The sequence below is a fragment of the Massilia sp. genome, assembly GCF_046293535.1.
In the GTDB taxonomy this organism is placed as follows: Bacteria; Pseudomonadota; Gammaproteobacteria; order Burkholderiales; family Burkholderiaceae_D; genus Telluria.
Map to the genome: position 1 here is coordinate 15,744 of NZ_JBKBOV010000007.1, position 56,728 is coordinate 72,471.

The window sequence follows — 56,728 nt, forward strand, 5'->3', positions numbered from 1 at the left end:
GGCAGGCGGCGCGGGCAGCGTGGCCACGCCGACCAGCCACTCGCCCGCGCATGGGAAGGCGAGCGCTTTCTCGTCGTAGCGCAGCGCAGCGCTCGGCACGGCGTCAAGCTGCATCGGTCTGCTCCTTCAGCGCTTCACAGGTGGCCGCCACCAAGTCCGGGCATATGCTGATTTCCGGGGTGGCCCAGAACTGCGGGCCGAGGACCTGGCGCAACTGCAGCTGCACGCCCAGGGCGCGCCAGAGCCGCGCGGTATTGGTCGCGGCGGACGAGGGTGGGCGGCCGCTCGTTGCCGCCAACTCGAACCAGTATACCGGCAGGCCGCGCGGCGCCAGCGCCGTGTCGTCGAGAGCATCGACCGCGCGCACCAGTTCCGGATGCACTTCGTAGCCGGCCACTTCCAAGGTTTCGCCGCGGGCCAGGGTGGCGCGCAAGGCGGCGGTGCCGCTCCGGGTGTCGCCGCCGGCCAGCATGTCGGCAGCGATGCGGGTACGCAGGAACTGGGTCATGAAGCCTTGTCCGCCAAGGACCGGTTGCCACAGGACGATCGCCGCCGGCGGGGTGTCGCTGGTGCGGGCAAAGTCGAGCGCGAGCGCGGCGCCAAGCCGCAGACCCAGCAGGGTCAGCGGCTGGCCCAGGCGCGCATCGAGCCAGGCGGCGGCGGCCTCCAGGTCGCGCTTCCAGCCGTTCCAGCGTGCATCGACGAAATCGCCGCTGCTGTCGCCGCAGCCGTGCAGGTCGACCTGCAGCACGCCGTAGCCGCTTGCCGCCAGGGCGCGCGCCTGCAGCGCGGCCTGGCGCCGCGAGCGGTTCAGCTCTTCGGCAAACGGATGCACGTAGAGCAGCGCGCCGCGGCAGGCGGCCAGTGGCGGGTGGAACAGACAGAAACGCTCTCCGCCGTCGACCCGCAGGAAGAAGGGTTCGGGGGCGCCTGCCGGGGCTTGGCTCATTCGCCGCGCTTTTCCTGCACGAAGGCCGCCAGGCTACCCAGGGTGGCGAAAGTGCTGGCGCTGATCTCGTCGTCGTCGACCAGGATGCCGAACTGCTCCTCGAGCGCGCCGATCAGGCTCACCACCGCCATCGAATCGAGTTCGGGCAGGCTGCCCAGCAGGGGCGAGTCCGCGGTGAGGGTTTCGCCTGTGGGACCAAGGTTGAGCACGTCGGTGAGGATGTTCCTGACTTCGTTCAAATACATTGTTGCTCCGATGATTGAGTGCCCGCCGCGCGGGCCTGCAGCCTGCGATGCCAGCTGCGCAGCGCCGGCCAGCGGTAAGTGTTGAGATGGTAGAGCGTGCGCACCTCATCCGTCCAGCGAAGATGCCATTCCATGACCTTGCCGTAGAACTCGATGTGCTTGACACGCCCCAGCTCGAACAGGTGCCGAGTTTCTTCCTCGCGCATCAGGAGGGTGGGCGACAGCGCTTTGTCCACCGATTCGTCGTAGGCGGTCTTGAGCACCACGATGCAATCCGGTCCTTCGATGCACAGGTCGCTCGCTACCAGCCGCTCTCCGAACCAGTAGCGGTAGATGCAGCCCGCGCCGCGCAAGCAGAATGCTTGCAGCATGTCGCGGTAGAAGCGCCCCTGGTCGTTGTCGGCATGGACCGCGGTGCCGCCGCCGGCTTTCCAACCCGTGCTTTCCATATTGCCGTAGTCCGCCACCGCTGCCGCCACCGCCTCGGAGGCGCGCAGCACTTCCAGCCGAGGCACGATACCTTCGCGCTCCAGCCTGGCGCGCTGTTTCTTGAGGTTGCTGCGCAAATTCTTGCCGCGCCCTTCCCAGTATTGCGCAAAATCCCCGCGAATGCTGATGCGGGCAGTCAGGATGTAGTCGAGCGTCTGCACGCAGCCGGCATCCGGTGGACGCGGATATAATTCCGGATCGCATTGGGTCAGTCCCAGCACCAGGGCGAAGCCGGGCAGGGCGCGTACCAGCGCCGCGCTCAGGGCGGCGCTGTCCAGGCCGGGGCGCTGCAGCCAGATCCCGACCGGCGCCTGGGCCGGCTGGAAGGTTTGCCAGCGTGCGCGGCCGCCGGGTGCGAGCACCGCCATCGCCAGGGTCTGGCCGTCCTGGCGGCAGATGGCCAGTAGTTCGCCGCCGGAAGCGAAATGCTCCAGCAGCGGCAGCACGAAGTCGGCGGCCAGCAGTGGCGAGGCCGGTCCTTCGCCGTGCAGGCGCGTCCATTCCTCGACGTGCCGGGCAAAACCCCTGGCGGAGACGAAATGCCACTTCATGCGGCTTGCACCCTCGGCTGCAGCGCGGTGCGCAGCTGCCCGGTCATCCACGCCAGCTCGTCCGCACGCAGTTCCTGGTGACAGGGCAGGGCCAGCACATGGTGCGCCAGCATTGCGCTGTTGGCGCAAGTGGCGGCATCCGCGCCCGGCCAGCGCGGCAGGCCGAAGCGCACCAGCGGCACCCCGGCTGCGTGCAGCCGTTCGAACGCGGTGTCCGGATCGTCGAACAGCAGCGGGCACTGCCAGGGCACCACGTCCTCGGGCAGCCGCGCGAACAGCGGGCGGCAGCCACCCAGGCCGCGCACCGCTTCTTCGATCATCAGATAGTGGCGCCTCCGCAGGGCGGCGATGCGGGTGCTGGAGGCCAGCGCCATCACCGTCCGCGAGAACCAGGACGAGCGCTTGTCGACCCAGTGCGGTTCGAAGTCGAAGCCGCTGTCGGACGAAGCCGGCGCCAGGGCCGGCGTGCTCGCCGGATCGGTCCCGGACGGCACGGCGCGGCGCGACTTGAGCGCGTTCCAGGCCAGGTCCTTCAGCCGCAGGGGCAGGCGCAGAAGCATCCGTACGAGGGGCAGGCGTCCATGGGCGAAACTGTTTTCCAGCGCCGCCAGCGCAGCCTTGGCCTCGAAACCGAGGCCTGCCGAGCGCAGCGCGATCTCGTCGAGCCGGTGGCGGCTCGAGACCAGGCAGCCGCCCTCGTAGGTCGGAAAGAACTTCATGCTGCTGGCGATCGCATAATCGCCCCAGGAGCCGAGCGGGCGGCCCCCGTGCTCGCCGAAGAAGCCGTGGGCGCAGTCTTCCAGCAACCCGATACCGTGGGCGTCGCAGAAGGCGCGGATCGCCGCCATGTCCTGGGGGAAGCCGAAATAATGGGTCACCATCATGGCCCGCGTCGCCGGGCCGAGCCGGGCTCCGACATCCGCCAGGTCGACCGAGGCGTCAGGCCCGATCCGGTAGAATACCGGTGTCGCCCCGCACCAGCGCACCGGAGGCACCATCGACGCGCTGTGGTAGGCCGGCACCAGCACCTGGTCGCCCGCCTTGACGCCCATCCGGCGCAGCGCGAGCGCGATCGCCACCCTGCCGCTAGTCACCTTGCGCACCTGTCCGGCATCGAGCACCGAGCGCGGCCGCCGGCCGGGAACAGAGACGAACGAGGCACGCGACAGCACGGGGGCGATCGGTATCCTGGGGCGCTGTTCCGTCATGTCAGAAATTTTCAAGTTAGACAACATAGTATAAGGGGTGTGGCCTCGGTTTGTTGTTCCGTTTGGAATCGAAAATGTTAAGATGGCGCCCGCTTTTCCCTACCCTCCCGCCCCGTACAAAAAGGTTTGAATGAGCGACCTGGTTCACGATTTGATTTTCACGACCGCGCGCCGGCTGCCCGCCGCCGAAGCGCTGGCGTACGGCAACGAACGGCTCGACTACGCGGGACTGGAAAGGGCCGTGCGCGGCGCGGCCGTCATGCTGCTGGAGGCCGGGCTGCAGCCGCGCGAGCGGGTTGCGGTCTACCTTGAAAAGCGGATCGAAACGGTGGCGGCGATGTTCGGCGCGTCCGCCGCCGGCGCCGTGTTCGTGCCGGTCAACCCGCTGCTGAAGGCGCCGCAGGTGGCCCACATCCTGGCGGACTGCAATGCACGCGTGCTGGTGACTTCGAGCGAGCGCCTGCGCCAGCTGACCGACGAGCTGGCGCATTGCCCCGACCTGCATACCGTGATCGTGGTCGGTGCTGCGGCCGCGGCGCTGCCCCAGGCGCCGTCCGCTTGCCACATCCTGGCCTGGGACGCCGACCGCGAACCGGGCGCTGCGCGCCCTCACGGCGCCATCGACGCCGACATGGCCGCCATCCTGTACACCTCGGGCAGCACCGGCAAGCCGAAGGGAGTGGTACTGTCGCACCGGAACATCGTGGCCGGCGCCCGCAGCGTTGCCGGCTACCTCGGCAATACCGGGGACGACCGCGTTCTCGCCGTGCTGCCGCTCAGTTTCGATTATGGCCTGAGCCAGCTCACCACGGCCTTCCTCAGTGGCGCGGCCGTGGTCCTGATCAACCACCTGTTCCCGCGTGACGTCCTCAAGGCCGTCGTTGCCGAGCGCATCACCGGCTTGGCCGCGGTGCCGCCGCTGTGGATCCAGTTGGCGCAGCTGGACTGGCCGGCGGAGTGCAGCCTGCGCTACCTGACCAATTCGGGCGGCGCCATGCCCGGCGCCACCGTCGACGCGCTGCGCGCCGTGCTGCCGAAGGCCGATCTGTTCCTGATGTACGGCCTGACCGAAGCCTTCCGCTCAACCTACCTGCCGCCTCAGGAGCTGGCGCGCCGGCCCGGTTCGATGGGCCGCGCGATCCCGAATGCCGAGGTGCTGGTGGTGCGTCCGGACGGCAGCCTGTGCGAGGCCGATGAGCCGGGCGAGCTGGTGCATCGGGGCGCCCTGGTCTCGCTCGGCTACTGGAACGACCCGGTGAAGACCGCTGAACGCTTCCGCCCGGCTCCCGGCCAGGATCCAGCCCTGCCGCTCACCGAACTGGCCGTATGGTCGGGCGACACCGTGCGCCGCGACGAGGACGGCTACCTGTACTTCATCGGCCGTAGCGACGACCTGATCAAGGTGTCGGGTTACCGCGTCAGCCCGAGCGAGGTCGAGGAGACCGTGCATGCGAGCGGCCTGGTCGAGGAAGCGGTCGCCTTCGGCGTGCCCCATCCCACCCTTGGGCAGGGCATCGTCCTGCTGGCGGTGGCGCGCGAGCCTGGATTGTCTCCGGCCGTCCTGCAAAAGGAATGCCAGCGCCGCCTGCCCGCCTGGATGGTGCCGGCCCATGTCGAATTGCGTTCTGGCCCGCTGCCCCGCAACCCGAACGGCAAGTTCGACCGTCCAGCCTTGCGCGCGCCGTTCATCGCGCTGTTCGACAAAAATTGAGACCATGAGCACCAAACCAGTCCATGCGCCGCAAGCCGGCTTTCCCGTCGTCGACGGCTGCCTGCAGGTCGGCGGCATTCCGCTGACCCGCCTGGCCCAGCGGGTCGGCAGCACGCCTTTCTATGCCTACGACCGCAGTCTGCTTACCGAGCGGGTGCGCCACCTGCGCGCCCACCTTCCGGCCGCGCTGGAACTGCATTATTCGGTCAAGGCCAATCCGATGCCGGCCCTGGTCCAGCACCTGGCCGGCCTGGTCGACGGCCTCGACGTTGCCTCCGGCGGCGAACTGGCGGTGGCGCTCGATACCGGCATGGCACCGCAACGCATCAGCTTTGCCGGTCCCGGCAAGTCGGACGCCGAGCTGCGCCAGGCGATCGCCGCCGGGACCTGCATCCATGCCGAATCGGAACGCGAGATCCGGGCGGTGGCGCGCCTGGGCGGCGAGCTCGGCATCGCTCCGCAACTGGTCTTGCGCATCAACCCGGATTTCGAACTGAAGGGTTCGGGCATGCGCATGGGCGGCGGCGCCAAGCAGTTCGGCATCGACGCCGAGCAAGCGCCGCGCATGCTGGCGCTGGCCGCGCAGCTGGGATTGGACGTGCTGGGCTTTCATATCTTCAGCGGCTCGCAGAGCCTGAAGGCCGACGCGATCATTGAGGCGCAGGCGCAGACGGTCGAACTGGCGCTGAACCTTGCCGATGCGGCACCTGGCCCGGTACGCATGCTCAACATCGGCGGGGGCTTCGGTATTCCCTATTTTCCGGGCGAGGCGCCGCTCGACCTGGCGCCGATCGGCGCCGGCCTCGAGGCGCTGCTGCCGCGCGTGCAGGCGGCGCTGCCGCATGCCACGCTGTCGATCGAACTGGGACGCTACCTGGTGGGTGAAGCGGGCGTCTACGTGGCGCGCGTGGTTGACCGCAAGATCTCGCGCGGTCAGGTCTTCCTGGTCACTGACGGCGGCCTGCACCATCACCTGGCGGCGTCCGGTAATTTCGGGCAGGTGATCCGCAAGAATTATCCTGTTGCGATCGGCAACCGCATGCTTGCAGGCGAGACCGAGGTGGCGTCGGTGGTCGGTCCATTGTGCACGCCGCTCGACCTGCTGGCCGACCGCATGGATCTGGCGCGCGCCGAGGTGGGCGACCTGGTGGTCGTGTTCCAGTCGGGCGCCTATGGCATGAGCGCCAGCCCGGCTGCCTTCCTGGGGCATCCGGCGGCGCGCGAAGTGCTCGTCTAAGCCCGCAAGGCAGTCTGCTCGACCGCGCGCGGGCGGGCGCCGTTGCGGCGGTGCACCACGTCGCGCCGCACCTCATCGAGTTTCTCCATCAGCCGCTCGATCGATTCCAGGTGATTGCGCTCTTCGCTCAGGCACGGCGTTCCGTGCTGTGCCAGCTTGCCGAGCGCCTCGACCACCGTGTCCTCCATGTCGGCGCGATTCGTTTCCGGCACCGGCGGCGTCCAGTTGTCGGTCCAGATGCCCATCTTGCGCAGGTTGCGCTTGACCGAGGTCTTGAATTTTTCCATCGGCGTAAAGTTGCGCTCCATATCGTAAATGCTCGCGATCGTTTGCGGCGTGTACGGCATGTCGAGCGACTGGCACCAATCCTGCCATTTGAAATCGAGGATGTGGTCATAGCAGGCGACCGGGACCCATGGCACCCGCAAGGCATCCGCGACGATTGCCGCATGCATCGCTTCAGCGATCACGAGCCGCGAACGGCGCATCTGGAAGATAGTTTCGTGGATGTCATAGGCAGGGTCGATGTAATTTATTCCCGCCTTCTCGCACAATGCCTTCCAGTCGGCGAAGCGCGAGCTGGCGTGATGCGGCATGAAGGACACCATGCCGGTCTGCTCCACGGGCCGGGCGGGCAGGACCTGCGTCAGCAGGACTGCCGGATCGGTAATGGCCAGCGAAGGAGAAATACCGAGGCGCTGGGCCGACAGGGGACCGCGTACGCAGTAAAACTGCCACTTTTCGTCGATCGTCGGGAACTGGTGGTAGCCGACGCCGGAGCCGAACACGTACTTGGTCGGAGCAAGGGGGGCGCGGCTGTTGATCAGCGTGCCGATGCCGACCAGGACTTCGGAATCGTCCTCGTCGAACAGTTCCGGCGCGAGGCTGTACCAGATGAGAGAATTCAGGTCATCCCCGAAATTGCCAATCGGGTCTTTGTAGTAGAAAAGTTTCATTTCTCGGAAGCGCTGTGTTGAGAAGGAATCCAGCGTAGCGAGACTGCATCCAGGATGCACGACCGCTTCATGGCTTTCGTTTTTTGTGCAGCAAGACGATTGCATGCTCATGTCACAGCACCCTCAGCGGTAATGAAAGTGTGTTGGGCAGTAGCTTGTGGCGCAGCAGTAGCATGCATCATCAGTAGACCGTCTGACAAGCATCGATCTCATACTGACGAGTTATTGTAAACGAAATTCCATTCGTTCCAATGTATTCACTTTTTATTAATAATTGCTGATTTTAAGGATTTTATGGCTGTGCTAATACGACGGTATGCTCATGGCGCTACCGGTGTGGAGGCCAGCATCCTGGCCCGCGCGAAGTCTTTGTTGCTGACGACTACTAAGCTACGTGCACAGGCTTGCGAATGCTTGCCGGGCCAGCAGGGCGAACAGACTGAAGGATTGTCCAGGCAATATGGCGCAGCGGTGCGGGCAGGCGTGTCATCACCGCTTTGCACATGAACTTGAGCTCCGCCGGCCGTTCGTTCAGCAAATTTAGCATTTCCTGTGCCGTTACAAAGTCACCGCGGCCGAAGGCGACGTGGAACACGCCCACGCGCCTGTCGCGAATATGGCCGAGAATGATGTCGCGATAGCCCGCAGCGATCATATGACGATTCAGGGCGTATTCGAGGATGTATGCGGCGCCCCGTACCTGCCGCATTGAATCCCCCGACTCGTTCGAGGCGTGTTTGCGGATATGTACCAGCGGCCGCTTGCACAACACAGTCCTGCCGGCTTCGAGTACCCGCAGCGTGAATTCCCAGTCTTCGGCGCCGACATCGTGGAAGGCCAGGTCGAAGCCACCCAGGCGCTGGTAGAGCGCTTTGCTGAAGATACAACCCGATACGAACAGCGGCTGATAGACCATGGTCCTGACGTACAGGTCGGGGATATCATATAAAAAATCGCCTTCGACCCGGGCACCATCGAAAAACCCTTGAGGTGCGCTAGAGAACTTGTCTGGAAAGATGCCGAGGTCGTTAAAGGTAACGAAATTGCTGTAAAACGCCTGGAACTCCGGATGGCGGCCGAACCAATCCGCAGCTGTTGCAACGAAGTCCGGGGCCAGCAGGTCATCGGAATCGCACAAGGCGATATATTCGCCTGTCGCAAGTGCGACACCTGTGTTGCGCGCGACCTGCACGCCACCGTTCGGCAGGGAAACCATTTTGATCCTGTCGCCGAATCCCGCCAATACGCGCGCCGTATCGTCCGTCGAACCATCGTCAACCACGATGATTTCATGAAAAGCCTTATGTTGGGCGAGAGCACTGTCGATGGTCTGAGCGACCAGGCTGGCACGGTTATATGACGGTATGACGAGGCTGACGGTAACGGGCATTGTCTTGTTGCGGCCAGACCGCAATCCCAAAAAAGAACGATCGGTTTATGCTGTAAATATTATACCGACTTGCATTCAAGATTTTTTGCAATGTGTACTTACCGTCTCTTTTGGCTGAAATACCGTATATTTACATTGCAATTTAATGTAAATTATTGCAGCGTGGAATTGCGGCGCCTTCGGTGGTGTCCAGCTTTTATCCTCAGCTGACGGCGCTGGTTTGCAGCGTTCGGTGCAACACCTGGCTGATGGCGCTGGCGTGGTGCTCGATCGAATACTGGCGCGCCTTGCGCGCGGCATTCTCCCCGAGCCGTGCCGCAAAGGCCGGTTCGGACAGCAGACGCGTGACCGCTGCCGCGAGGACGGCCGGTTTGCGCGGCTCGATCAGGAGGCCGTCGAGCTCGTGCTCGATCACATCCAGCGGTCCGCCTTCGTTGGACGCGATGGTCGGCCTGCCCATGGCCATGCCTTCCAGGAAGGTGCGGCCGAAGGGTTCCGGTTTGGTCGATGCATGCAGGACGACCGAACTCATCGACAGGATGTCGGGAATATCTTTGCGCGAACCCAGCATGTGCACCCGCCCGTGCAGGTCCGGCGCTGCGGCGCGCCGTGTAATCATCTCGGCGAACTGGTTGTCCTTGCCGTAGGCCGACCCGACCAGCAAGATGCGGGCACTGGGGAAACGCGCCAGGATTTCCGGTGCCGCGTCGAGTAACACATCCTGTCCTTTCCAGTCGACCAGTCCGCCGACCAGAGTAATGACCGGTTCGTTCCCGGCAAGGCCGAGCTCGGCGCGGATGGCCTGGCTGGGCGGGCGCACGTGGAACAGATCGAGATCCAGCCCTTCCGGCACGACGGTACATTTTGTCGGCGGGAGGCCGAGGGTGACCAGTTCCGCCTTGACGGCATGGGACACCGGAATGCAATGGTCGAGCTGTTCGAGCACCCAGCGGTTGCCGCGGGTGTCGGCGTTGAACCCGCGCGCATGCAGCACTAGCGGCAGTCCGGCCATCTTGGCGGCCATGGCGGCCGCGAGGTTGCAGCTGCAGTCATTGTTCAGGTAGACCAGCTGGATACGCTTGGCCCGGAATGCCCAGTAATGGCGCAGCGCATAGGGCAGGAGATTCACCGCATTATCCAGGACCGATCCGAAGCGCTGGCCGAACTGGCGCAGGCGTCTCTGGCCGACCAGGGTGACCGGGCGCAGGTGGCGCCAGTCGCCCACGCGGGCGAGTCGCTGGTAGGGCTCGGTGCCGATGCTGGTAAAGATGTGTGGTTTGAACTCGGGAGGAATTTTCTCGAGGAACGCGGCGAGCGAGATGATGGCGCCGCCGTAGCCTGCGCCATTCTCGCAGAACCCGACGTTAATCTGTCCGGATCGCATTCTCTTCTCTGTTATTGTTGCTTGATATCTCATCCGCGCATCCTCATCGCAACCCATTCGCGTGCCTGGTATAAGTGAGCCTTGATCGGGTGTCCGGTCAGGACGATACCGGCGAACCAGCCCACCAAGGCGCCGCAAGCTCCTACCACGAGTTCCAGCCAGGGGTGCTTGCCATTCATGAACAGCAGCATCACCATTGCAGGGCCGATAGCGCTGGTGAGCGTGACGAGGGCGCTCTTTCCGGTAGCGCGCAGCACGCCGGCGAGTTCGATGCCCGTCGCCGCATACAGTTGGCGCGACGTGATCGCCACGGTATAGCACTCGGCCAGCACCAGTGCGACGGCAACGGCAACCAGGCCGAAGGGGCTGGCCACGAGGATGGCCAGGATGCGCACCGGCTGCGTCAGCACCTGGCTTGCGGTGGCCTGTCCGACCTTGCCGAAAGCGATCATCACATCGCCGGCGAAAGATGTCAGGCAGACGGCAGCCCCCATGATGCACAGGACCTGCACGACGGGAACCGACGCATCCCATTGCAGCCCGAAGAGCACGCGTACCGTTGGCAGGGCCAGCAGGGCCATCACGGCGTAGAAGGGCCAGGCGAACACGGTAAGGTACTCGACCGCGGCGCGGTATGCCAACGCCGGATCGCCCTTTTCGCGGCGCAGCTGGGCGAAATATGGCAGCACCAGCGGCACGATGGCGCCGTTGACGAGCGTCCTGAACATCTGCACCAGGCCGTTGGCCCGGCTGAAATAGCCGGATGCCGCCAGGCTGATGGCCTTGCCGATGATGACATCGGGACCGTTGGTGCCGAGGACCGTGACGATATTGCCGAGGCTGTTGACGCTGCCGAAGGACAGGATTTCCCTGATCTTCCTGAAGCTGGGGACGAAGGGCGTTCCCTTGTCGCGCAAGACCACTGCGGCGATGCCGAAGGACAGGATGCCTGCGAAATTTGCCCATGCCAGACTCAGTGCGCCGTAACCCTGGTATCCCAGGCTGACCGCGGTGATGACGTGCGAGACGGAGCTGACCACCCGGACGATCAGGATCTTCTTGAACTGCATGTTGCGCCTGAAGATCGAGGTCAGGAGGCCGCCGAGTGGCGTCACGGCGAAGCTGCAAGCCATCACGGCCAGGATGTCGACCACCCGTGGCTCGTCGTAGAAGCGCGCGACCAGGGGCGCGCAGGCGTACAGCAGCAGGGCGATGCCCCATGCCAGGATGATCGCGACGCCATAGGCGGAGCGGATTCGTTCCGCCGTCAGCTCCTCGACCTGGATCAGGTATTTGCCGACGCCGAAATCGCGGAACACGTGCAGCAGCGCCATCAGGAAGGCGGCAACTGAATAGATGCCGATCTCTTCCGGTGTAATGAGGCGGGCCAGGAACATGACGCCGATGAACTGGATCGCCATTTCGCTGTACTGGGTCACGAAGGACAGGCCCAGCGACTTCTTGAGCTGGCTCATGCGGCCCTCCCAGCCAGCCAGTAAAGCAGGCGGCCTGCGAACTTCATCCGATGATTATCCCACGGGCGGCTGCGCGGAATCGTATAACGGCCGGTATGACGCGTCACGGGGCCAACCGCCGTCGTGAACGCCGCGCTGTAGCCTGCTTCGCGCACCATCTGCGCATGGCGCTCATCGAAGTCGATGCCCTGCTTGCCGTTCGGGTAGGCGAACAGGCGTACCGGTTTGCCGATGATCGACTCCAGATGCTGCTTGTTTCCAGCGATTTCCGCTTGCGCCGTCGCATCGTCGACGCAGGTCAGGATCGGATGGGTGATCGTGTGGCCACCGATCTCGACCCCCGCCCGGTTCAGCGCCAGCAACATGTCGCGCGTAAGCATCAGTTCCTGCTCCAGCGAGCAGCCGACCAGCGTTTCCAGCTTATGGTTCAACTGCGCCCGTCCGGCGGGAGGAAGGTACTTCGAGCGTTCGGTCAGGGCCTGGACGGCGTTCTGGCGGTCCTGGGGCGTGTGCAAGGGATAGCTGCCGAAGCCGATGTCGCTCAGTTCGAGTTCGCCGCGAGGCAGGCGCCGCGCCGCTTCGAGGATGACGTCGTTCCACATGCTGCCCTTGTCGATGTGGCCGGTAGTCACGAACACGGTGGCGGGAAGCTGGTACTGCTGCAGCACCGGCAAGGCCAGGTCATGCGTGGAACGATAGCCATCGTCAAAAGTGATCGCCACCGCGCGCGGCGGCATGCGTTCGGCCTTCAGCATCTCGAGGGCATCGTGCAGGGGAAGCACGTTGAAGCAACTGGCCAGCAGCTCCATCTGCCAGTGGAAGGTCTCGACGGTCGGCTCGGACGCCAGCAGCGGATCGGGGCGTTCCAGGATGCGGTGGTAATTGACGATGCAAAGGCGTCCCTCGCCGGCGCCTCGGGGAGCGATGGCGTCGCCCAGCGTGCGGATCACGCTATCGCTGAGGCGCGTTGTTGTTCTGGCTTGATTCATGATCCTTGATGATTACGCGGTCTTGTCGTGTCCACGGCGCAGGATTCGCACTTCTTCGAGGCCGGCAGGTGACGCATGGGGGCGGCGGATGGCGACCTTGCTGACCGCCGCCGGCGCCAGTTTGGCCAGTTCGGCGGGGACCAAGCGCTTCTCGATGACGATCGTCAGCCCGAATAAAGTGAAAATCAGGTCGAAATAAGCGAAGCTGAGCGCCGCGCCGCCGAAGGCGAAGGCAAAGATACTCAGCTGTATCATGGTCGACATGGTGGACAGCCATACCGGCCCACCTGCCCGCTTGACCTTTTTGGCCGCGCGTCCGGCTTTGCGCCAGGCAGTCACCAGGCAGGCAAGGTAGATGAACAGCCCGACGAAGCCATGGTCGCCCAGCACCTGGAAATAGACGCTGTGCGCGGCGCGCGCAAACGTGGTCGTCGGCAGGGCGTCGCCCGTGTAGAACCAGGCATATTCATGGAAGTGCGTCGACAGCTGCGCCCATACTGTGAACGTTTCCAGTGCCTTGAAGCCGCCGCCGAAGAAGGGGTTCTGTGTCGCCAGGATGAAGCTCAGTTTCCAGGCGACGACCCGTCCCATGAAGGAAGCATCCTCGTTGGCCGATTCGATGGTATCGATACGGGCCGCCCATTCGGACGATGCCACGTTTGCCAGCACGGCGACCACGATCACCGTCAGCACCGTCAGCAGGCCCTTGCGCTCGCTCTTCAGGAACAGGTAGCCGCCCAGCGCCAGCAGCGCCATGAATCCGCCGCGCGACTGGGTCCCGATGACGGCGAAAACGAGCATGCACATGACGCCGATCAGGCCAAGCTGAAGCAGGCGCGAGCGGGCTCCGTACTCCCCGAGCAGGTAGACGCAGATCGGCAAGGTCATGACGAACGCCAGGGCCAGCTCGTTACGATCGCCCAGGACGTGGCCGGTCATGCCGGCGATCATGTGATTGCCGCCGCTGGCGAGATACTTGAGGGCCTCGAGACTGCCGTAGAAGCCGACCGACAAGACCACACCCCACAACAGCACGTCGATATGGAGCTTCTTTTCGACGATGGCGAGAATGAACACGAACAGGGCGACGACTTTCGAAAAGCGGTTCCAGTGTTCCCAGGCGACTGCCGATGGGCTCAGCGCCATGGCCGTGCTTATGGTGGTCCAGATGAAGAACAGCAGGATCATCACGCCGAGTCCGGTAAGGTGGAATTTCGGCTTGTTCTTCTGTATCAGGTAAGTCAGGATGGTCACGCCTGCAAACAGCAGGTTGTAGCGGATACTGCTGGCCGCACCGTACACCCAGCCATTGGGAAAGAACAGTGCGGTCCAGGGCCACATGGCCAAGGCAATGAAAGGCCGCTGCAGCATCGCATACAGCAGTACCGGAAGCAGGGCTAGTAACAGGACGTCACGCATTCTTCGATCCTTGCCTCGGCTTGGCCGGTTTGTCGCCGGCATCGGTTTTGGCTTTGGCCTCGGCTTCTGCCTCGGCCTTGTCGGTGCGCAGCGCCCACAGGCACAGGTAGCTGACCGCGAGCAGGTCCAGTGCCCACAGAAGTGATTCCATCCTCGTATTCCTTATCTTTCGCCCAGGACGACCGGCTGCCCGGCCACGCGGGACGCGCGGCGCTCCAGCACCTCGCGGAACAGGCGAAGCTGGCCGGCACTGGTGTCGTCCCAGCTGAAGCCTTCGGCGTAGCGGCGCGTGGCGGCGCGGTCGGGGTAGTTCGCGCGTAGCGCATTGACGGCATCGGCCACGCCCTGGGGCGTGCGTTCGGCCATCAGGACGCCCGCTTCCGGCGCCGCCACCACCTCAGGCGTGCCGTAGACGCGGCTGGCGACTACCGGGGTGCCGCAAGCCATCGACTCGAGCAACACGTTAGCCCACCCTTCGCGCGAGGAGGCCAGCACCAAAGCGTCAGCGTTTCCGTAGTGCTCGCGCAGGTTTGCCTGCGGTACGGCACCCAGGAACTGCACCCGGTCGCCCACCTGCAGACGGCGCGCCAGCTCTTCCAGCATACCGCGGTTTGGGCCGTCGCCGGCCACTACCAGGCGCACGCCCGGCAGCAGGGGCAGGGCTGCGACGATCAGCTCCTGCGCCTTGACCGGCACCAGGTGACCGACAGCGAGCAGCGTGAACAGCGGATCCGGCCGACGCTCGATCGGGTGGAACAGTTGCAGATCGACGCCGTTGCGCAGCGACGTCACGCGCTCAGGCTGCACGCCCAGCGCCACGACTTCGTCGCGCAGCGCATTGCAGACGGTGATGACGGCATCGGCGCGGCGCGCCGCCCACTTGATCATCCGGCGCGGCAGCGCGTACTGCGGCAGCAGGGTGATGTCGGAGCCGCGTGCCGTGACGACCAGGGGCTTGTTGAAGTGACGCGCCAGCATGGCCGCGGCCACGCCGTCCGGATAGAAATAGTGGGCGTCGATCAGGTCGAAGTCAAAGCCTTCGTCGAGGATGCGCGCGATCGCCGGCTTGGCCGCCTGCGCCAGCAGCAGCGGCGCGACGTTCATGCCGATTTTCGGCAGTACCGGGTAGCGCGGGTGCGCCACCTCCAGCCCGTGACGTACTTCGGCGCGTGGCACCCTGGCCATTTTCGCGTAGTTGCCAAAACGCGGATGCGTGGACGGGAACCAAGCCACCGGCGCCACCACGCGCGCCTGCACCTGGCCGGTCGCGACCAGGTGGCGCAGGCGCGTTTCCACGAAGATGCCGTGGCCGGGTTTCTCCGTATTCGGAAACAAGGTGCTGAACGTCAGGATCTTCATGCGGCGACTGCGATGGCGGGGGCGGCAGCGCTGGACCCTGCAGCGCCGTTGTTGCGCAGGAAAGCGTCGAACATCAGCACCGACCACAGGGTCGTGCTGTGGTCTTTCGCGCTCGACTGGTGTTCGTCCACCATCCGCTTGAGGAAGTCCGGATTGAAGATGCCAGTGTCGAGCAGGGCTGGATTGAGCACTGCCCGGCGCATGCTTTCCGCCAGCGGTCCGCGCAGCCAGGCCGCCAGCGGGATCGAGAAGCCCTGCTTCTTGCGATACAGGATATCGTCCGACAGGTAGGGCTGCAGCGCCTTCTTGAAGATGTGCTTGCCCTCGCCGTTGCGCAGCTTGGTATTCGAAGGCAGGCCCGAGACCCACTCGACGAACTGGTGGTCGAGCAGGGGGACGCGCACTTCCAGCGCATGGGCCATGCTGGCGCGATCGACCTTGGTCAGGATGTCGCCCGGCAGGTAGGTCTTCATGTCGAGGTACTGGATCAGCGACAGCGGGTCGTCGGTCGGCGCACCGGCGGCATAGCCGCGCATCACTTCGACCGCGCGGTAGCCTTGCAGGCGCTGTTTGAAGCCGTTTGAAAACAGCTGGTTGCGGATGCGGTCGTTGTTGATCGACACGCCGTGGAAGTAACCCTCGGTGAGGTCGCGCGCCAGCGCTTCGAAGGTGGTCTTGGCGCGGAACATGCGTGGCGCCCAGTCGGCCTTCGGGTAAGCGGCGCCGAGCAGGCCGAACACCGGCTTGCGCACGGCCAGCGGCAGCAGCGAGCGTACGCGGTTCTCGCCCATCGCCATGCGGTGGCGGCGATAGCCGGCGAAGTTCTCGTCGCCGCCGTCACCCGACAGGGCCACGGTCACGCGCTTCCTGGCCAGCTGGCAGACGCGGTAGGTCGGGATCGCCGAGCTGTCGGCATAGGGCTCGTCGTACAGGGCCGCCAAGGTGTCGAGCAAGCCGTAGTCGTCCTTGTCCACGGTCTCGCACTGGTGCGTGGTCTTGTATTGCTCGGCCACCTGGCGCGCGTACTCGGATTCGTCGAAGGCCGGGTCGTTGAAGGCGATCGAACAGGTGTTGACCGGGCCGTCGGTCACGCCAGCCATCATCGCTACCACCGCGCTCGAGTCGACGCCCCCGGACAGGAAGGCGCCCAGCGGCACGTCCGAGATCAGGTGGCTCTGCACCGCCTCGCGCAGGCGCTCCACCAGCTGGGCTTCCATGTCGCGTTCGCTCATGGGTGCATGCGGGGTGAAAGGGACGTCCCAGTACTGCTTCGATGTCGGCAGCGGCTGGCCGACGCGCAGGGTCAGGGTATGGCCCGGCAGCAGCTTTTTCGCGCCGGTGAAGATGGTGCGCGGTTCCGGCACGTAGCCGTAGGCGAAATATTCTTCGACCGCCAGCGGGTCGATCTCGCGGCTCAGGTTCGGCAGGGTGAGCAGTGATTTCAGTTCCGAGCCGAAGGCGAACATCCCGTCGGGCAGCAGCGCATAATGCATCGGCTTGATGCCGATGCGGTCGCGCGCCAGGAACAGGGTCTTTTTCGGGCGGTCCCAGATCGCGAAGGCGAACATGCCGCGCAGGTGGTTCACGCAGGCCTCGCCCCACTGTTCGTAGGCGTGCACGATGGTCTCGCTGTCGGAAGGCGTGCGGAACACGTGGCCCAGGCCCTGCAGCTCGGCGCGCAGCTCGCGGAAGTTGTAGATCTCGCCATTGAACACCAGGGCGATGGTCTCGTCCTCGTTGAACAGGGGCTGCAGCCCGGCTTCGAGCGCAATGATCGACAGCCGGCGGTGACCGAAGCCCAGTCCTGGCTCGAGGTGCAGATCGCCTTCCACCGGCCCGCGGTGGAACTGGCTTTCGTTCATTCGGTGCAGCAGCCCGCGGTCGATGGCGCGGCTGCCTTGCATGTCAAAAATTCCAACTATTCCGCACATGGTGTGATCGCTTTTCTCGGTGTTTTCTTGGTGTGGCACAGCTCGTCGTACAGGGCGACGTAGGCTGCCAGCATGGCTCGCATGCTGTATTTCTGTTCGATACGCGCGCGGCCTGCGGCGCCGTGGCGGCGCGCCAGCGCGCGGTCTCGCACATACGGGACGATCGCGGCGGCCATGGCGCGGGCGTCCCCCGACGGCACCAGGGTGCCGCTGTTCCCATGCGCCACCAGTTCGGGGATGCCGCCGACGGCGGTGGACACTACCGGCAGCTCGCTGGCCATCGCTTCCAGCATGGTGACCGGGGTGCCCTCGGCGATCGAGGACAGTGCGAACAGCGAGAAACTGCGCATCACCGGCGCCACGTCAGCGCGCGCGCCGGCGAACCAGACACTGTCTTGCAGGCCGGCCGCCTGGACACGGGCTTCGAGCGACGCGCGCAGCGGGCCGTCGCCAACCAGTACCAGGCGCAGGCGCTCGCCTGGCAGGTCGCGGCGCAGGATGTCGAAAGCATCAATCAGGGTGACCTGGTCCTTGACGTCCTGCAGGCGCCCGACGGTACCGATCACGAATGCGTCCGGGTCCTGCCAGGCTTCCGCAACGCCGGCATTGGCACCCGCATGGAAGCGCTCGGTGTCGACGCCATTGTCGATCAGCTGCAACTTGCGCTTCGGGATCCGCACCGTGCTCTCCAGCCAGCCTCGCAGATCGTGCGAGACCGGCACGTAGCGGTCGATGAAGGGGACCAGCAGGCGGCGCAGCAGGTTGTGCTTCGGATTGAGGCCCTGCGGATCGCGCGCGTCGCGTCCGTGTTCGGCATGTACCCGTGCCGGCACGCCGGCGGCCCAGGCCGTGGCGGCATATTCGATGGCGCCGAGGTTATAGGTGTGCAGGATCGCCGGGCGCAAGCGGCGCAGCAAGCGAAACAGGTCGGCGTGGGTGCCCAGGGCCAGGCCGGGCGGCTTGTGCAGCGCGAACAGCGCCACATCCGGACGAGTGATGCGCTGCGCGAAATCGGTGTAGTCGGTAAGACAGATCACCGCATGCCGGTAGCACCCGGCAGGCATGCGGTTGATCGTGTCCACCAACAGGGTCTCCAGGCCCCCGATGTCGAGACGATAGATCAGGTGCGCGACCAACGGCGCCTCCACGCAGGCCGATGCGGCGGGCAGTGCAACGCTCATCTGACGGGCCCCTTGGCGGCATTCAGCGCAGCGTCGAGCGCCGCAAAGTGCTGCGCCGTGAAGGCGCGCAGCGTGGCGCGCGCCGCATCCTGGCCGTCCACGGCCGGGACCGCGAGCACGACGAGGGCGCCGTCGTCGCCGCGGAACCACAGCTTGCCTTGTGCCTGGCGCAGCTTGCCCACGACGTTGCTGCTCAGGTAGCGACCGTCCACCCACATGGAGTGCCATACCAGCAGCGGGCCGTCCGGACCGCGCAGCACCGTCTCGCGCAGCGGCAGGCTGCGGCCGCCCAGCGTTTCGGTGCGCAGCGCGGACGAGATCTCGTGGTAAGCGTCTTTCTCGCCGACCAGGCGGTTGACCGAGCTGATCAGGCCCTTCTGCTTGCTCTGGTTGCGGTAGTACAGCATCTGCAGCAGGACCGGGCTGCCGTCCTGAGCGCGATAGCTGCGCTCAAGACGGGTATCCGGTTCCATGTAGTGGACGCGCCACGCGGGGAAACCCGAGGCCGCCGGCAGGCCAACGGCGGGCTCCGCCAGGACGACCGGGCGCGGGTTGTGGTTAGCGCTGTCATTGTAGGCGGCGAAGGCCGGCCAGGCGGCGCTTACCGCCACCACGGCTACCGCGATCGGCACCAGCGACTTCGCCGGGCCATGCGCCGCGGCCAGCGTTGGCACTTCCTGGGCTGCGGCGGCTGGCGCCGGCTGCTCGTCCTCGCGCCAGTAGCTGCCGACCCAGAACATGATGAACATGATGATGCCGAAGAAAAGCCAGCCGTAGACCAGGTGGTCGACGCCGGTGGCCAGTTCCATGCCGCTGGTATGGCCGATCATCACGATGCCGTAGGCGCGCAGCCAGTTGGCGACGATCGGCACCAGGATCGCCATGCCGATGAAGACGGCGCGCCGCAGGTTCGACCGGTAGGTCAGGTAGGCATACAGGCAGCCCAGCGTGATCGAGGAGATCAGGTAGCGGATGCCGCTGCAGGCCTCCACCACCGACCAGCTGCCGGTGGGCAGCTCGAAGCGGGTGCCGTTGCGCAGCACCGGGATGCCGGTGGCTTGCACCGCCCACACCGTGAAGTCGGCGGTATGCTGGATCAGGGGACCGACGAAGACTTCGCCGAAGGGCACCGCGAACAGCAGGAACAGCAGCGGGAAGGTGAATTTCGCCGCCAGGCGCGGGCCCAGCAGCGTGAGCGCGGCGAGCGGCATCATGGCCACGAAGGCGTACTGCATCACCACCCCGACGTCGCCCATGCGACCGGCCAGCCAGGCCGCGCCGGCGCCGGCCATCAGCGCCAACCCCGGCCACCAGGGCTGCGCCGGAATGCGCGCGAACCAGGCGCGCTGGCGCCAGATCAGCCACAGGCTGACCGGCAGGATCACGTAGCCGTGGGCGAAGGTCTCGGAACTGTTCCAGATCCCCACCATCGAAGCGGCGGTGCCATAGAAGAGCAGGATCGGGACCAGCAGGGCCAGGGCCAGCGCGGCAATGCTGGCGCCCGCCCGCGGGGCCGGGAGCGCGATGCCGTGCTGTGCGGCCTGGTCGACGCCAGGCGGAGGTTTCAGGAACATTCGAGTCGCTCCCCGATGCAGGCCAGGTTGCTCGGCCAGCTGTACTTGCGTTCAACCCTGGCGCGCGCGGCCAGGCCCATGTCGTTGCCGCTGCGCGCCAGCAGCAGCGCCACCGCCTCGACGAAACCGGCGGCGTCCTGCGCCAGCACCAGTTCGCGGCCCGGCTCGGCCTCGATGCCTTCCAGCGCCTGCGGCGTCACCACCACCGGGGTGGCCATCGCCATCGCCTCGAGCACCTTGTTCTGGATGCCGCGCGCGATGCGCAGCGGGGCCACCGCGGCGCGCGCATGCTTGATGTAGGGCCGCACGTCCGGCACCGTGCCGGTGACCACGATGTTCGGCTGCTTCGCCAGTTCCAGCACCGCCTGGGCCGGGCGTGCGCCGACGATGTAGAAGCGCAGTTCGGGGAAGCGCGCGCGCAGCAGCGGCATGGCTTCGCCGGCAAACCACTGCACCGCATCCACGTTCGGCCAGTAATCCATGGCGCCGGTGAACACGATCGCCTGCTCGCCTTCCTTGAACGGGGACGGGCCGGCGGCATCGGGCGAGAAGTAGTCGGTGTCGACACCGTTGCTGAAGAAACCGATGCGCGCATCGCTCTCGGGAGCGAGCTGGCGGAACAGGTCCGCTTCCGGGGCCGACACGAACAGCGAGGCGTCGTAGTCGCGCGCCACCTGGCGCTCGTAGGACAGCAGCTGGCGCGCCTCGTGGCGGTACAGCCAGCTCATTGGCCAGGATTTCTTGTCGGCGTACTGGCGCCACTTGTCCGAATCGACGTCGCAGAAGTCGACCACGCGGCGCGCGTTCGGGTACTTGTCGGCGTACTGCGCCATCGCCGACGAGAACACCAGCACCCGCTGGATTTTGTGCGCGGCGACGGTCTGGTCGACCCAGCGAGCCAATCCGGCGTCGCGGTAGTAGTCGAGCGAGAGCGAGCGCTTCTTGACCAGCGCACCCAGGCTGCGCACCCGTGCCAGGGTCGGATTCAGGGCCGCGAAATGGCTGCTCGCGCACATCTTCTCGACGGTCGGCACGTGCTGCCAGTCGTCGGGATCGTCCACGAACGTCGCCAGGTGCACCCGGTAGTCGCGCGCCAGGTGCTTGAGCAGGTGGTAGGAACGAATCTTGTCGCCCTTGTTGGGCGGGTAGGGGATCCGGTGGATCAAGAGCAGCAGGTCTTCCACGTCTTATCCCAGGTTGCGCACGATATAGGGGCCGAGGAAGTTCGCCACCGGCAGCGGCAGCTTCTTCCACATCTTGATGAACAGCTGGTACTTCGGGTTCAGCGGATTGTTGTCCGGCAGCTTGTCGGCGCCGTACAGCTTGTACTCGTAGGGCAGCGGCGTGGCGGTAAAGCCCCAGTTCTTCTTGAAGTCGTAGGCGCCGGTGCCGAGCTTGCTGCGGCCGTAGTCGAAGATGCGGCAGCCACGTGCGGCGGCGGCCTGCATCAGGTTCCAGTACATGAAGTCGTTGCCGGCCACTTCGCGCGCCAGGTCCATGCCGCCGCCGTAGTAGGGCACGACCTCGTCGCGCCAGTAGAAGGACAGCACCGAGGCCACCAGGCGGTCGTCTTCGGTATAAATGCTGCGCACTTCGCATTCGTCGCCGAAGACCTGCTGCAGCAGCGCAAAGTATTTTTTCGGGAACACCGGGGTGCCCAGGCGCAGCACGCTGTTGGCATAGGCCTCGAACATGCGGTCGACGTTGTCCTCGACCACGCCCTTCAGGCCCAGCTTGATCCCCTTGCGCACCATGGCGCGCTGCTTGCGCGGGATGGCGTTCATGTTGGCCTCGTCGTCGGCGCTGATCTCCTTGCGGAAGGTGACGTACAGCTCCTTGGTGTGCCAGCTGTTGTCGTCCGGATGGGCGCGCGTCATGCCGCGGTATTCGAGGTGGCCAACGCCCAGCTCGCGCGCCAGCTTGTCGGCGGCCTCGTCGAGCAGCGCACGTGCACCGTCGTCGATGGCCGCCACGCCGCCGTAGACGCAGAAGGGCATCGCGCCCAGCGAGTGGCCGAACAGGCGGCTCTTGATTTCCGCAAGCGGCAGCACGCCCTGGATCTGGCCATCCTGCTGGACGTAGTAGAACCAGGTCTTGATGCCGAAGGATTCTTCGATGACCTTTTGCCATCCCGACAGGTGGAAGAAGGTCGCGTCCGGGCAGGCGCGTACGAACGCATCCCAGCGCGCGCGTTCGTGCGGCTGCAGGAGGTGGAGGGTTTGCGGTCCGGTGGCGAGCACCGGGGCGGCGCGCTTGGCCTGTGCCGCTTCAATGATCGAGTTCATGCCGTGCTATGCCTTGTTGGTGTTGTTGTGCGTGTTGCTGCGGTGCTTATCGTTGGTCGAGGAAGATGCGGTCCATGCGGTCCCAGGCGAAGTCGCGCGCCAGCTGCTCGAGGCGGCCTTCCATGCGTTCGATGTTGACGTAGTGGCGGAAACGCGACTTGGCGTCCAGGCCCTGCGGGCGCGGCTGGCCCGGATCGAGTTCCCAGGGATGGAAGTAGAACAGGGCCGGCTGGCGGTCCTCGCGGTTCACTTTCTGCATCATCCAGCGCGACAGGGCGTAGGGCAGCAGGCGGAAGTAGCCGCCGCCGCCGGCCGGCAGGTTCCGGCCCAGCATGTTCACGGTGGTGACGGGGACCTCCAGCAGGCCGTCCGGGCCGTGCGGGTAGAAGGCGAAGCGCGGCGCGTCCGGCATGCCGTAGTGGTCGTGGGCGATCGGGTAGATGCTCGAGCTGTAGCGGTAGCCGGCTTCCTGCAGGGCCTCGAGCGCCCACAGGTTGGCGTGGCCGATCGAGAAGCTCGGCGCGCGGTAGCCCAGCACGGCCTGGCCGCCGATGTCTTCCAGCAGGGCCTTGCTGGATCGGATGTCGTTGTCGAACTGGGCCCGGCTCTGGTCCGAGGCGCGCAGGTGGCCGTAGCCGTGGCTGGCCAGCTCGTGGCCGGCGGCGACGATCCTCCGCACCATGCCGGGATAGCGCTCGGCGATCCAGCCCAGCGTGAAGAACGTGGCCTTCACGCCGTGGCGTTCGTAGATGGCCAGGATGCGTTCCATGTTCGCTTCGACCCGGCATTCGCGCGAGGGCCAGGAGTCGCGGTCGATGTAGGGAGCGAAGGCCGAGACCTGGAAGTAGTCCTCGACGTCGCAGGTCATCGCGTTACGGATGCGCTCGCCCGGGGCCGGGGCGGGGCGGGCTACGGGTTCGTAGGGTTTCATTCCTGATTGTCCATGTGCTGGGCCGCGGCGCCCTGGGGCGTGGCGACGATTTTCTTCAGGATCGACAGTACCGAGACGATCGACTTTTCGAGGCGCATCATGCGTTCGTCGAGCACTTCCACGCTGGCGGCGCGGCGCTCGCCCATGCGGGTATCCACCGTGCGCAGCTCCCCTTGCGGCAGGGCGCCGGCCTCCGGCGTGCCCATGACCTCGGGGAGCTGGTATTCCTCGGCGATGTCGCGCACCACCGTGTTGACGTCTTCTTCGCCGAAGGCGTGCATCTCTTCCAGGTAGCCCATCAGGAGCACCCGGTCCATCAGGGTATTGGTCTTGCGCGGGATGCCGCCGCTGTAGGCGTAGATCGCCGCATGCGCGCCGTCGTCGAAAGCGGGGTCGCCCTGCCAGCCAACCGTGGCCAGGCGGTGCTCGACGTAGGCGCGGGTCTCCTGCGCGTCCATCGGTCCCAGGTGGTAGCTGGCGATCACGCGCTGGCGCAGCTGCTGCATGCCGGGGCTGTGCAAGGTGGCGCGAAATTCTGGCTGGCCGAGCAGGAAAGTCTGCAGCAGCGAGCGGTCGTCGGTCTGGAAGTTCGACAGCATGCGTAGTTCCTCGACCGTGCGCGCGTTCAGGTTCTGCGCTTCGTCGATCACCAGCAGGGCGCGTTTGCCCTGGCGGTCGACGCCGCGCAGGAACTGTTCCAGGCGGTTCAGCAGCTCGGCCTTGCTGGCGCCCTCGTAGGGCAGGCCGAAGCTCGACACCACCATGCGCAGGGTGTCTTCCGGATCGAGGCTGGTGTTGACGATGTGGGCGGCGACGATCTGGTCGGTCGGAATCTTGTTGAGCAGGTTGCGCACCAGGGTGGTCTTGCCGGCGCCGACTTCACCGGTGATGACGATGAAGCCCTCGCCTTGCGACAGGCCGTACTCGAGGTAGGCCATGGCGCGCTTGTGGCCCTTGCTGCCGAAGAAGAAGTGGGGGTCCGGGCGCAGCTGGAAAGGCTTGGCGGACAGCCCGTAATAAGTCTCGTACATCGCTTGCGACTCCTTAAAGCTGGGCGGACAGGCTGGCGGAAATGGAATGCTCTTGATACGGGCCGCTGGTCCGGCCGGAGAAACCGATCGCGCCGGTGCGACGCTGCAGGTCGACCGTGGCACGCACGTTACGGCCGAGCTGGTGCTGCAGGCCGATGCGGACATTGCGCCGCGTATCCTCGATATCGGTCGTCAGCGACAGGCTGCGCGACCAGCCGAAAGCGGCTACCGCGTTGGTGCGCGGGTTGAGGCGGTAATCGAAAGTGGCACTCGCGCCTTTCTGGCGCACGTTGTCGTTGCGCGAGCTGAGCTGGCTGCCCAGCAGGGCGCTGTCGTTCTCCTGGCTCGACAGGGCGACGCGTTCGCTGCGCGACACGGACAGGATGCCGGTGGTGCGTGCCAGCTTGAACGCCATCGATCCCTGCAGGCTGCGCTGGTGGAAATAACGGTTGCTCAGGAAGTTGATGTCGTTCGCCAGGCTGGGCGGCAGGCCAGTGTTCTGGATATAGGCCGCAATGGCCTCGCGCCGCGCCGCCGGGTCCGGGATCGCCGTGGCGAACAACCGGTCCAGCAGCGCTCCCGTGTCGACCGCGGAGGGCAGCAGGAATTCTTCGCGCGAGGTGGTGATGCCGTCGTCGTAGGCGATGTTCCAGGAAGTGCGCCGGCTCCGGTGCACCAGCGAGAATGCACCGGTCTGGCCGTAGAAATGGCGGCCGAGGGATGCGCTCAGCTTGGTGCGCGACGAAGGGGTCCAGTCGACACCGTAGGACCAGTTGCGGCCCTCGCTGTTGCCGCCGCCCAGGGCCGGGAAACGATAGCGGTCGTAGCCCACCGTGGCGGTCAGGCCCACGCGTGGCGTGAGGGCGTAGCGCAGGTTGGCGTTTGCGACCTGGCTGGCGGTCTCGCCGTTGAGCGAATCATCCAGTTCCTGGCGCACGTAGCTCAGGCCCCAGCCGAATACGTCGAATGCGGCGCCGCTCGCCAGGTTGGCGGCGATGCTGTCGCCGGTGGTCGTGGCGAAACCGCGGTAGTCGGCGCCCTCGACCCGGTCACGGGTATAGCGCAGCGACAGCGCGGCCTGCTGCCCATAGCGCTGCTCGAGATGGGGGCTGATGCGCCATGTCTTGACCTTGGCCTGGTTGGACGCGAGCCAGGGAGCATCCTCGACCCGCGGGCCGAAAGCGGAAATGTTGTTCGGCCTGGCCGAGGCGCTGGCGTCGACGTACAGCAGGTCCTGCGCCAGCGTCGCGCGTCCGGACAGGTCGTACTCGAAGCTGTGGTCGAGCGTGTCGCGCAGGTCATCGTCGCGGTAGTCGAAGTGGCGCCATTGCGCCTTGCCGTTCAGGATCAGGCGTTTGCCGGTCTTGGCGAAGCTCAGCGAGGGAGTGATCTGGCTGATGAACTGCGACTGCTTTTCCTGGTTGCTCTGCTGCCTGAAATTGTCGGTGTAGCGCTCGGTCACCGTCAGCGCCGGCACCACGCGCCAGTCGGCGCGGCATTCGGAAGCGAGCAGCATCGCTGCGATCGCGAGCGGTGCCAGGCGCGGCATGCGTGCCACGCCGGCATGGAGCTCACCCATAGTGGTAATCATACGTTTCTTCGATGCCGGGGATATCCCTGGTCTTGTTATAGATGAGGTTGACGTTAGGGCAGCCCTCGAGCTGGCGCAGCGCCTCGCCGACCGCATGCTGGGTAGTCTTCTGGGCTTCCACCACCACCACGATCTGGCCCATGTGGCTGGCCAGGGCGCGCGCTTCGCTGGTGAGCAGCAGGGGCGGCGAGTCGAAGATCACGACCCGGTCCGGATAGCGGTTGGCGATCTCCTGCACGAGGTTGGCCATGGTCGAGCTGGCGAGCAGCTCGGTGGCGCGCGGGGTGCTGGTGCCGGCGGCCAGGATGCTCAGGGTGTCGACGTTGGTGCGCAGCAGGACGTCGGAGACGTCGAGCTTGTCGTCCACCAGCAGGTCCATCAGGCCGCGCTGGGCCGGCAGGCCGAGCGTGCTCAGCACCGAGGGGCGCGCCACGTCGGCGTCCACGAGCAGCACGGTGTGGTCGAGTTCCATGGCGATGCTCATCGCCAGGTTGATGGCGCAATAGGTCTTGCCTTCGCCCGGCAGGGAACTGGTCATCATGATCAGGTTGGCCGGATTCTCGCCCGGGTTGGATTCGCCGAAGGCGCGCTTGAGCAGCGGGCGCTTGATGATGCGGAAATCTTCCACCAGCGAAGTGCGGCCGCCGGCGGCGGTGACCATGCCGCTGGCGCGCATCTTGGCCAGGTCGAGCTCCACCTTGCGGGTCTGGCGCCGTGGCGCGGTTTCCGCTTCGACGACCGGAGCGGCAGCAGCGGCGGCCGACGCCGCGCCGGCGGGAGGCGGGGGCGGCAGCACCGGCGCACCGGCGGCGACGGGTTCGAGGACTTCGAGGTCGGCCGTTTCCACGGCATGCGATACAGCCAGTTGCGCCGGCATCGGCGCCTGGACCGGCGCGGCCTGGCCGCGTTCCTGGTCGATGCGGCGCGCCGCTTTTTCGATAATGCTCACGTCTGCTCCTTGATCGGTTACGCGCCCGGGCGGACCAGGATGGCGGTCACGCCGGCGCCGTAGATGGCCAGCAGCAGCGCCACGGCGGCGCCCAGCGCAACCAGGCGGCGCTTGCGGCGGACGGTCTGTTGTTCGGTCCAGTTCATGCTGATCGAGCCGAGGATCGGCAGGCCGGTCACCTCGCGCAGGTTGCTCTGGCTCAGGAAGGTCGGACGCAGCTGGCTCATCAGGAAGGCCGAGGCCAGGCCGGCGACCAGCGCGCCGACGAACACCAGCGAGAACAAGCGCAGGCGGGGCGGGCCGGACGGCAGCAACGGCGCGGTCGGCGGGTCGATCACCCGGAAGGTCAGCATGTCGGTGGCGGAAGACAGGTCGCCCGACAGCTTGGCCGACTCGCGGCGTTGGACCAGTTGCTGGTAGTTCTCGCGGTTGACTGTGTAGTCGCGGTTGAGCTGGGCCAGCTGGGCCTCGACCTCGGGCGCCTGGCTGCTCTGGGCGCGCAGGCGCGCCACGCGTGCCGTGTATTCGCCGACGCGTGCCTGCAGCGAGGCCACGCGCGCTTCGGCTTCCGACAGCGCCACGTTCATCTGCTGCAGCATCGGGCTGTAGCCGGCGCCCGGATCGGCGCTCGGCTTGCGGTTCTTGGCCAGGTCCTTCTTGCGTGCGATCAACTGCTCGAGCAGGCGGGCGTTGGCGATGATGTCCGGGTGCGCTTCGGTGTACTGGGTGCGCAGGCCGTCCAGGGTCTTGGTGACGTCGGCGATGCGCGCTTCGAGTTCCGGATCGGTGACCGGCAGCGGCGCGGTCTCGCCCGGGGCCGCTTCGCCGGCGATGCGGCGGCGGATCGCGTTGCGCGCCTGCTCGGCTTCGGCCAGTTCAAGGCGCGCCGTGTTCAGCGCTTCGCTGGCGGCCAGCATGCGCGAACCGAAGTCGCCGCCTTCCGAAGGCAGCATGCCCAGGTTGCGAATCTTGAATTCCTTCAGGCTGTTCTCGGCCGCCGCCAGTTTTTCCTCGTAGTTGCGGATCTGGTCGTCGATGAACTGGACCGCCTTCTCGGAATCCTGCTTCTTGCCGCCGAAGCTGCCTTCGACGAAGATGGTCAGCAGCGCCTGCACCACGTCCTTGCCCAGTTTCGCGTCGGGGGCGGTGTAGCTGATGGTATAGATGTCGTCGCGCTCGGTGCCGCCGATCTTGATCTTCTCCATCAGTTCCTCGACCATCGCGTCGTGTTCCTTGGCGTTCTTGGCCTTGACGTCGAGGTCGACATCGCGCATGACCTTTTCCACGTTCGGACGGCTGATCAGGGTGCGGCGCATGTACAGCACCTGCTGGTCGAGGTTCGGCAGCGTGGTCATGCCCGACAGCAGGGGCTTGAGGATGCTTTGGGTATCGACGTAGACGCGCGCCGAGACTTCGTACTGGTTGGGCAGTTTCAGGACCACCACCCAGCCTGCGATGGCCACGGCCCAGGTAATGAAGACCGCGTGCCAGCGGTACTTCCCGATTGCTTTAAGGAAGTTAAGGATTGCGGCTGTGATATCTGCCATGTCGTGGATTCTCGCCTAAGAGATTGCCTTTGATTTGGCAAGCTCATCAATCAATAAAAGTGTCAAATAGTCTGCATGATCGCTTGTTGACTGAGCAATTGCAATTGCGGGTCGGAAAAATAGGCGGCGGACACGACAAAAATGATGGTCCATGCAACACAAATTCCGAACCGCAACAAACATTTGACGGCTTTTCCATGAATTTGGCGCTAAAAAGTTACGTAATAGTAACATTTTGCCGTGGAAATGCTGTCGGCTGGTTCACTTCATTGCCACACCATCCCTCGGCTCGCGTACACTCATGGCCGTTTCTTTAATGAAAATTGCCCTGTGTCAAATACGTATTTTAATGTCGGAAAGACAAAAATGCCCACACGATTGATTCTTGTTCGAAACCTTATTGGAGGGGTCCAAACGGCCCGGAGGACGGCGTTGAAACTGGTCCAGCGCACCCTCGTCCTGGCCGCCGCCACGGCTGTTGTGGGACTGCCGGCCAAGGCCCAGAACCTGCCTCGTACGGTGGCGCAGATCAAGCCTTCGGTGGTCGGGGTCGGCACGCTGCTCAAAACCCGCCAGCCTGCCGTCGTGTTCGTCGGCACCGGTTTCGTCGTCGGCGATGGCTTGAGCATCATTACCAATGCTCACGTCATCCCGAAGCAGCTGGACGAGGCGCGCAAGGAAGAGCTCGGAATCGTGATCGGCGGCGAGGGCGCGTCCGCCAGCTTCCGTCCGGCCCGCCTGGTGGCGCTGGACGCGGAACACGACCTGGCCCACCTGCGCCTGTCCGGCGCGCCGTTGGCCCCGTTGGCGCTGGCCGGCGACGACAGCGTGGCCGAAGGGCAGGAACTGGCGTTCACCGGCTACCCGCTAGGCATGCGCCTGGGTCTGCATGCGGCGACCCATCGCGCGCTGCTGGCTGCAATCACGCCGGTGGTGCGGCCCTCGCTGAATTCGCGCCAGCTCGATGCGCGCGCGATCGCCCAGCTGCAGCGCTCGCCCTTCCGGATCTTCCAGCTCGACGGCACCGCCTACCCCGGCAATAGCGGCAGCCCGCTGTTCCGGCCCGACGACGGCAGCGTGGTCGGGGTGATCAACATGGTGTTCCTGAAGGGCTTGAGGGAAAGCGCAGTGTCCGACCCGAGCGGCATCACCTACGCGATCCCGGTGCGCCACGTGCGCGAACTGTTGCAGCGACCGCACTAGGACCGGTCGGGAAGCGGCAGGCGCGCCACAAGTATTTCAATTGTGCAGGTGTTGCCGAAGTGCTATGGTATAGAATTATGCTCAACAATATTGCATGCATGTCGCAACCGACCGGCGCCATGCCAACCCGAGGATTTTGACGTGAGCACGAACATGACCCCCAAGATCAAGCGCGCGGCCCAGGCTGTCGCGATCAGCTGCCTGTTCATCCTGGGCGGCTGCGCCAGCACCCTGCCGGCGCTGCCTGCGACCGAAGCGGTGAACCCGGAATACCTGATCGGTCCGGGCGATGCGATCAATATCATCGTCTGGCGCAATCCGGAAGTGTCGATGTCGGTGCCGGTGCGCCCGGACGGCAAGATCACCACGCCGCTGGTGGAAGACCTGCCGGCCGCCGGCAAGACCTCGACCCAACTGGCACGCGACATCGAAGCCGCGCTCGCCAAGTTCATCCAGCAGCCGGTCGTCACCGTGGTGGTCACCAACTTCGTCGGCGGCTATGGCGAACAGATCCGCGTGATCGGCCAGGCGGCGCGTCCGCAAGCCCTGCCGTATCGCAAGGACATGTCGCTGATGGACGTCCTGATCGCTGTCGGCGGCGTGACCGAATTCGCAGCCGGCAACCGCGCCAGCGTCATCCGTACCGTGGACGGCAAGCAGCAGAAATACGGGGTGCGCCTCGACGACCTGATCAAGGACGGCGACATCTCGGCCAATATGACGATGCGTCCGGGCGACGTGTTGGTCATCCCGGAAAGCTTCTTCTGATCCTGTCGAAAAATCTGACACAGCGCTCGGAAATCTCGCTAGACTGGATGCGTAAAGGATGAGCAGTCCGCGCTATGCGCTTGTTTTACAGCGAGTTTCAGCGCAAATAATGCAGCACGGCATGTTTCTTGCTTGACCGAAATGAGCCGTTGGGGCAAACCATCAATGTGAGGATAGACACCGTGTCCACCGAAGACCAAGCAGGGCGCGCCGAGCAGGCCGTGCCCATGACCCCGCAAGGCGCGGCGCGTCGTCGCCTGGCCAAGGCCGGGCTCGGTGCGGCCGGCGTGCTGTGGACCACCCAGGCCAGCGCTACCCGGATGTGTGTTTCGGCATCGGCCGCACTCTCCGGCGACCTGGCCAGCAGGAATCCAAGCGCCGTGAGTTGCCAGGGCAGGTCGCCAGGCTACTGGAAGAACCATGGCGGTTGGCCGGTTTCCAGCGACACCTTGTTCGGCAGCGTTTTCAGCTGCTCCGAGTGGAATGGGGGTACCTATGGCTCGGCAAGCTTGCTGGAGCTGGTGAGGGGCTGCAAGTTCGACAAGCACAATTTTGGCAAGCACCTGGTGGCGACCTACCTGAACGTGAAGCAGGGTTGGATTAGCTATCTCTCTGAGCGTACCCTGCAGCAAATGTGGGCTGAGCTTCAGAGCACCGGCCATTACCAGCCAGCAAAAGGCGTCTTTTGGGATGTCGAAACGACCAAGAAATATCTCGAGTCGACTCAGGGTTGATGTTGCAGTCTGATGTTGTAGGCCAGGCATGGCGCTTGATGCGCGGGCAGGCGCTCGCTTACCGCCGCTGGGACGACGAGACCGTGCTGTACAACGACCTGTCCGGCGCTACCCACCTACTGGGGCAGGCAGCGCTGTGCGTGCTCGAGGCCCTGCGCCATGGCCCCACTGCCACTACCGCGCTAGCGTCCAGGTTGTGTGCCGAATTTGACATCGACGGCGAGGTCCTTGAAGACGAACTGAAGACCCTGCTAGGCGAACTCGCGCACCTCAGCCTGATCGAGCCCTGCCCATGCTGAGCTTGGCCAGCCTCGGCCGCGTGGAGATGCTGCGCCGCCTTGCCCTGTCCGGGCCCGGCCTGGTGCTGCGCACCGGACCCTTCCGCAGCCGCATCCGTACCGACATTGCGCACCTGGCCGATGCGATCGCGCTGCTGTACGCCGACCATCCGGTCGAGGGCGAGGACGGCTTCGCCGATTTCCAGCTCAGCTTCCGCCGCTCGGGCGGCCTGCGCCGCTGGTACCGTCCGCAGGTGCGCTTCGACGCGGACGGCCGGGTGCCTTTCCGGCCGCTGCCGCTGGACCAGGCCTTCCCGATGTTCGAATGGGTGATGAACTGGTGTGTCTCGCACCACGCGCACGGCTACTTGATCATCCATGCCGCCGTGCTCCAGCGCGGCAACGCGGGCGTGATCCTGCCGGCGCCGCCGGGTTCCGGCAAGAGCACCCTGTGCGCGGCCCTGGCCAGCCGCGGCTGGCGCCTGCTGTCGGACGAGCTGACCCTGGTCAGGCCACAGGACCTGGCGCTGCAGCCGCTGGCACGCCCGGTCAGCCTCAAGAATGCGTCGATCGGCGTGCTGCGCAGCTATGCCCCGGACGCCCTGTTCGGCCCCGAGGTCCATGGCACTACCAAGGGCACCATCGCCCACATGGGGGCGCCGCGCGCCAGCATCGCCGCCGCCGCCGAACCGGCGCGTGCGACCCATGTCGTGTTCCCGAGGTACGAAGCCGGTGCGCCGGCCAGCCTGGCGCCCTTGCCGAAAGCGCGCCTGTTCACCGGCCTGGTCGACAACGCCTTCAATTATGCGGTGCTGGGGGCGCAGGGATTCGACGTCCTCGGCCGCCTGGTCGAGGGCTGCAGCGGCTACACGTTCAGCTATGGCCGCCTCGACGATGCCATGGCCGTGTTCGACGGTTTCGCGGACGGTCCGGCGTGAAGGGGCTGCCGCTGCTGGTCGAGGTCCTGCGCGATCCGGCGCGGGTCGGCGGGCTCGGCCTGGCCGAGTGGGATCTGCTGCTGCGCCAGGCGGCGAATGCCGGCCTGGCCGCCTCCCTGGGAGCCAGCCTTGCCGACGCAGGCCTGTTGGCGTCGGTGCCGCCGGCCGCGCGCCGGCACCTCGAGTGGGCCGAGGTGACGCTGCAGGCGCACCGGCGCACCGTGCGCTTCGAGGTGGACCAGATCCGGCGCGCCCTGGCCGGCCTCGGCCTGCCGCTCATCCTGCTGAAGGGGGCGGCCTATGTGCTGGCCGGACTGCCGCCGGCGCAAGGCCGTATTTTTTCCGACGTCGACATCCTGGTGCCGAAGGAGCGCATCGGCGAAGTCGAGGCGGCGCTGATGCTGCACGGCTGGGCCACCGTCAAGCAAGACCCTTACGACCAGCGCTACTACCGCGAATGGATGCACGAACTGCCGCCGATGGAGCACGTCCAGCGCGGCAGCGCCCTCGACGTGCACCACGCCATCCTGCCCGAAACCGCCCGTGCGCGCCCGGATCCGGCCCTGCTGCGCGCGGCGGCGCAACCGGTTCCCGGCAGCGACGAACTGTGGATACTGGGGCCGCACGACCTGGTGCTGCACAGTGCGGTGCACCTGTTTTCCGAGAGCGAAACGGAACACGGCCTGCGCGACCTGCTCGACCTGCACCGGCTGCTGCTGCACTTTGGCACGGCGCCCTGCTTCTGGGAGGGATTGGCGGCGCGTGCCGTCCAGCTGCAACTGGCGCGGCCGCTGTTCTATGCGCTGCGCTATTGCAGCCGGCTGCTGGCGACCCCGGTGCCGGCGGCGACCCTGGCCGCGGCCGAGGCTGCCGGCCGGCCTTCCACACTCCTGCTGGCCCTGATGGACAGTATCTTCCTGCGCATGCTGGTGCCACAGCATCCAAGCTGTGCCGACGGCTTGAGCCCGCTGGCACGGGGTGCACTCTACCTGCGCGGCAATTGGCTGCGCATGCCGCCGCTGATGCTGGCACGTCACTTGTTTCACAAGGCATTCATCTCACCCCGGACTTCCACTGGCGAGCAAGTTTGACAACAAGTGTGGTTTCAATTGCATGAAATTAATGAAATGTGTTGAAATCGGTCTAACTCATCCTTGCTCGAGGAAAGCATGCAGGCAGCGTCCATTCCCCTGATCCGTTTGCAAGCCTTGCAGCAAGCATTGGCATGCAGCCCGGAGCAGGACAGCCTCCAGGACCAGGTCGCGCTCGCGGCCGGCCAGATCGGCGCGGCAAGCTGTTCGCTCATGCTGCTGGGGAGCAAGGGGGAAGGCGAGTCGCGCATGAGCATCCATGCCCACCATGGCCCCTTGCCCAATGCCGCACTGCAGGCCGCCATCCGGCGTGGCGAAGGCATTTCTGGCCGGGTATTGGAAAGCGGGAGCGCACTGCTGGTCGCGGACATCCGGGCGTCGGAATTCGCCTCGTTTGCATGGCGCGGGACGGCACTGGGATGCAGCTTCGTCTGCGCGCCGGTCCATGTGGAGGGACGCATCGTCGGGGTCATCAATGCCGCCAACGGCAAGGACAGTCCTCCCTTCGACGAAGCGGCATTGTGCCTGCTCCAGTTGATTGCCTCGTTCCTGGGCAGGTATCTGGAAATACATCACTTGCGCCGCCTGCTCGGTTCACGCTTCGCCCAGTTGGCGCTGCTGCAGGAAAGCGCCGAGGAGCAGCCCGGTATGGACAGGCTGGCTTACCATCACCCTGAACAGGTCGCCAAGATCCTGGCACGTTCGTTTTTCCGTGAAATGCATCGTGCCGGCTTCGGTTCGCCCCAGATCCTGGCGGCGGCTTCCGAACTCATCGGCCAGCTCCATCGCGACATTCAACGGGACCATTGAGCTACGCAAAACCTGTCTGCGTGTCGGTGATCTCCAACAATATCGATCCAGGTGCACATCTCCACCATGCAAAGGGGTGGAGCAGGGGCATGCTGTTCGATATGATGAAGATAAAATTCTGTAGAACAATTTGTTGCTAATTTAGAATTTCGGGTGCTATGATATGAGGCAGTCCCGGCTGCGGCACGCGTCAATTCCGCCAGGAGAGTACACATGTTCGACACCGTCACGACAGAATCGGTCAGCCTTGGCAGCATTGCTGACAACGGGGAAGATGCATACTCATCAAGCATCGTCGATGTCACCATCAACGAAAGCGTATTCGGCATCCGCGCCGCCGACGTCGACGAACAGCGCAGTTCCGCCAGTATGCTCATCAGCAAGATGTACGCATGGCGCGGCTACGGCGGCAACCACCAGATCGGCAATGACCCGAACCGGATCACCCTGACCGCATCGAACAAGGATGGCGGCGTCATCGGCACACTCAGCCTCAACCTCGATTCCGAGGTAGGTCTGCTAGCCGACCAGGTGTTCCGGGACCATATCGATCCCTACCGTGCCCAAGGCAAGGTGTGCGAGCTCATCAAGCTGGCCTTCGACCCGTCGGTCAAGTCCAAGGCCGTGCTGGCCTCGCTGTTTCATGTGGCCTTTATCTATGCCAGGGACTTGCACAAGTGCAGCGATATTTTTATTGAAGTCAATCCGCGCCATCGTCGCTTCTATGAAGTGATGCTCGACTTCCAGGTAGAGTGCGCATCGCGGCCGAATCCACGCGTCGACGCGCCGGCCGTCTTGTTGCGGGGGCATATCGCCCGCGGTACCCAGCGCATTGCCGAGGTGGCGGGAAAGGGAGACCACGCGGTCGGCGATCGTTCCCTGTTTCCCTATTTCTTTTCCTTGCGCGAAGAGGCCGGCATTATTGCGCGCTTGAAACGCATTGGCTGATACCTCTTCTGCCCGGGGTAGTTGAACAAAATCCTGCGTGCCAGACATCTGCAGCTTGCTCCCAGCTGCAGAAGTCCCTATATTCACTTTCTTCTCTTCACCATCTCACAGCAAGGAACGCCCATGACGATCGGTAAAACCCGGGATGAAATCGCCGAAGCCTATTCATCCGAGCCCTGGTGGTACGACATCCGCGGATTCTTCATCCTCACGTTTGCTTACAACAGCACGATCGGCACCCAGATGCGCTTCTTCGGCCCGAATTTCGGACCCGATCACCTGGAAGTCGCCTGCGGCACGGGCACGCTGCTGGAAATGATTCTCAACTGGCGCCGCCGCCGCAAGCTGCCAAAGGTAAACGTGGTCGGCATCGACTATGCGCCTTCGATGCTGGCTGGCGCCAAGAAGCGTTTCGCCAAGGATTCCCAGGTGAAGGTCCAGCATGCCGACGCGGCCGACCTGCCTTTCCCGAGCGACCATTTTGATACGGCCAACATCGCCAATTCGATCCATTGCTTCCCGACCGTCGATGGGGCCTTGCGCGACATCCTGCGCGTGCTGAAGCCGGGCGGGACCCTGGCGGCCAATGTGCTGCTGTATCCGAGCGGCTTTGCACCTCTGCGCTGGGCCGCCCAGAAGATCAATGACTGGGGCATCAAGAAGGGCATCCTCTACAGTCCGTTCCGCGAAGAGGACATTCGCCAGAAGATCCTGGATGCCGGTTACGAGATCGCATCGGAATTCAAATCCGGGAACACCTGGAATGTGGTGGCACGCAAGCCGGCCTGAAGTGCTCAAAAACTGTCGGTTTTTTTTACAGATCTCTGCAGCAGAAGTTAATGTTCTTTGTAAGTCATTGAAAACAAAGAAAAATTAATTCTGGCACGGTCTTTGCTAAATACCTGGTGTAAGTTCAGACCCACTTAGGAGATCAAAATGAAGGCAATGTTGTCGAAAAAGATGATTGCAGTTGCGATTGCAGCAATGTCCCTGTCCGCAACTGCTGCGGCCCAATCCACTCCAGCCCCAGTCGATCAGCCTTTCCCGGATTTCAAGGTCACCCGTCCGGGTACTAACCTGACTTTTACCGCCGACAAGATCCTCGGCCAGTACACCGAGCGTGCAACTTTCAATGCGGACGGCACCTTCGACGTCACGCTGCTGTGGACTGCCAGCCAGTTCGTTCGCAATGATGGTAATGACCCTGTGGCGAACAGCGCTACCGGCCTGACCAACGCCTACGGCCTGTACGCAACCTACCGCGCGTCCGGCACTTTCATGCCGACCGGCAACGGCCAGACCCGTTTCGTCTTCACTCCAGGCACCGGCAGCTTCAACCTGTTCCTGGACGCTAACAACGATACGCTGGCCGATCCGCTCGATCCGGACGCCGCCGTGCGCTACACCACGCCGGGCACCGGCACCGGGTCCTTCGGTTTCGATTCCGCCTATACCGGTGACGACATCGAACTGGCATTCGGCGTGGCCGTGGCTGGTGAAGGCAACCTGAACCCGGCCCTGAGCACCTGCGGCAACAGCAACCCGGGCGCCATCAACTGCGGTAGCTTCGGTTCGACCACCAGCTTCACCCTGACCGATGCTGGCAAGGGTTTCTTCGTCGACCCGCGTCCGTTCTACAACCTGTCCTTCCAGGCAGGTCAGCTGAACAATTTCGCACCGGTCGGTGACGTGCTGATCAACGGTTCGCTGGACGTCGTCTTCGGCGTGCCGGAACCGACCTCGCTGGGCCTGCTGGGCCTGGGTCTGCTGGGTCTGGGCGCAGCCGCCAACCGCCGCAAGAAAGCAAAATAATCCGTGTGAAGAACCCGGCGTGCCGGGTTCAAAAACATTGCCTAAAAAAATGCCGTTCAGTTCATACTGAACGGCATTTTTTTAGGCTTCCGGAGAAGCCTGCTTACTCGGCTGACGCTGTCCTCATTTTCCCGAACTGACGCTTGCCGATCGCGATCGCCAGTTTCTGAATCGGATGGCGATTGCCGCCCGGACGCCAAGTCTGTTTGAGCTTGTTGCGATAGGCATCGAACTGCATGCCATGCGGCGCTGCCAGCACCTTGCCGCGGCCAAGCAGGATCTTCAGCGCTTCGGTGCCAACGATGCCGGCGCACAGCTGGCAGGCCATGAAGGTCGAGGGGCCGCGCTGCTCGTAGAAACTCACCGCCTCCGGCATCACGAGGTAGGGCCGGTGCAACCCGGCCGGCGCCAGGCCGATGGCGAAACGGATCGCCTTGTCGATGTCCGGCAAGTCACCCCACTGGAAATACTCTTCGAAGGTCATCTGGCCCGGCATGAAGTTCAGCAGGGCGGCGCCCATGCCCAGTGGCGCCGCCGTGGTGGCCGGCACGCCCAGTTGCGCGCACCTGGCAAAAGTCTGGCGGCGCGCATCGAAGGCGAAGAAATCGAGGCCGTCGACATACAGGTCGGCATCGCCCAGGAAATCGTCGAGATTGGCGGCGTCGACGCCGTTCGAAAATACCCGGATGTCGACTTCGGGATTGATGTCGCGCGCCATGCGCTCCAGGACTTCGGCTTTCGGCTCGCCCAGGGTGGACATCATGGCGCCCACCTGGCGGTTGAAATTCGGGATGTCGAAGCGATCGAAATCGGCGATGTTGAATTTCGAAATACCGAGACGCGTCAATGTCAGCAGGTGGACGCCCCCGACGCCGCCGATACCGGCGATCGCCACGCGCTTGTTGCGCAGTCGTTGTTGTTCTTCGGGGGTGAGCCAGCCAATATTGCGCGCAAAAGCCTGCTCGTAGCGAAACGGATTTTTCATCGTGGAACGGAATAGTTGACGGAAAGCGCCGCGGCCGCGCATGCGCGCGGCCGGCCTTGTCGATACAGGTACCGCTATATTGCGTTATGAAGAAATATGGTGCTCATCCATACGCAACAGGCGGTTGATAATACCGCGTTCCTCGCGGGGGGAAAAGAAATACGGATAGAGCGAGCGCTCCGCATTGCCTGCAGGCGTATCGAAGGTTCCGCCCAAGCGTTCGACCTGTTCGGTCACGTAATCGAGGCTCAGGTGCATCAGGTAAGCCGGGGCATTCACGCGCGGATTGATTTTCAATTCCCCCTGCTGGCGGAAACCGAGCATCCGCTCGTAAAAGCGGCGGTGGCGCGGATTGATTTCGATGACGACGTCGGTGCAGTCGTACAGGTCGCGCGCGTAGATGAGCGCCAAATGAAATACGTTAGCCAGGGGAACTCTGGAGCGCTCCGAGAGGTCAAACGCTAGCTTGGTGCATTCACACAGCCGTGCGCCACGCGCGCGGTGCTCATCAAGAATGTCCTTGAATAATTCATCCGCCATCAGGCCGAGATCCGAATCGATGCCAATGGTCACCGTGCCGACGACTTCCCCCTTGTCGGTGGCGGTCAGGGTCACGCGATTATGCTCATCGAGGACATGGCGCGAACCGGTATACCCGCGACGGGCATACATGCGTTTCACGAGCATGCTGGCCGAATTACGGCCCTCAGCAGTATCCGGTAGACGAATTCCGTACGAATCGTCGTTCACGATAAAACATCCTCGAAAGTAGAGGCTGCCATAGTATCGCGACTGACATATATCGCGCGTTCGCTAGGCGAGCAGCCAATGATACCTGGGCCGATTGAGGAACAGGACAGCGCCATCCCATGCCGAACATGCGGCATGCGATGGTTCAGGAAAGCCCGAGATTGTTGGCATGCCACGTCCTTGCATCGAGGCGTGGCTTATATGCGATCTGCCCCGTTTCCGTTCACCGGGGTGGTTCCGCAACGTTGTTGGCGCAGCGGAACCGGAACCGCGTTTGATATTAATATATTATCAAATTTATAGGGTCTTGAGCAATGCGCGCGCGGCATCAATTTCACTGAAAGGCGTATTCTGGGCGAGTGCCTTGTCGATTTCCTTACGCGCTCCCTGCTTGTCGCCGGATTTATGCAGGGCGACGCCCAGGTGATAACGGATTTCCGGCGCATTCGGCGCTTTCTCGACAGCCTGCTTCAGCAGCGGCAGCGCGCGCGCGGTGTCTCCCTTTTCCACCAGCAGCCAGCCCAGGGTATCCATCACGCCCGGATGGTTGCTCGCCAGTTTGTAGGCTTGCTCCGCCGTTGCCAGCGCGCGTGGATCTTTTTCCTGCTGATAGGCCCACGCCAGGTTGTTCAGCACTTGCGCATTGTTCGGCGCCGCCTTGAGGGCGCGCTCGAGCACCGGGATCGCCTGCTTGTATTCCTTGTTGCCCAGGCTGATTTCGGCCACCATCAGGCCGACACGCACGTCGTTCGGGTGCTGGTTCAGCCACTGCATGCCGCGCGCACTGGCTTCCTTGCCCTTGCCGGCCAGATTCATCGCCTGCATCGTCTTCAGCAGCAGGTCAGGCGAGCTGGACAGCGACTGGGCCTTTTCGAAGGCCGCCACCGCCTGCGCCGGTTTCTTTTGCGCCAGCATCACGTCGCCCTCGAGCATGTAGCCGGCCGGCGACTTGGGATCGCGTTGCTGCAGGTCGCGCGTGACCTGCAATGCCTCGTCCGGACGGCCTGCGCGCAGCGCCATATCGATCTGGGCCAGGCGGGCCGGAACGAAGTTCGGTTCCAGCTCGACCGCGCGCTTGAGGTGGGCGGCGGCCGAGGCCTCGTTCTTCATGGCCGAGTACACGCCGGCCAGGCGCAGCTGCGCCACCGCCGCCTTCGGCATGACGTTCACCAGCTTGCCATAGGTTTCCAGGGCGCCTGCCGTGTCCTTGGTCGCCATTTGTGACTGGCCCAGCATTTCAAGCAGGCCGCCATGCGTCGGGTTGGCAGGCTGCAGCTTGCGTGCCAGGGCCAGGGCCTTCGGCGCCTGGTTGGTACGGAGGTAATGCATGCCCAGGTTGATAGCCGGCGCCACCGCGTCCGGATTGGCGTTGCTGGCTTTCTCAAGCCAGCTCGTGACCTCGTCCGGACGGTTCTGCACCAGGGCCAGTTCGGCCAGCGCCGTCATGGCGTCTACATTGTTCTTGTCTTTTTCCAGTACTTTCAGGAAGCGGCCCTTGGCCGCATCCGGCTGTTTCGCCTGAATGTCCAGCCGCGCCAGGTTGGCGACGGCGGGCAGGAAGGTCGGCTGCAGTGCCACTGCCTTGTCCCAGGCGGCGCGTGCGTTGGCGCTGTCCCCCTTGGCCTGGTAGACCTGGCCTTTCAAGTTCTGCACCTGCGGGCTGTCCGGCTGCTGCTTCTCGAGGGACGCAAGCGTCTGCAGGGCCTTGTCGAACTGCTTCAGGCCCATGTGCGTCTGGATCAGGGCGACACTGGCCTCGGCCGATTTGGGGTCGAGCGTGGCAGCCAGTTCAAGTTCCTGCAGGCCGCGCGTCTGGTCGCCCTGGGCCAGTTTCGAGATACCCAGCGAGGTGCGCACACCGGCTGCCTTGGGCGCCAGTTCGGCCGCCTTTTCCAGGTAACCGCTGGCCTTGCTGAAATCACGCACCTGCATGTAGGACTGGCCGGCCAGAGCCAGCAGTTGCGCATCCTGGGTCCCGTCTTTCAGCGCCGGCGCCAGCGTTGCGGCTGCATCGGCCGGCTGGCTGCTCTTGAGCAGGGTCTGGGCCAGCAGCTTGCGCGCATAGAGATTCTCTGGATTGCTCTCGAGATACTTGCGCAGGTGCTGTTCGGCTTGTTGCACTGCGCCGAGGTTCATCTCGGAGGCACCGGCCAGCAACAGCGTCGGCATGTGGTTCGGCGCCACTTTCAGGATCTTTTGCAGCGATTCCTGGGCAACGGAATATTTTCCTTGCGAGAATTCGTAGAGGGCACGGACATAGACCACCAACAGGTTGCCCGGCGCCGCTTTCTCGGCGCCTTCCACTGCAATCTTAGCGGCTGGGAACTTGCCGCGGCCGATCTCGACGTAAGCCTTTTCGATATAGGCATCACGGTCGTTCGGCTTGAGCTTGAGGGCTTCGTCATATGCCGCGATGGCCTCGTCAGCCTTGTTGTTCATGCGCAGCATGCTGCCTTGCGCCATCCAGACGTCCGGATTCTTCGGGTCCTTGGCCAGCGCCTCGGCCAGCAGGCGTTCCGCGCCCGCCCGGTCATCGTTCAGCAGGGCATGGCGTGCCAGGCCGAGGAAGGCGGCGCCCAGGTTCGGATCGATGGCCAGCGCGGCTTCGAACGCGGTCTTGGCGTCGTCCGGCTTGCCGGTCACCAGGAGGGCGTCGCCACGCAGGGCCAGCAGCGGTGCCGAGCCCTTGGCTTGGTCGGCAGAAATGTCCTCCAGCAATTCCTTGGCGCGGCCCTGCAGCATGTTCGCCTTGCCCAGCAGCGGCAAGACACGGCCGGCATCGGCGCCGAGCGAGCGGGCCTTGCGCAGTTCCTTCTCGGCCGAGACGGCGTCGCCCGTTTGCAGGTGCATCATGCCCAGCTGGAGACGCGCTTCCGCATCCTCGGGGCTCTTGGCCACCGCGTTCTTCAGCTGGATCGTCGCCGCCTTGATGTCGCCCTTCTGTTGATACTGCTTGGCTTCGGCCAGCAGTGTCTCGGTCGACTGGTTATTGCTGCAGGCGGACAAACCCGCCATCAGAAAGGCGCTGGAAAGAACTGCGGCGGAAAGCTTGAGCTTGGAGGCGTGACGCGGCATAGGAATTCCTTGTGGGTTGTCTGGCGTTCGCATGTTGGTGCGAAGAATTAACTCGACAACAATAATACATGATGGAATCCTGTGCCAACGCAACAAGGATGATACATTGTTGCAAAAAATTCCTGATTGTTTCTCTCAAAAAATATACCGTTGGATGGGTGGTACAAAGCCCTATTCCGGCGCCTCTCCTTTGCGCAGGCGGCCCAGCAAGGCCTCGACATTGTCGCCCACGGGAAGGCCGTGACGGCGCAGCAGCTGGACATGCAGCACCAGGTTCTCGAGCACCAGCTTGGCCGATACGGCCAACAGCGTCATCAAGCGGTCTTCGGTGCTGAAGCTTTCCATTGCGGCTGCCATTTCACACAGGTGGGTGGCCACCAGCGCGCGCAGCTCGTCCTCGGGAAAGGGAAGGTCGGCGAAGTCGATCGGGTCTTCCTGTTCGACTTCGGCCATCAGGGCGGCAAGTTGCTCGGGCTGGATTGGCATGCAGGAACTCCATGGATAGGCGTCAGTCCATTCTAGGCCAGCCGGGGATGCGGGGTCCACGGAATTGACAGGTGCGTTGCCCGCCGGGCAGGCATAGAATGACGTTTCACATACGAAACTATGGGTGCAGGCGATGGCACTGCTGTTCTTCACTCAGCAACTGGCGCGCTTTACCAGCGTGCCTCAGGTCGAGACCTCGGCAGGCGCACTGCGCGCCGCTCTGGAAGATGCCTTTGCCATCAATCCGCTGCTGCGCGGCTACGTGCTCGACGACCAGGGCCGGCTACGCGCCAACGTGAGCATCTTTATCGACGGCCGACGCTGCCATGATCCGGCGCGCCTGGACGACCCCTTACGGCCCGGCAGCCAGGTCTATGTGCTGCAGGCACTTTCCGGAGGCTGAACATGAGCGAGCGTGCGTACCTGTCGACCCGCAAGGGACTGTTCGAATTGCGCAAGGAAGCTGGCCGTTGGGACTTCGGTCCGGTCCACTTCCTCGGCGAACCGGTGTCGATGGCGCTGCCGGACCCGCGCGACGGCAGCCTGTATGCGGCCCTGAACCTGGGCCATTTCGGCGTCAAGCTGCACCGCCGCCGTCCTGGCGCCGAAACCTGGACCGAGCTGCCCGCCCCAAGCTACCCGCCCAAGCCGGAGGAGTCCGACGACAAGACCGATTGGAACAACCGCATGGTCTGGGCGCTGGAGGCCGGTCACGCCGGCCAGCCCGGCCAATTGTGGGCGGGGACGCTGCCCGGCGGCCTGTTCGGCTCGCGCGATCACGGCGATTCCTGGCAACTGGTGCGTCCGCTGTGGGACGCGCCGCAGCGGTCCAACTGGTTCGGTGGCGGTTACGACGTGCCCGGCATCCACAGCATCAGCGTCGACCCGCGCGACGCCCGGCAACTGCTGGTCGGCGTCTCCTGCGGCGGCGCCTGGCGCAGCGAGGACGGTGGCGCCAGCTGGACCGTCAGTTCGACCGGCATGCGCGCCGACTACATGCCGCCCGAGATGAACGAGAACGAGGAAATCCAGGATCCGCACCGCATCGTGCGCTGTCCGGGGCAGCCGGACGTGCTCTGGTGCCAGCACCACAACGGCATGTGGCGCTCGCAGGATGGCGGGCGGCGCTGGCAGGAGATCACGGCGGCGCCGCTGTCGCGCTTCGGCTTCGCGGTGGCGGCCCATCCGATGGATGGCGACACCGCCTGGTTCGTCCCGCTGGAGGCGGACCAGCGCCGCATCCCGGTCGGCGCCGCAATGGCGGTGCTGCGCACGCGCGACGGCGGCAAGAGCTTCGAAGTACTGCGCCATGGCCTGCCGCAGGAGCATTGCTACGACCTGGTGTACCGCCACGGGCTGGCGGTGAGCAGCGACGGCCATACTCTCCTGATGGGGTCGACGACGGGCGGGGTGTGGATCTCGGAAAACGGCGGCGACAGCTGGCGGACCTTGTCTACCACGCTGCCGCCGGTGTATGCGGTGAGTTTCGGATAAGCCACCGTGCGCCGCCCGGAGACCCGGGCGGCGAAATGCCTTACATATTGCGGCGGTATTGCCCGCCCACTTCAAACAGCGCGGTCGTGATCTGGCCCAGCGAGCAGACGCGCACGGCGTCCATCAGCTTGGCGAACACGTTCTCGTTGTCGATCGCGGCCTGCTGCAGCGCGGCCAGGGCGGCCGGCGCCTTATCGGCGTTCCGCTGGTGGAAGGCTTCCAGGCGGGTCAGCTGCGACTGCTTTTCATCGTCGGTCGAACGGGCCAGTTCGATCGTCGCCGGGGCGCCGGCGCCGTTCGGGTTGCGGAAGGTGTTCACGCCGATGATCGGCAGCGAGCCGTCGTGCTTCTTGTGCTCGTACAGCATCGACTCTTCCTGGATCTTGCCGCGCTGGTAGCCGGTCTCCATCGCGCCCAGCACGCCGCCGCGCTCGGCGATGCGCTCGAACTCCTGCATCACCTGTTCTTCGACCAGGTCGGTCAGTTCGTCGATGATGAAGGCGCCCTGGTTCGGGTTCTCGTTCTTCGCCAGGCCCCATTCGCGGTTGATGATCAGCTGGATCGCCAGTGCGCGGCGGACCGATTCGTCGGTCGGCGTCGTGATTGCTTCGTCGTAGGCGTTGGTATGCAGCGAGTTGCAGTTGTCGTAGATCGCAATCAAGGCCTGCAGCGTGGTGCGGATGTCGTTGAAGTCGATTTCCTGCGCGTGCAGCGAGCGGCCCGAAGTCTGGATGTGGTACTTCAGCTTCTGGCTGCGCTCGTTGGCGCCGTATTTGTCGCGCATCGCCACGGCCCAGATGCGGCGCGCCACGCGGCCCAGCACCGTGTATTCCGGGTCCATGCCGTTCGAGAAGAAGAAGGACAGATTTGGGGCGAAGTCGTCGATGTGCATGCCGCGCGCCAGGTACGCTTCGACAAACGTGAAACCGTTCGACAGCGTGAAGGCCAGCTGCGAGATCGGGTTCGCACCCGCTTCGGCGATGTGGTAGCCCGAGATCGACACCGAGTAGAAGTTGCGCACCTGGTGGTGCACGAAATACTCCTGGATGTCGCCCATGACCTTCAGCGAGAACTCGGTGCTGAAGATACAGGTGTTCTGGCCCTGGTCTTCCTTCAGGATGTCGGCCTGCACGGTGCCGCGCACGTTCATCAGGACCCAGTCCTTGATCTTCTGGGCTTCGTCGTCGGTCGGCTGGCGGCCGTTGTCTGCCACGAACTTGTCGATCTGCTGGTCGATGGCGGTGTTCATGAACATCGCCAGGATGGTCGGGGCCGGGCCGTTGATGGTCATCGAGACCGAGGTCGACGGGCTGCACAGATCAAAACCGTCGTACAGCACCTTCATGTCGTCCAGGGTCGCGATCGAGACGCCCGAGTTGCCGACCTTGCCGTAGATGTCCGGGCGCAGCGCCGGGTCGGCGCCGTACAGGGTCACCGAGTCGAAGGCGGTCGACAGTCGTTTTGCTTCCATGCCGGTCGACACGAGCTTGAAACGTTTGTTTGTGCGGAAGGCGTCGCCTTCGCCCGCGAACATGCGGGTCGGGTCTTCGCCTTCGCGTTTGAAAGCGAACACGCCGGCGGTGTAGGGGAAGGAGCCCGGCACGTTTTCCAGCATCAGGAAGCGCAGGATCTCGCCGTGGTCCTCGAACTTGGGCAGCGCCACCTTGCGGATCGGGTTGCCCGACAAGGTCTTTTGCACCAGGCGGGTGCGGATTTCCTTGTCGCGGATTTTCACGACGTAGTCGTCGCCCGCGTAGGCGGCCTGCATGTCCGGCCACATGGCCAGCAGCTTCTTGGCGCTGCCTTCCATGGCGTTGTCACGCTCGGTGATCAGGTCGTCCAATACCACGTCGCGGTTGGCGGCGGCCAGCATGCGCTTGGTTTCGCTCAGCTGCTGGCGCTCGCGCGCCAGTTGCACCTGCTTCTTGACGTTGCGGTGGTAGCCGCGCACGGTGTCGGCGATCTCGGCCAGGTAACGGGCGCGGCTAGGGGGCACGATCACGTTCTTGCCGCTCGAGTACTTCTGCGAAGGAGCGGCCAGCTTGCTTGGCTCCACCTGCAGGCCCAGCTCCGCCAGCTTCGGCAGCAGGCCGTGGTACAGGGCGGTGACGCCGTCGTCGTTGAAGCGCGACGCCTGGGTGCCGTAGACCGGCATTTCGTCCGGCTGCTTGCTCCACAGTTCGCGGTTGCGCTGGTACTGCTTGGCGACATCGCGCAGCGCGTCCTGGGCGCCCTTGCGGTCGAATTTATTAATGGCGATGAAGTCGGCGAAGTCGAGCATGTCGATCTTCTCGAGCTGCGAAGCGGCGCCGAATTCCGGGGTCATCACGTACATCGAGGTGTCGACGTGCGGCACGATGGCGGCGTCGCCCTGGCCGATGCCCGAGGTCTCGACGATCACCAGGTCGAAGCCGGCCACCTTGCAGGCCGCGATCACGCTAGGGAGGGCCTGCGAGATCTCGGAACCGGCTTCGCGGGTGGCGAGCGAGCGCATGAACACGCGCGCCTGGCCGTTCCAGGGATTGATCGCGTTCATGCGGATGCGGTCGCCCAGCAGGGCGCCGCCCGATTTGCGGCGCGACGGGTCGATCGAGATGACGGCGATGTTGAGGCGGTCGCCCTGGTCGAGGCGGATGCGGCGGATCAGTTCATCGGTCAGCGAGGACTTGCCCGCGCCGCCGGTGCCGGTGATGCCGAGCACCGGCGCCTTGACGCTGCCGGCCGCTTCCATGATCTGCTTGCGCAGGCCTTCGTCGGCCTTGCCGTTTTCCAGCGCCGTGATCAGCTGGGCCAGCGGGCGGTGGCGCGCGGCGATGTCGCCTTGCTTCAATGCGTCCAACGAGGTGGGGGCGTAGGAGGACAAATCGACGTCGCAGCTTTCCAGCATCGAGCGGATCATGCCGACCAGGCCCATGCGCTGGCCGTCTTCCGGGCTGAAGATGCGGGTGACGCCGTAGGCGTGCAGTTCCTCGATTTCGCTCGGGACGATCACACCGCCGCCGCCGCCGAACACCTTGATGTGGGCGCCGCCGCGCTGGCGCAGCAGGTCGATCATGTACTTGAAGTATTCGACGTGGCCGCCCTGGTAGCTCGAAATGGCGATGCCTTGCACGTCTTCGCTGAGTGCCGCGGTGACGACTTCGTCGACCGAGCGGTTGTGGCCAAGGTGGATCACTTCGGCGCCGTTCGACTGCAGGATGCGGCGCATGATGTTGATCGAGGCGTCGTGGCCGTCGAACAGGGAAGCGGCGGTGACGAAGCGCACCTTGTTGGCCAGCTTCGGCTGCTCCGGCAGGTCGAGTTTCGTGGCGGGGGTGATGTCGTTCATGGAGGTGGTCCTTGGATATCGGATGAGGACGGAGTATCTTGGTACGGTATATGACGTTAACGTTAACGTCAAGAAGGCTACGTGCCGATGAACGTCATTCCCGCGAAGGCGGGAATCCCAGTTTGTTGCGTGCCAATGAAACTGTTGCGACTGGCGGCTGGAAAATGGGTCCCCGCCTGCGCGGGGACGACGTTGTTTCATTGCGCTTCTTGATTAAGCAGCGCGGCGTTTGACGTTGCCGGCCAGCAGCTCAGCCTTGCGAGCACGGAACTCGGCCACGGCCTTTTCCTTCACGTGGCCGAAGCCGCGGATCTGTTCCGGCAGCGAGGCCAGTTCGATCGCTTCCATATAATTCGAAGCGTCGAGCTTGGCGATCAGCGCCTCCACCATCTCGCGGTATTCCACGATCAGGGCGCGCTCCATCTTGCGCTCCGCGGTCTTGCCGAAGACGTCGAAGGCACCGCCGCGCAGGCCCTTCATCTTCGCCAGCAGCTTGAAGGCGCCGAACATCCAGGAGCCGTACTGCGCCTTGACCATGTGGCCCTTGGCGTCCTTCTTCGCGAACATCGGCGGCGCCAGGTTGAACTTCAGGGAGAAGTCGCCTTCGAACTGGGTCTTGAGCTGCTCGACGAAACGGCCGTCGGTGTACAGGCGCGCCACTTCGTACTCGTCCTTGTAGGCCATCAGCTTGGCGTAGTTCTTCGCCACCGCCATCGACAGTTTGGTGCCCAGGCCCTGCGCCGATTCGCCCGCGCGCACGCGCTCGACCAGATCTTCGTACACCGCCGCATAGGCGGCGTCCTGGTAGCCGGTCAGGTGCTCGACGCGCTTCTTGATCACGCTGTCCAGGCTTTGCGGCATCTGGATCACGACGGTCTGGCTTGGCGTCGCCTGCTTCTCGACGCGCTTGAAGTCGACGGCGGCGCGGCGGCCCCACAGGAAGCTCATCTTGTTGGAAGCGACCGCCACACCGTTCAGTTCGATCGCGCGCAGTAGGGCGGCTTCCGACAGCGGGATGCGGCCCTTCTGCCAGGCGTAACCCATCAGGAACAAATTGGTCGCGATCGAATCGCCCATCAGCGCGGTGGCCAGCTTGGTGGCGTCGACGAAGTCGACACCCGATTCGCCGCCCACGGCTTCCAGGATCAGCGCGCGCACGTCACCCGAGGGGAACTCCCAGTCGCGCTGCTGGGCGAAGGTGCCGGTCGGCTGCTCGTGCAGGTTGACGATGGCCAGGGTGCGGCCCGGACGCATTTTGGACACCGCATCGGCGGCGCCGGTGGTGAGAATGTCGCAACCCAGGATCAGGTCCGCTTCGCCGGTGGCGATGCGCTGGGCGCGCAGGCGGTCCGGGGTAGCCGCGATCTTCACGTGCGAGGTCACCGAGCCGTTCTTCTGGCTCATGCCGGTCATGTCCAGCACCGAGGCGCCCTTGCCCTCGAGGTGGGCGGCCATGCCCATCAGGGCGCCGACGGTGATGACGCCGGTGCCGCCGATGCCGTTGATCAGGATGTTGTACGGATGCTCGACGCTCGGCAGCGACGGCTCCGGCAGGGTGCCCCAGCCGTCTTCGCTACCGCTTTTCGACACGCCCGTCTTGCTCTTCTTGAGCGCGCCGCCTTCGACGGTCACGAAGCTCGGGCAGAAGCCTTTCGCGCACGAGTAATCCTTGTTGCACGAGGACTGGTCGATCTGGCGCTTGCGGCCGAATTCCGTCTCCTTCGGCAGGATCGAGACGCAGTTCGACTGGATGCCGCAGTCGCCGCAGCCTTCGCACACCGCTTCGTTGATGACCATGCGCTGGTTCGGGTCGGGGAACTCGCCTTTCTTGCGGCGGCGGCGCTTCTCGGCGGCGCAGGTCTGGTCGTAGATGATGACCGTGACGCCCGGCAGTTCGCGCAGTTCGCGCTGGACGTCGTCCATCTGCTTGCGGTCGTGCAGGGTGACCAGGGCCGGCAGGTTGGAACGGTCGGCGTAGCGCGACAGGTCTTCGGTGACGAGCGCGATGCGCTTCACGCCCTCGGCCGCCATTTGCTGGGCGATCATCGGTACCGAGGTCTGGCCGTCCACCGGCTGGCCGCCGGTCATCGCGACCGCGTCGTTGTACAGGATTTTATAAGTGATGTTGACCTTGGCCGACACCGCCGCGCGGATCGCCAGGTAGCCCGAGTGGAAATAGGTGCCGTCGCCCAGGTTCTGGAACACGTGCGGCACCTTGGAGAACGCGGCCTGGCCGATCCAGGGCGTGCCTTCGCCGCCCATGTGGGTGGTCAGCTTGTTCATCTCCGGGTAGATCGAGGTCGCCATCACGTGGCAGCCGATGCCGGCCAGCGCGAAGGAGCCGTCCGGCACCTTGGTCGAGGTATTGTGCGGGCAGCCGGAGCAATAGAAGGCCGGGCGGAAGGGCGTGGTGATCGCCTTGGCAAGCACGGCATCCTTGGCTTCGAGGAAGGACAGGCGCGCGCGGATCAAATCGCGGGTAGTGTCGTCGGAGACCAGGCGCGCGATGCGGCCGGCGATCACGCGCGCCACCTGCGCCACCGAGAAGTCGGCTTTCGGCGGCAGCAGCCAGTCGCCGCGCGGCGCCACCCATTCGCCCTTGTCGTCGAACTTGCCGACGATGTGCGGGCGCACGTCGTCGCGCCAGTTGTACAGCTGTTCCTTGAGCTGGTACTCGACGACCTGGCGCTTCTCTTCGACCACCAGGATCTCTTCCAGCCCTTGCGCGAATTCGCGCACGCCTTCCGGCTCCAGCGGCCAGATCATCGCCACCTTGTACAGGCGCAGGCCGACCTTCTCGGCCATCGCTTCGTCGATGCCCAGTTCTTCCAGCGCTTCCAGCACGTCCAGGTAGGACTTGCCCGAGGCGATGATGCCGAGTTTTGCGTTCGGGCTATCGATGGTGGTGCGGTTCAGCTTGTTTTCTCTAGCGTAGGCCAGGGCCGCGTAGATCTTGTAGTCCTGCATCAGCGCTTCCTGGGCGCGCGCCTGCTGGCCCAGCGGAACGGAGGACAGCTTGGTATTCAGGCCGCCTTCCGGCATCACGAAGTCTTTCGGGTACTTGACCTCGACGCGGAAAGGATTGGCGTCCACCGAGGCGCTCGATTCGACCGTGTCGGCCAGCGCCTTGAAGGCCACCGCGCAGCCCGAGTAGCGCGACATGGCCCAGCCGTGCACGCCCAGGTCCAGGTATTCCTGCACGTTGCAGGGGTAGAGCACCGGGATCATGCAGGCCGAGAAGATATGGTCGGACTGGTGCGGCAAGGTCGAGGAGTAGGCGCCATGGTCGTCGCCTGCCACCAGCAGCACGCCGCCGTGCTTGGCGGTGCCGGCATGGTTCATGTGTTTGAACACGTCGCCGCAGCGGTCGACGCCCGGGCCCTTGCCGTACCACATGGCGAATACGCCGTCGTACTTGGCCGGGCCGATCAGGTCGACGGTCTGGGTGCCCCAAACGGCGGTGGCGGCCAGGTCTTCGTTCACGCCCGGGACGAACTGCACATTGTTCGCTTCCAGGTGGCCCTTGGCCTTCCACAGGGTCTCGTCGAGGCCGCCGAGCGGCGAACCGCGGTAGCCGGACACGAAGCCGGCGGTATTCAGGCCGGCGGCGGCGTCGCGCTCGCGCTGCATCATCGGCAGGCGCACCAGGGCCTGGATCCCGGACAGGAAGATGTTGCCGGTCTTGGCGGTGTACTTGTCGTCGAGGGTGACGGTAGTGAGGCGGGACGAATAGTCCGGCGCCACGGCCTGTGGCGTGACGGTATCTGGCATGCGGGTCTCCATTGTGTGGGTCGGGCTCTTGCGCCGTCCGCCGGGTAGGCGAGGGCGCTTTTTGACCGCGTGGAGTGTAGGGACTTAGGCCAGCCAGGGCCAATAGGGAATCCGGATGGGGGTATAAGAAAAACTGATGACTGTTATAAACGTCAGGCCGGGACCAGCCTTGCACCCGGCCAGGCGCCTTGCGCGCACAGGTCTTCGGTCACTTCGCGTACCAGCTTCCCGATCGCCGCCGCCGCATTGGTGAGCGGGATGTTACGCGAGGCGCACAAGGTCACGTGGCGCGTCACCGCCGGTTCGCCGACCGGCCAGGCAGCCATCGCAGCCCGCTCGATGTCGGCCAGCAGCGGCGCGACCGGCAGTAGGGTAGCGCCCAGGTCGGCCAGCAGGGCCGAGCGCAGGATGGCGATCGAATTGATCTCGAGGATGGTGCCCAGCGCCAGGCCGGCGCCCTGCGCCGCTTGTTCGACCAGCGGCCGCACGCCGTGCTGGCGGGCCGGCAGGATCAGGGGGCTGGCCAGGGCTTCACGCAAGCTCAGCCTGGTCGCCGCGGGTGCGAAATGCGAGCCGGCCCGGCAGATGAACATCAGGTCTTCCTCGACCAGCGCCGTCGCGGTGAAATGCCCGGCCGCGACCTGGTCGAACAGCACCGCCAGGTTCAGGCGACCCGACTTGAGCTGCTCAGTGAGGCTGCCCGAGATCTCCTCGGTCAGCTGCAGGGTGATTTCCGGGTAGCGGGCGCGGGTGGCCTTCAGCAGCGGCAGGGCCAACGCGCCCGAGATGCTGTGCGGTAGGCCGAGCGACACGCTGCCCGAAGGCCGCGTGGTCGACTGGACCACCGCCGAACGGGCATCGGCCACCTGCTTGAGGATGGCCTGCGCGTGCTCGTAGAAAATCTTGCCGGCGTCGGTGCTGACGACGCCATGGGCCGAACGGTGCAGCAGCTGCGCGCCCAGCTCCTCTTCGAGCTGGCGCAGCTGCTGCGTCAAGGCCGGCTGCGCCACGTGCAGGACCAGCGCGGCACGCGACAGCGAGCCGTGGTCGACGATGGCGACGAAATACCGGAGTTGACGAAATTCCATCTCTTAAGGATGTATCTGGTAAGCAACAAAAAATGATTAGGTGTAACGAAATTGTTATACTGCACCGCGGCCGACGGGCGCCGACATTATTACAGAGCAGAGTAGGGACATGTTAAAAAAGGTCGATGCTTCACAGTTGAAGGTCGGGATGTTCATCCACGATCTCGATTGCGGCTGGATGGACCATCCGTTCGTGCGTAACCGTTTCGTGCTGACGACCGAAGACGAAATCTTCAAAATCCGCAATGCGCGGATCCGCGGCGTCGTCATCGATTGCAGCAAGGGTCTGGACGTGGACGATGCGCCGACCCTGGCGCAGGCCGAGGCCGCCACGGAAGCGGAGGTGACCGCCATCGCGACCAAGCCGCTGATCGTCACCCGGGTCTCGCTGGGCGAAGAACTTGCCCGTGCCGCCAACATCCGCAAGCAGGCCGCGGGCCTGGTGCGCACCGTGATGGCCGACGCCCGTCTCGGCAAGGCCGTCGAGCTGGACAAGGTGGGGCCGGTCGTGGAGAGCGTGACCGAATCGATCCTGCGCAACTCCGGCGCGCTGCTCGGCCTCCTGCGCATCAAGAACAAGGACGACTATACCTTCCTGCATTCGGTCAGCGTGTGCGCGCTGCTGGTCGCGTTCTGCCGTTCGCGCAAGATGGACGAGGACACGATCTACCAGGCCGGCCTGGGCGGACTGCTGCACGACACCGGCAAGGCGCTGGTGCCGGACACCATCCTGAACAAGCAGGGCCGCCTGACCGACGAGGAATTCGACATCATCAAGCGCCACCCGCGCGACGGCTACGAGATCCTGGTCAAGACCCCCGAGATCGGCGCGATCCCGCTCGACATCACGCTGCACCACCACGAGCGGCGCGACGGCAGCGGCTACCCGGACAAGCAGGCCGAAGGCGGTATCAGCGAACTGGCGCAGATGGCGGCGATCGTCGACGTCTACGACGCCATCACCTCCGACCGCTGCTACCACAAGGGCATGCCGGCGGCCGAAGCGCTGCGCAAGATCTATGAGTGGAGCAAGTTCCACTTCAACCCGACGCTGGCCCAGGAGTTCATGCGTTGCGTCGGCATCTACCCGGTCGGCACCCTGGTGCTGCTCGAATCCGGCCGCCTGGGCGTGGTGATCGAGCCGCACGAAACCAGCCTGCTCACGCCGAAGGTGAACGTGTTCTTCAGCACCAAGAGCCAAGGCTACATCAAGCCGCAGACCCTCGACCTGTCCAAGCCGCTCGGCTTCGGCGGCGGCGACAAGATCCTGCGCCACGAGTCGGCCGAAAAGTGGAACGTCAATCCGCTGCGCTTCATGCACATCGCCGAGTCCTGAGCGCCGCCTACAACCCGCCCGCGCAGCGCAGCGTCGTCCCGGTGACGTAGGACGCGGCGGGCGACAGCATCCACAGCACCGCTTCCGCGATCTCGTCGGGCGTGGCCAGGCGCCCCATCGGGATGGCCGGCGCCACCCGCTCGGGCCGGCCCGGCTCGCCCGCCGCCGCATGGATGCCGGTCAGCGTCGAACCGGGGGCCACCGCGCACACGCGGATGCCTTCTCCCGCCATCTCGCGCGCCAGTCCCAGCGTGAAGGTCTCGACCGCCGCCTTGCTGGCGGCGTAGTGCACATATTCATGCGCGCTGCCGGTGCTGGCCGCGATCGAGGACAGGTTGACGATTACCCCGTGTGTGCCATGGCGCCGGAAGGCGTCGATCGCGGCGCGGCAGCAGTGCATGGTGCCGTACACGTTGGTGCGGAATACCGCCTCGACGGTGGCGGGATCGGTCTCCATGAAGCGCGCGATGCGCCCCGTGATGCCGGCATTATTGACCAGCGCGGCCGGCGCTCCGAGTTGCTGCTCGACCTGCGCGAACAGGCGCGCCACCTCCGCTTCGAGCGCGACGTCGGCCTGGATCGCGGCGGCCTGCCCGCCATCGGCGCGGATCGCCGCCACCAGCGCCTGCGCCGCCGCTTCGTCATGGCGATAGTTGACCGCCACCGCATGGCCCTTGCCGGCGGCCTGCCTGGCGATGGCGGCGCCGATGCCGCGGCCGGCGCCCGTCACGATCAGTACCTTGCTCATCCCGACACTCCTGTTGTGGCGGCAGGCGACTGCCTGCATACTCTTGACACACTATACCAAGCGAGGAAGGCATGCACCCACCCATCGAATGCTGGTTCGAGTTCGGCAGCAACTACAGCTACTTGTCGACCATGCGTATCGAGGCGCTCGCCCGTGCCGCCTGCGTGCCGCTGCACTGGAAGCCCTTCCTGCTCGGCCCCATCTTCCGCGAACTGGGATGGCAAAGCTCGCCCTTCGCCGAGCAGAAGGAGAAGGGCGAGTACGTCTGGCGCGACATGGTGCGCCGGGCCGCGAAGTACGGCATTCCTTTCACGCGGCCTTCAAGCTTCCCGCGCCGGGCGCTGCTGCCGATGCGGGTCGCGCTGCTCGGCGCGCAGCAAGCCTGGATGGGCGAATACTGCCGCCGCATCATGCTGCGCAACTGGGCCGAGGATGCCGACATCGACGACGCCGGCGCCGTGCTGGCGGCGCTGGAGGGGCTGGTCCCGGATCCGGCCGCGATCCTGCGCGAGGCGCAAGGGGAGACCAACAAGGCGGCGCTGCGCGCGCAGACCGAGGCCGCGCGCCGGCTCGGCATCTTCGGCGCGCCGAGCTTCATCGTGCAGGGAGAGTTGTTCTGGGGCGACGATCGCCTCGAAGACGCGCTGGCGTTCGCGCAGAGCCGGCAGGCGCCCTAGAAAAATTCGGCGGTGTCGTTGGCGGTGATGGTCTGGAGCAGGCCGTTCGCCACCAGCTCCTCGTAGTGGCAGGCGCGGTTGCGGCCATTGGCCTTGGCGAAATACAGGGCCTGGTCCGCGTGGCCCAGCGTTACCACCGGAGAATCGGTGGCGCTGATGCTGGTGAAACCGACGCTCACCGTGACCCGGCCTACCTGCGGGAACACGTGGGTCTCCACGTTGGTGCGGAAGCGGTCGATGATCTTGCGGGCATTCTCCAGCGTGGTCGAGCGCAGCAGCACCACGAACTCTTCGCCGCCGAAGCGGAACACCCGGTCCTGCGAACGGAACGAGGACTGCAGCAGGTTCGCGACCAGGATCAGCACTTCGTCGCCGTACAGGTGGCCGAAGCGGTCGTTCACCATCTTGAAATGGTCGACGTCGACCACGGCCAGCCACTGCTTTTCCTCGGCCCCGTGCTGGCGCCGCTCCGGCAGGCCCGGCACCAGGGGTTCGGTGTCGCCGCTGTGCAGCATGCGCGCCAACTGGTCGTCGAAAGTCTTGCGATTCAACAGTCCGGTGAGCGAGTCGCGCTCGCTGTAATCGAGCAGGTTCTGGAAATTGCGGTAAACGCTGACGATTCCACTGATCGTGTGGATCGATTCGGCAGTGAAACCCTGTTCGTGCACGATTTCGAGGCAGGTATCGGCCTTGTCGCCGAACCAGATCGGCAGCCACAGGCGGCGCAGGCCGTCCCTGCCCAGGCCTTCGGCACGCGAGTCATGGTGCTCGAGGCAGTGCGCCAACTCGGGAAAGGCGGCGAGCGGCTCGCCCGGACTGCCGTCGAGCTGCTCTTCCGGGCAGGCGACGCCGCCGGCGCGAATGCAGGCCCGCGCGCGCACGAATTTCTGGCCACACACCGTCGCGACGCCCAGGACCCGGGTCTGCAGCGCGCCCGACAGTTCCTGCACCGCCGAAATCACGGAGATGTCGAGCATCGTGTGATCGCGGTGGCCAGTCATGTCCACCATGTGTCGCAGCAGGGAATCCATGTCGGTTTTTTCAGAAACGCAGAGAAACTGAGTCACGCAAGAGCACGGCCGGGTCGGTATACGGGCTGCCGCTTTTCTAGGCGGGCAAGAGGGACAGCATAATGTGTTTTTGTATTGTAGGCAACTATTCTTAACAATATTTATCTTTTAACGCCTGAAGACGCATGAGGGGCATATTTTTTGTGCAGAAGCAAGTCTGCTCGGAAACACAGCTTTCCACACGGCAAGTTTGCCGATCATCAACTTGCCGTGCGGCACTATTCGGTACAGTGAACTCACTGACAGACGCAGTCGAAAGCAGCACAAGACGGGGCCCCGTCTGTCAGTAAGACCTTGCAGTAGTCCTCTCAACCATCATAAGGAGTTCATCATGAACACCATTACCTCCGCCATCAAAACCTTCATTGCTGATGAAGATGGTGTGACGGCCATCGAGTACGGCCTGCTGGCAGCGCTGGTCGGCGTTGCGATTGTAGCGGGAGCCACCGCCCTGGGCGGTGGCCTCGACGAGCTGTTCACTGATATTTCCGACAAGCTCAAGTCCTTCGCATAATCGCCGGCGCCCCCCGGGACCACTCGGTCCTGGGGGTTTTTCTGTCCTTGGGGAGCCGATCATGCCCGTCGCACCCTATCTCGACACGTTTCTGTTGTTGCTGGTTGCCGCCGCCGCAATCAACGATCTGGCAAGCCGGCGTATCCCGAACCTGCTGCTGTTGACAGGCCTGGCGGGAGCATTGCTTCTTCATGCATTGTCGCCGCGACCTGGCGAAGCGCTGCTGGCCTGTTTTGCCGGCACCGCCGTCGGGCTGCTGCTATTTCTTCCCTTTTACCTCGTCCGTGGGATGGCTGCCGGCGATGTAAAGATGATGGCGACGGTGGGCGCGTTCACCGGCCCTGCCGCTGTCTTGCACATCGCAGTGCTTGCGTGGTGCGTCGGCGGGGTGATGGCCCTTGCCGTCATCCTGTTCCGGGGCCGGATCCGACTGGCGCTGGAA

General features: G+C 64.6%; 49 protein-coding genes (1 of these 49 running past the window's edge). 18 read left to right on the plus strand and 31 right to left on the minus strand.

Translation table 11 applies throughout. The features are described 5' to 3' along the window. Positions 1-103: 103 nt before the first annotated feature. Genes ACK4S9_RS05730 through ACK4S9_RS05745 form a run of 4 tightly spaced genes read right to left on the minus strand, consistent with a single transcriptional unit; the run spans position 104 to position 3,442 of the window. A complete protein-coding gene (locus ACK4S9_RS05730) occupies positions 104-949 on the minus strand; it encodes a hydrolase 2, exosortase A system-associated (protein ID WP_409722699.1) in 846 nt (281 codons plus the stop codon). Next, complete coding sequence (locus ACK4S9_RS05735) at positions 946-1,194, minus strand: acyl carrier protein (RefSeq protein WP_409722702.1); 249 nt, start codon at positions 1,192-1,194, stop codon at positions 946-948. The genes ACK4S9_RS05730 and ACK4S9_RS05735 overlap by 4 nt, the downstream gene beginning before the upstream one ends. Continuing rightward, positions 1,185-2,234 carry a GNAT family N-acetyltransferase gene (locus ACK4S9_RS05740; RefSeq protein WP_409722705.1) on the minus strand — a complete coding sequence of 350 codons (1,050 nt, stop codon included), beginning with the start codon at positions 2,232-2,234 and terminating at the stop codon, positions 1,185-1,187. The genes ACK4S9_RS05735 and ACK4S9_RS05740 overlap by 10 nt, the downstream gene beginning before the upstream one ends. Further along, complete coding sequence (locus tag ACK4S9_RS05745; RefSeq protein ID WP_409722707.1) at positions 2,231-3,442, minus strand: DegT/DnrJ/EryC1/StrS family aminotransferase; 1,212 nt, start codon at positions 3,440-3,442, stop codon at positions 2,231-2,233. The genes ACK4S9_RS05740 and ACK4S9_RS05745 overlap by 4 nt, the downstream gene beginning before the upstream one ends. Before the next feature lie 130 nt (positions 3,443-3,572). Here ACK4S9_RS05745 and ACK4S9_RS05750 point away from each other — a divergent pair, with 130 nt between their 5' ends. Beyond that, positions 3,573-5,153: an acyl-CoA ligase (AMP-forming), exosortase A system-associated gene (locus tag ACK4S9_RS05750; RefSeq protein WP_409722710.1), complete on the plus strand. Its 1,581-nt coding sequence runs from the start codon at positions 3,573-3,575 to the stop codon at positions 5,151-5,153. 4 nt (positions 5,154-5,157) lie between these two features. Next, the gene (locus ACK4S9_RS05755) at positions 5,158-6,390 is read left to right on the plus strand and encodes a pyridoxal-dependent decarboxylase, exosortase A system-associated (RefSeq protein ID WP_409722713.1); all 1,233 of its coding nucleotides are present in this window, start codon (positions 5,158-5,160) and stop codon (positions 6,388-6,390) included. Here ACK4S9_RS05755 and ACK4S9_RS05760 read toward each other — a convergent pair. The 18 genes from ACK4S9_RS05760 to ACK4S9_RS05845 all read right to left on the minus strand — a co-directional run bounded on the left by ACK4S9_RS05760 (position 6,387) and on the right by ACK4S9_RS05845 (position 28,382). Then, positions 6,387-7,457 carry a polysaccharide pyruvyl transferase family protein gene (locus tag ACK4S9_RS05760; protein WP_409722716.1) on the minus strand — a complete coding sequence of 357 codons (1,071 nt, stop codon included), beginning with the start codon at positions 7,455-7,457 and terminating at the stop codon, positions 6,387-6,389. The genes ACK4S9_RS05755 and ACK4S9_RS05760 overlap by 4 nt on opposite strands. A gap of 274 nt (positions 7,458-7,731) precedes the next feature. Beyond that, complete coding sequence (locus ACK4S9_RS05765; protein WP_409722719.1) at positions 7,732-8,736, minus strand: glycosyltransferase; 1,005 nt, start codon at positions 8,734-8,736, stop codon at positions 7,732-7,734. Between the two features lie 202 nt (positions 8,737-8,938). Then, positions 8,939-10,120 carry a glycosyltransferase family 4 protein gene (locus ACK4S9_RS05770; RefSeq protein ID WP_409722722.1) on the minus strand — a complete coding sequence of 394 codons (1,182 nt, stop codon included), beginning with the start codon at positions 10,118-10,120 and terminating at the stop codon, positions 8,939-8,941. Between the two features lie 29 nt (positions 10,121-10,149). Then, on the minus strand, positions 10,150-11,595 hold the full coding sequence (locus tag ACK4S9_RS05775; RefSeq protein ID WP_409722725.1) for a lipopolysaccharide biosynthesis protein: 1,446 nt from the start codon (positions 11,593-11,595) through the stop codon (positions 10,150-10,152). Beyond that, positions 11,592-12,584, minus strand: a complete 993-nt coding sequence (locus tag ACK4S9_RS05780; RefSeq protein ID WP_409722728.1) for a polysaccharide deacetylase family protein — start codon at positions 12,582-12,584, stop codon at positions 11,592-11,594. The genes ACK4S9_RS05775 and ACK4S9_RS05780 overlap by 4 nt, the downstream gene beginning before the upstream one ends. A 12-nt stretch (positions 12,585-12,596) precedes the next feature. Continuing rightward, a complete protein-coding gene (locus ACK4S9_RS05785; RefSeq protein WP_409722731.1) occupies positions 12,597-14,045 on the minus strand; it encodes a putative O-glycosylation ligase, exosortase A system-associated in 1,449 nt (482 codons plus the stop codon). Then, a complete protein-coding gene (locus tag ACK4S9_RS05790) occupies positions 13,996-14,154 on the minus strand; it encodes a hypothetical protein (protein ID WP_409722734.1) in 159 nt (52 codons plus the stop codon). The genes ACK4S9_RS05785 and ACK4S9_RS05790 overlap by 50 nt, the downstream gene beginning before the upstream one ends. Positions 14,155-14,165: 11 nt before the next feature. Next, positions 14,166-15,362 carry a glycosyltransferase family 4 protein gene (locus ACK4S9_RS05795; protein ID WP_409722736.1) on the minus strand — a complete coding sequence of 399 codons (1,197 nt, stop codon included), beginning with the start codon at positions 15,360-15,362 and terminating at the stop codon, positions 14,166-14,168. Further along, the gene (locus tag ACK4S9_RS05800) at positions 15,359-17,293 is read right to left on the minus strand and encodes an XrtA/PEP-CTERM system amidotransferase (protein WP_409722739.1); all 1,935 of its coding nucleotides are present in this window, start codon (positions 17,291-17,293) and stop codon (positions 15,359-15,361) included. Before ACK4S9_RS05800 ends, ACK4S9_RS05795 begins: the two co-directional genes overlap by 4 nt. After that, complete coding sequence (locus ACK4S9_RS05805) at positions 17,281-18,474, minus strand: TIGR03088 family PEP-CTERM/XrtA system glycosyltransferase (RefSeq protein ID WP_409722742.1); 1,194 nt, start codon at positions 18,472-18,474, stop codon at positions 17,281-17,283. Before ACK4S9_RS05805 ends, ACK4S9_RS05800 begins: the two co-directional genes overlap by 13 nt. Beyond that, positions 18,471-20,048, minus strand: a complete 1,578-nt coding sequence (gene xrtA / locus ACK4S9_RS05810) for an exosortase A (RefSeq protein ID WP_409722745.1) — start codon at positions 20,046-20,048, stop codon at positions 18,471-18,473. Before xrtA ends, ACK4S9_RS05805 begins: the two co-directional genes overlap by 4 nt. Then, the gene (locus ACK4S9_RS05815) at positions 20,039-21,232 is read right to left on the minus strand and encodes a TIGR03087 family PEP-CTERM/XrtA system glycosyltransferase (protein ID WP_409722748.1); all 1,194 of its coding nucleotides are present in this window, start codon (positions 21,230-21,232) and stop codon (positions 20,039-20,041) included. Before ACK4S9_RS05815 ends, xrtA begins: the two co-directional genes overlap by 10 nt. 3 nt (positions 21,233-21,235) lie before the next feature. Continuing rightward, positions 21,236-22,333 (minus strand): FemAB family XrtA/PEP-CTERM system-associated protein, encoded by a 1,098-nt coding sequence (locus tag ACK4S9_RS05820; protein WP_409722750.1) that lies wholly within the window; start codon positions 22,331-22,333, stop codon positions 21,236-21,238. A gap of 46 nt (positions 22,334-22,379) precedes the next feature. Beyond that, on the minus strand, positions 22,380-23,264 hold the full coding sequence (locus ACK4S9_RS05825; protein WP_409722753.1) for an XrtA system polysaccharide deacetylase: 885 nt from the start codon (positions 23,262-23,264) through the stop codon (positions 22,380-22,382). Then, on the minus strand, positions 23,261-24,295 hold the full coding sequence (locus ACK4S9_RS05830) for an XrtA/PEP-CTERM system-associated ATPase (RefSeq protein ID WP_409722757.1): 1,035 nt from the start codon (positions 24,293-24,295) through the stop codon (positions 23,261-23,263). The genes ACK4S9_RS05825 and ACK4S9_RS05830 overlap by 4 nt, the downstream gene beginning before the upstream one ends. Positions 24,296-24,308: 13 nt before the next feature. After that, entirely contained in the window at positions 24,309-25,886 is a 1,578-nt protein-coding gene (locus ACK4S9_RS05835) for a TIGR03016 family PEP-CTERM system-associated outer membrane protein (RefSeq protein ID WP_409722759.1), read from the minus strand. Then, positions 25,867-26,835, minus strand: a complete 969-nt coding sequence (locus tag ACK4S9_RS05840) for an XrtA-associated tyrosine autokinase (RefSeq protein WP_409722762.1) — start codon at positions 26,833-26,835, stop codon at positions 25,867-25,869. The genes ACK4S9_RS05835 and ACK4S9_RS05840 overlap by 20 nt, the downstream gene beginning before the upstream one ends. A gap of 17 nt (positions 26,836-26,852) precedes the next feature. After that, positions 26,853-28,382: an XrtA system polysaccharide chain length determinant gene (locus tag ACK4S9_RS05845; RefSeq protein ID WP_409722765.1), complete on the minus strand. Its 1,530-nt coding sequence runs from the start codon at positions 28,380-28,382 to the stop codon at positions 26,853-26,855. A gap of 432 nt (positions 28,383-28,814) precedes the next feature. Between ACK4S9_RS05845 and ACK4S9_RS05850 the strand changes: the two genes are divergently transcribed. The 10 genes from ACK4S9_RS05850 to pepA all read left to right on the plus strand — a co-directional run bounded on the left by ACK4S9_RS05850 (position 28,815) and on the right by pepA (position 36,964). Further along, on the plus strand, positions 28,815-29,585 hold the full coding sequence (locus ACK4S9_RS05850) for a serine protease (protein WP_409722768.1): 771 nt from the start codon (positions 28,815-28,817) through the stop codon (positions 29,583-29,585). Positions 29,586-29,738: 153 nt separating this feature from the next. Then, positions 29,739-30,353, plus strand: a complete 615-nt coding sequence (locus tag ACK4S9_RS05855) for an XrtA/PEP-CTERM system exopolysaccharide export protein (protein ID WP_409723038.1) — start codon at positions 29,739-29,741, stop codon at positions 30,351-30,353. A 182-nt stretch (positions 30,354-30,535) separates the two neighbouring features. Then, on the plus strand, positions 30,536-31,087 hold the full coding sequence (locus ACK4S9_RS05860; protein ID WP_409722771.1) for a hypothetical protein: 552 nt from the start codon (positions 30,536-30,538) through the stop codon (positions 31,085-31,087). Beyond that, positions 31,087-31,386 carry an HPr-rel-A system PqqD family peptide chaperone gene (locus ACK4S9_RS05865; RefSeq protein WP_409722773.1) on the plus strand — a complete coding sequence of 100 codons (300 nt, stop codon included), beginning with the start codon at positions 31,087-31,089 and terminating at the stop codon, positions 31,384-31,386. The genes ACK4S9_RS05860 and ACK4S9_RS05865 overlap by 1 nt, the downstream gene beginning before the upstream one ends. After that, positions 31,380-32,303: an HprK-related kinase A gene (locus ACK4S9_RS05870; RefSeq protein ID WP_409722775.1), complete on the plus strand. Its 924-nt coding sequence runs from the start codon at positions 31,380-31,382 to the stop codon at positions 32,301-32,303. The genes ACK4S9_RS05865 and ACK4S9_RS05870 overlap by 7 nt, the downstream gene beginning before the upstream one ends. Beyond that, the gene (locus tag ACK4S9_RS05875; protein WP_409722778.1) at positions 32,300-33,394 is read left to right on the plus strand and encodes a nucleotidyltransferase family protein; all 1,095 of its coding nucleotides are present in this window, start codon (positions 32,300-32,302) and stop codon (positions 33,392-33,394) included. The genes ACK4S9_RS05870 and ACK4S9_RS05875 overlap by 4 nt, the downstream gene beginning before the upstream one ends. A gap of 78 nt (positions 33,395-33,472) precedes the next feature. After that, positions 33,473-34,204 (plus strand): GAF domain-containing protein, encoded by a 732-nt coding sequence (locus ACK4S9_RS05880; protein ID WP_409722781.1) that lies wholly within the window; start codon positions 33,473-33,475, stop codon positions 34,202-34,204. A 213-nt stretch (positions 34,205-34,417) separates the two neighbouring features. Then, positions 34,418-35,152, plus strand: coding sequence for an N-acyl amino acid synthase FeeM domain-containing protein (locus ACK4S9_RS05885; protein ID WP_409722784.1), 735 nt, complete (start codon positions 34,418-34,420; stop codon positions 35,150-35,152). 21 nt (positions 35,153-35,173) lie between these two features. Further along, positions 35,174-35,941 carry a class I SAM-dependent methyltransferase gene (locus tag ACK4S9_RS05890; protein WP_409722787.1) on the plus strand — a complete coding sequence of 256 codons (768 nt, stop codon included), beginning with the start codon at positions 35,174-35,176 and terminating at the stop codon, positions 35,939-35,941. Between the two features lie 171 nt (positions 35,942-36,112). Next, positions 36,113-36,964, plus strand: coding sequence for a flocculation-associated PEP-CTERM protein PepA (gene pepA, locus ACK4S9_RS05895; protein WP_409723041.1), 852 nt, complete (start codon positions 36,113-36,115; stop codon positions 36,962-36,964). A 103-nt stretch (positions 36,965-37,067) separates the two neighbouring features. Here the strand turns inward: pepA and ACK4S9_RS05900 are convergent, their stop codons facing one another. From ACK4S9_RS05900 to ACK4S9_RS05915, 4 genes are all read right to left on the minus strand, one after another. Further along, on the minus strand, positions 37,068-37,949 hold the full coding sequence (locus ACK4S9_RS05900; protein WP_409722789.1) for a ThiF family adenylyltransferase: 882 nt from the start codon (positions 37,947-37,949) through the stop codon (positions 37,068-37,070). Between the two features lie 84 nt (positions 37,950-38,033). After that, the gene (locus ACK4S9_RS05905) at positions 38,034-38,699 is read right to left on the minus strand and encodes an N-acyl amino acid synthase FeeM domain-containing protein (protein WP_409722792.1); all 666 of its coding nucleotides are present in this window, start codon (positions 38,697-38,699) and stop codon (positions 38,034-38,036) included. Positions 38,700-38,996: 297 nt separating this feature from the next. Beyond that, complete coding sequence (prsT, locus tag ACK4S9_RS05910) at positions 38,997-41,774, minus strand: XrtA/PEP-CTERM system TPR-repeat protein PrsT (protein ID WP_409722794.1); 2,778 nt, start codon at positions 41,772-41,774, stop codon at positions 38,997-38,999. A 171-nt stretch (positions 41,775-41,945) separates the two neighbouring features. After that, positions 41,946-42,260, minus strand: coding sequence for a hypothetical protein (locus ACK4S9_RS05915; protein ID WP_409722797.1), 315 nt, complete (start codon positions 42,258-42,260; stop codon positions 41,946-41,948). A gap of 133 nt (positions 42,261-42,393) precedes the next feature. On the opposite strand from ACK4S9_RS05915, the gene ACK4S9_RS05920 reads away from it, so the two are divergent. Then, the gene (locus ACK4S9_RS05920) at positions 42,394-42,663 is read left to right on the plus strand and encodes a MoaD/ThiS family protein (protein WP_409722800.1); all 270 of its coding nucleotides are present in this window, start codon (positions 42,394-42,396) and stop codon (positions 42,661-42,663) included. 2 nt (positions 42,664-42,665) lie between these two features. Next, positions 42,666-43,754 (plus strand): exo-alpha-sialidase, encoded by a 1,089-nt coding sequence (locus ACK4S9_RS05925; RefSeq protein WP_409722802.1) that lies wholly within the window; start codon positions 42,666-42,668, stop codon positions 43,752-43,754. Between the two features lie 40 nt (positions 43,755-43,794). On the opposite strand, the gene icmF is transcribed toward ACK4S9_RS05925, so the two are convergent. The 3 genes from icmF to ACK4S9_RS05940 form a co-directional block, all read right to left on the minus strand. After that, positions 43,795-47,082 (minus strand): fused isobutyryl-CoA mutase/GTPase IcmF, encoded by a 3,288-nt coding sequence (gene icmF / locus ACK4S9_RS05930; protein ID WP_409722805.1) that lies wholly within the window; start codon positions 47,080-47,082, stop codon positions 43,795-43,797. A 213-nt stretch (positions 47,083-47,295) separates the two neighbouring features. Beyond that, a complete protein-coding gene (locus ACK4S9_RS05935; RefSeq protein ID WP_409722808.1) occupies positions 47,296-50,853 on the minus strand; it encodes an indolepyruvate ferredoxin oxidoreductase family protein in 3,558 nt (1,185 codons plus the stop codon). A 152-nt stretch (positions 50,854-51,005) separates the two neighbouring features. Continuing rightward, on the minus strand, positions 51,006-51,941 hold the full coding sequence (locus tag ACK4S9_RS05940) for a LysR substrate-binding domain-containing protein (RefSeq protein WP_409722810.1): 936 nt from the start codon (positions 51,939-51,941) through the stop codon (positions 51,006-51,008). A 109-nt stretch (positions 51,942-52,050) separates the two neighbouring features. On the opposite strand from ACK4S9_RS05940, the gene ACK4S9_RS05945 reads away from it, so the two are divergent. Then, positions 52,051-53,277: an HD-GYP domain-containing protein gene (locus tag ACK4S9_RS05945; RefSeq protein ID WP_409722813.1), complete on the plus strand. Its 1,227-nt coding sequence runs from the start codon at positions 52,051-52,053 to the stop codon at positions 53,275-53,277. Positions 53,278-53,284: 7 nt separating this feature from the next. On the opposite strand, the gene ACK4S9_RS05950 is transcribed toward ACK4S9_RS05945, so the two are convergent. Further along, on the minus strand, positions 53,285-54,025 hold the full coding sequence (locus ACK4S9_RS05950) for an SDR family oxidoreductase (protein ID WP_409722816.1): 741 nt from the start codon (positions 54,023-54,025) through the stop codon (positions 53,285-53,287). 71 nt (positions 54,026-54,096) lie between these two features. Here ACK4S9_RS05950 and ACK4S9_RS05955 point away from each other — a divergent pair, with 71 nt between their 5' ends. Further along, a complete protein-coding gene (locus tag ACK4S9_RS05955) occupies positions 54,097-54,702 on the plus strand; it encodes a 2-hydroxychromene-2-carboxylate isomerase (RefSeq protein WP_409722818.1) in 606 nt (201 codons plus the stop codon). Here ACK4S9_RS05955 and ACK4S9_RS05960 read toward each other — a convergent pair. Then, the gene (locus ACK4S9_RS05960; protein ID WP_409722820.1) at positions 54,699-55,733 is read right to left on the minus strand and encodes a GGDEF domain-containing protein; all 1,035 of its coding nucleotides are present in this window, start codon (positions 55,731-55,733) and stop codon (positions 54,699-54,701) included. The genes ACK4S9_RS05955 and ACK4S9_RS05960 overlap by 4 nt on opposite strands. A 370-nt stretch (positions 55,734-56,103) precedes the next feature. Between ACK4S9_RS05960 and ACK4S9_RS05965 the strand changes: the two genes are divergently transcribed. Together ACK4S9_RS05965 and ACK4S9_RS05970 are read left to right on the plus strand one after the other, a co-directional pair. After that, positions 56,104-56,286, plus strand: coding sequence for a Flp family type IVb pilin (locus ACK4S9_RS05965; RefSeq protein WP_409722823.1), 183 nt, complete (start codon positions 56,104-56,106; stop codon positions 56,284-56,286). Positions 56,287-56,347: 61 nt separating this feature from the next. After that, positions 56,348-56,728 carry the 5' portion of a prepilin peptidase gene (locus ACK4S9_RS05970; protein ID WP_409722826.1) on the plus strand. The gene runs 141 nt beyond the window's last position, so only the first 381 of its 522 coding nucleotides appear in the window; the start codon lies at positions 56,348-56,350; its stop codon lies beyond the right edge, outside the window.

Excerpts from the sequence above, each read along its gene's own strand:
- ACK4S9_RS05730 (WP_409722699.1), bottom strand. The coding sequence starts at position 949 with ATGAGCCAAGCCCCGGCAGGCGCCCCCGAACCCTTCTTCCTGCGGGTC.
- ACK4S9_RS05735 (WP_409722702.1), bottom strand. The coding sequence starts at position 1,194 with ATGTATTTGAACGAAGTCAGGAACATCCTCACCGACGTGCTCAACCTT.
- ACK4S9_RS05740 (WP_409722705.1), bottom strand. The coding sequence starts at position 2,234 with ATGAAGTGGCATTTCGTCTCCGCCAGGGGTTTTGCCCGGCACGTCGAG.
- ACK4S9_RS05745 (WP_409722707.1), bottom strand. The coding sequence starts at position 3,442 with ATGACGGAACAGCGCCCCAGGATACCGATCGCCCCCGTGCTGTCGCGT.
- ACK4S9_RS05750 (WP_409722710.1), top strand. The coding sequence starts at position 3,573 with ATGAGCGACCTGGTTCACGATTTGATTTTCACGACCGCGCGCCGGCTG.
- ACK4S9_RS05755 (WP_409722713.1), top strand. The coding sequence starts at position 5,158 with ATGAGCACCAAACCAGTCCATGCGCCGCAAGCCGGCTTTCCCGTCGTC.
- ACK4S9_RS05760 (WP_409722716.1), bottom strand. The coding sequence starts at position 7,457 with ATGAGCATGCAATCGTCTTGCTGCACAAAAAACGAAAGCCATGAAGCG.
- ACK4S9_RS05765 (WP_409722719.1), bottom strand. The coding sequence starts at position 8,736 with ATGCCCGTTACCGTCAGCCTCGTCATACCGTCATATAACCGTGCCAGC.
- ACK4S9_RS05770 (WP_409722722.1), bottom strand. The coding sequence starts at position 10,120 with ATGCGATCCGGACAGATTAACGTCGGGTTCTGCGAGAATGGCGCAGGC.
- ACK4S9_RS05775 (WP_409722725.1), bottom strand. The coding sequence starts at position 11,595 with ATGAGCCAGCTCAAGAAGTCGCTGGGCCTGTCCTTCGTGACCCAGTAC.
- ACK4S9_RS05780 (WP_409722728.1), bottom strand. The coding sequence starts at position 12,584 with ATGAATCAAGCCAGAACAACAACGCGCCTCAGCGATAGCGTGATCCGC.
- ACK4S9_RS05785 (WP_409722731.1), bottom strand. The coding sequence starts at position 14,045 with ATGCCGGCGACAAACCGGCCAAGCCGAGGCAAGGATCGAAGAATGCGT.
- ACK4S9_RS05790 (WP_409722734.1), bottom strand. The coding sequence starts at position 14,154 with ATGGAATCACTTCTGTGGGCACTGGACCTGCTCGCGGTCAGCTACCTG.
- ACK4S9_RS05795 (WP_409722736.1), bottom strand. The coding sequence starts at position 15,362 with ATGAAGATCCTGACGTTCAGCACCTTGTTTCCGAATACGGAGAAACCC.
- ACK4S9_RS05800 (WP_409722739.1), bottom strand. The coding sequence starts at position 17,293 with ATGTGCGGAATAGTTGGAATTTTTGACATGCAAGGCAGCCGCGCCATC.
- ACK4S9_RS05805 (WP_409722742.1), bottom strand. The coding sequence starts at position 18,474 with ATGAGCGTTGCACTGCCCGCCGCATCGGCCTGCGTGGAGGCGCCGTTG.
- xrtA (WP_409722745.1), bottom strand. The coding sequence starts at position 20,048 with ATGTTCCTGAAACCTCCGCCTGGCGTCGACCAGGCCGCACAGCACGGC.
- ACK4S9_RS05820 (WP_409722750.1), bottom strand. The coding sequence starts at position 22,333 with ATGAACTCGATCATTGAAGCGGCACAGGCCAAGCGCGCCGCCCCGGTG.
- ACK4S9_RS05825 (WP_409722753.1), bottom strand. The coding sequence starts at position 23,264 with ATGAAACCCTACGAACCCGTAGCCCGCCCCGCCCCGGCCCCGGGCGAG.
- ACK4S9_RS05830 (WP_409722757.1), bottom strand. The coding sequence starts at position 24,295 with ATGTACGAGACTTATTACGGGCTGTCCGCCAAGCCTTTCCAGCTGCGC.
- ACK4S9_RS05835 (WP_409722759.1), bottom strand. The coding sequence starts at position 25,886 with ATGATTACCACTATGGGTGAGCTCCATGCCGGCGTGGCACGCATGCCG.
- ACK4S9_RS05845 (WP_409722765.1), bottom strand. The coding sequence starts at position 28,382 with ATGGCAGATATCACAGCCGCAATCCTTAACTTCCTTAAAGCAATCGGG.
- ACK4S9_RS05855 (WP_409723038.1), top strand. The coding sequence starts at position 29,739 with ATGACCCCCAAGATCAAGCGCGCGGCCCAGGCTGTCGCGATCAGCTGC.
- ACK4S9_RS05865 (WP_409722773.1), top strand. The coding sequence starts at position 31,087 with ATGTTGCAGTCTGATGTTGTAGGCCAGGCATGGCGCTTGATGCGCGGG.
- ACK4S9_RS05870 (WP_409722775.1), top strand. The coding sequence starts at position 31,380 with ATGCTGAGCTTGGCCAGCCTCGGCCGCGTGGAGATGCTGCGCCGCCTT.
- ACK4S9_RS05880 (WP_409722781.1), top strand. The coding sequence starts at position 33,473 with ATGCAGGCAGCGTCCATTCCCCTGATCCGTTTGCAAGCCTTGCAGCAA.
- ACK4S9_RS05885 (WP_409722784.1), top strand. The coding sequence starts at position 34,418 with ATGTTCGACACCGTCACGACAGAATCGGTCAGCCTTGGCAGCATTGCT.
- pepA (WP_409723041.1), top strand. The coding sequence starts at position 36,113 with ATGATTGCAGTTGCGATTGCAGCAATGTCCCTGTCCGCAACTGCTGCG.
- ACK4S9_RS05900 (WP_409722789.1), bottom strand. The coding sequence starts at position 37,949 with ATGAAAAATCCGTTTCGCTACGAGCAGGCTTTTGCGCGCAATATTGGC.
- prsT (WP_409722794.1), bottom strand. The coding sequence starts at position 41,774 with ATGCCGCGTCACGCCTCCAAGCTCAAGCTTTCCGCCGCAGTTCTTTCC.
- ACK4S9_RS05915 (WP_409722797.1), bottom strand. The coding sequence starts at position 42,260 with ATGCCAATCCAGCCCGAGCAACTTGCCGCCCTGATGGCCGAAGTCGAA.
- ACK4S9_RS05920 (WP_409722800.1), top strand. The coding sequence starts at position 42,394 with ATGGCACTGCTGTTCTTCACTCAGCAACTGGCGCGCTTTACCAGCGTG.
- ACK4S9_RS05925 (WP_409722802.1), top strand. The coding sequence starts at position 42,666 with ATGAGCGAGCGTGCGTACCTGTCGACCCGCAAGGGACTGTTCGAATTG.
- icmF (WP_409722805.1), bottom strand. The coding sequence starts at position 47,082 with ATGAACGACATCACCCCCGCCACGAAACTCGACCTGCCGGAGCAGCCG.
- ACK4S9_RS05935 (WP_409722808.1), bottom strand. The coding sequence starts at position 50,853 with ATGCCAGATACCGTCACGCCACAGGCCGTGGCGCCGGACTATTCGTCC.
- ACK4S9_RS05940 (WP_409722810.1), bottom strand. The coding sequence starts at position 51,941 with ATGGAATTTCGTCAACTCCGGTATTTCGTCGCCATCGTCGACCACGGC.
- ACK4S9_RS05945 (WP_409722813.1), top strand. The coding sequence starts at position 52,051 with ATGTTAAAAAAGGTCGATGCTTCACAGTTGAAGGTCGGGATGTTCATC.
- ACK4S9_RS05950 (WP_409722816.1), bottom strand. The coding sequence starts at position 54,025 with ATGAGCAAGGTACTGATCGTGACGGGCGCCGGCCGCGGCATCGGCGCC.
- ACK4S9_RS05955 (WP_409722818.1), top strand. The coding sequence starts at position 54,097 with ATGCACCCACCCATCGAATGCTGGTTCGAGTTCGGCAGCAACTACAGC.
- ACK4S9_RS05960 (WP_409722820.1), bottom strand. The coding sequence starts at position 55,733 with ATGGATTCCCTGCTGCGACACATGGTGGACATGACTGGCCACCGCGAT.
- ACK4S9_RS05965 (WP_409722823.1), top strand. The coding sequence starts at position 56,104 with ATGAACACCATTACCTCCGCCATCAAAACCTTCATTGCTGATGAAGAT.